The organism is Gluconobacter sp. DsW_056 (assembly GCF_002153595.1).
Lineage (GTDB): Bacteria > Pseudomonadota > Alphaproteobacteria > Acetobacterales > Acetobacteraceae > Gluconobacter > Gluconobacter albidus.
Genome location: NZ_JOPF01000008.1, coordinates 115,344 through 171,479, shown reverse-complemented (window position 1 = coordinate 171,479; position 56,136 = coordinate 115,344). Strand labels below are relative to the sequence as shown.

Annotated in this window: 58 protein-coding genes and 1 pseudogene (1 of these 59 cut by a window edge); 34 read left to right on the top strand and 25 right to left on the bottom strand. The window is 61.6% G+C overall.

All coding sequences use genetic code 11. From position 1 onward, the window contains the following. Positions 1–185: the 3' portion of a hypothetical protein gene (locus tag HK22_RS07080; protein WP_086648779.1), read on the top strand. It extends 604 nt beyond the left edge of the window; the window shows 185 of its 789 coding nt (coding positions 605–789); its start codon lies off the left edge, out of view; it ends in the stop codon at positions 183–185. 115 nt (positions 186–300) lie between these two features. Here the strand turns inward: HK22_RS07080 and HK22_RS07075 are convergent, their stop codons facing one another. Both HK22_RS07075 and HK22_RS07070 read right to left on the bottom strand, forming a co-directional pair. Then, positions 301–780, bottom strand: a complete 480-nt coding sequence (locus HK22_RS07075; RefSeq protein WP_062032987.1) for a hypothetical protein — start codon at positions 778–780, stop codon at positions 301–303. A 9-nt stretch (positions 781–789) separates the two neighbouring features. Then, positions 790–1,104 carry a hypothetical protein gene (locus HK22_RS07070; RefSeq protein WP_233142459.1) on the bottom strand — a complete coding sequence of 105 codons (315 nt, stop codon included), beginning with the start codon at positions 1,102–1,104 and terminating at the stop codon, positions 790–792. 198 nt (positions 1,105–1,302) lie between these two features. On the opposite strand from HK22_RS07070, the gene HK22_RS07065 reads away from it, so the two are divergent. From HK22_RS07065 to HK22_RS07030, 8 genes are all read left to right on the top strand, one after another. Continuing rightward, positions 1,303–1,557 carry a sulfurtransferase TusA family protein gene (locus tag HK22_RS07065; RefSeq protein WP_062032992.1) on the top strand — a complete coding sequence of 85 codons (255 nt, stop codon included), beginning with the start codon at positions 1,303–1,305 and terminating at the stop codon, positions 1,555–1,557. Between the two features lie 97 nt (positions 1,558–1,654). Then, positions 1,655–1,918, top strand: a complete 264-nt coding sequence (locus HK22_RS07060; protein ID WP_062032996.1) for an exodeoxyribonuclease VII small subunit — start codon at positions 1,655–1,657, stop codon at positions 1,916–1,918. Then, positions 1,915–2,820 carry a polyprenyl synthetase family protein gene (locus tag HK22_RS07055; RefSeq protein WP_062110179.1) on the top strand — a complete coding sequence of 302 codons (906 nt, stop codon included), beginning with the start codon at positions 1,915–1,917 and terminating at the stop codon, positions 2,818–2,820. Before HK22_RS07060 ends, HK22_RS07055 begins: the two co-directional genes overlap by 4 nt. A gap of 4 nt (positions 2,821–2,824) precedes the next feature. Further along, positions 2,825–4,807: a 1-deoxy-D-xylulose-5-phosphate synthase gene (dxs, locus tag HK22_RS07050; protein WP_062033003.1), complete on the top strand. Its 1,983-nt coding sequence runs from the start codon at positions 2,825–2,827 to the stop codon at positions 4,805–4,807. A 7-nt stretch (positions 4,808–4,814) separates the two neighbouring features. Continuing rightward, on the top strand, positions 4,815–5,576 hold the full coding sequence (locus HK22_RS07045; protein WP_086648777.1) for a TlyA family RNA methyltransferase: 762 nt from the start codon (positions 4,815–4,817) through the stop codon (positions 5,574–5,576). Between the two features lie 80 nt (positions 5,577–5,656). After that, positions 5,657–6,880 (top strand): 23S rRNA (adenine(2503)-C(2))-methyltransferase RlmN, encoded by a 1,224-nt coding sequence (gene rlmN / locus HK22_RS07040; protein WP_077803081.1) that lies wholly within the window; start codon positions 5,657–5,659, stop codon positions 6,878–6,880. Between the two features lie 77 nt (positions 6,881–6,957). Continuing rightward, positions 6,958–8,190 carry an argininosuccinate synthase gene (locus HK22_RS07035; protein WP_062033017.1) on the top strand — a complete coding sequence of 411 codons (1,233 nt, stop codon included), beginning with the start codon at positions 6,958–6,960 and terminating at the stop codon, positions 8,188–8,190. 26 nt (positions 8,191–8,216) lie between these two features. Beyond that, complete coding sequence (locus HK22_RS07030) at positions 8,217–8,723, top strand: FKBP-type peptidyl-prolyl cis-trans isomerase (RefSeq protein WP_086648776.1); 507 nt, start codon at positions 8,217–8,219, stop codon at positions 8,721–8,723. A 6-nt stretch (positions 8,724–8,729) separates the two neighbouring features. Here the strand turns inward: HK22_RS07030 and HK22_RS07025 are convergent, their stop codons facing one another. Next, the gene (locus HK22_RS07025; protein WP_086648775.1) at positions 8,730–9,296 is read right to left on the bottom strand and encodes a thymidine kinase; all 567 of its coding nucleotides are present in this window, start codon (positions 9,294–9,296) and stop codon (positions 8,730–8,732) included. A 95-nt stretch (positions 9,297–9,391) separates the two neighbouring features. Between HK22_RS07025 and HK22_RS07020 the strand changes: the two genes are divergently transcribed. Then, entirely contained in the window at positions 9,392–9,877 is a 486-nt protein-coding gene (locus HK22_RS07020) for a c-type cytochrome (protein ID WP_062033032.1), read from the top strand. Positions 9,878–9,932: 55 nt separating this feature from the next. Then, positions 9,933–10,922 carry a tryptophan--tRNA ligase gene (gene trpS, locus HK22_RS07015; RefSeq protein ID WP_086648774.1) on the top strand — a complete coding sequence of 330 codons (990 nt, stop codon included), beginning with the start codon at positions 9,933–9,935 and terminating at the stop codon, positions 10,920–10,922. A gap of 4 nt (positions 10,923–10,926) precedes the next feature. On the opposite strand, the gene lpxB is transcribed toward trpS, so the two are convergent. The 5 genes from lpxB to rpmI all read right to left on the bottom strand — a co-directional run bounded on the left by lpxB (position 10,927) and on the right by rpmI (position 16,380). Further along, positions 10,927–12,174 carry a lipid-A-disaccharide synthase gene (gene lpxB, locus HK22_RS07010; RefSeq protein WP_086648773.1) on the bottom strand — a complete coding sequence of 416 codons (1,248 nt, stop codon included), beginning with the start codon at positions 12,172–12,174 and terminating at the stop codon, positions 10,927–10,929. Next, complete coding sequence (gene pheT, locus HK22_RS07005; protein WP_086648772.1) at positions 12,171–14,639, bottom strand: phenylalanine--tRNA ligase subunit beta; 2,469 nt, start codon at positions 14,637–14,639, stop codon at positions 12,171–12,173. The genes lpxB and pheT overlap by 4 nt, the downstream gene beginning before the upstream one ends. Before the next feature lies 1 nt (position 14,640). Beyond that, on the bottom strand, positions 14,641–15,711 hold the full coding sequence (gene pheS / locus HK22_RS07000; protein ID WP_086648771.1) for a phenylalanine--tRNA ligase subunit alpha: 1,071 nt from the start codon (positions 15,709–15,711) through the stop codon (positions 14,641–14,643). 97 nt (positions 15,712–15,808) lie between these two features. Next, positions 15,809–16,165 (bottom strand): 50S ribosomal protein L20, encoded by a 357-nt coding sequence (gene rplT / locus HK22_RS06995; RefSeq protein ID WP_062033041.1) that lies wholly within the window; start codon positions 16,163–16,165, stop codon positions 15,809–15,811. Between the two features lie 14 nt (positions 16,166–16,179). Further along, a complete protein-coding gene (gene rpmI, locus HK22_RS06990) occupies positions 16,180–16,380 on the bottom strand; it encodes a 50S ribosomal protein L35 (protein ID WP_046901279.1) in 201 nt (66 codons plus the stop codon). A gap of 310 nt (positions 16,381–16,690) precedes the next feature. Here rpmI and HK22_RS06985 point away from each other — a divergent pair, with 310 nt between their 5' ends. The 3 genes from HK22_RS06985 (at position 16,691) to HK22_RS06975 (ending at position 20,219) form a co-directional block, all read left to right on the top strand. Continuing rightward, positions 16,691–19,117 carry a glucose/quinate/shikimate family membrane-bound PQQ-dependent dehydrogenase gene (locus HK22_RS06985; protein ID WP_086648806.1) on the top strand — a complete coding sequence of 809 codons (2,427 nt, stop codon included), beginning with the start codon at positions 16,691–16,693 and terminating at the stop codon, positions 19,115–19,117. 131 nt (positions 19,118–19,248) lie between these two features. Then, complete coding sequence (locus tag HK22_RS06980; protein WP_077803087.1) at positions 19,249–19,902, top strand: energy transducer TonB; 654 nt, start codon at positions 19,249–19,251, stop codon at positions 19,900–19,902. A gap of 107 nt (positions 19,903–20,009) precedes the next feature. Next, positions 20,010–20,219: a hypothetical protein gene (locus tag HK22_RS06975; protein WP_062033045.1), complete on the top strand. Its 210-nt coding sequence runs from the start codon at positions 20,010–20,012 to the stop codon at positions 20,217–20,219. A 39-nt stretch (positions 20,220–20,258) separates the two neighbouring features. Here HK22_RS06975 and HK22_RS06970 read toward each other — a convergent pair whose 3' ends face one another. The 3 genes from HK22_RS06970 to HK22_RS06960 are packed head-to-tail and all read right to left on the bottom strand — an operon-like array spanning position 20,259 to position 24,458. Continuing rightward, entirely contained in the window at positions 20,259–20,699 is a 441-nt protein-coding gene (locus HK22_RS06970) for a SufE family protein (RefSeq protein WP_062033048.1), read from the bottom strand. Beyond that, entirely contained in the window at positions 20,692–22,662 is a 1,971-nt protein-coding gene (locus HK22_RS06965) for a response regulator (RefSeq protein WP_086648769.1), read from the bottom strand. The genes HK22_RS06970 and HK22_RS06965 overlap by 8 nt, the downstream gene beginning before the upstream one ends. After that, a complete protein-coding gene (locus HK22_RS06960) occupies positions 22,659–24,458 on the bottom strand; it encodes an ATP-binding protein (RefSeq protein ID WP_369827213.1) in 1,800 nt (599 codons plus the stop codon). Before HK22_RS06960 ends, HK22_RS06965 begins: the two co-directional genes overlap by 4 nt. Before the next feature lie 138 nt (positions 24,459–24,596). On the opposite strand from HK22_RS06960, the gene HK22_RS06955 reads away from it, so the two are divergent. Continuing rightward, positions 24,597–25,007, top strand: coding sequence for a hypothetical protein (locus tag HK22_RS06955; protein WP_086648768.1), 411 nt, complete (start codon positions 24,597–24,599; stop codon positions 25,005–25,007). Positions 25,008–25,036: 29 nt separating this feature from the next. On the opposite strand, the gene HK22_RS06950 is transcribed toward HK22_RS06955, so the two are convergent. Further along, the gene (locus HK22_RS06950; RefSeq protein ID WP_369827216.1) at positions 25,037–25,420 is read right to left on the bottom strand and encodes a hypothetical protein; all 384 of its coding nucleotides are present in this window, start codon (positions 25,418–25,420) and stop codon (positions 25,037–25,039) included. A gap of 12 nt (positions 25,421–25,432) precedes the next feature. Further along, a pseudogene (locus HK22_RS15505) lies at positions 25,433–25,525 on the bottom strand (zinc-ribbon domain-containing protein); the annotation flags it as partial. 123 nt (positions 25,526–25,648) lie between these two features. Here HK22_RS15505 and HK22_RS06945 point away from each other — a divergent pair. The 8 genes from HK22_RS06945 to HK22_RS06910 all read left to right on the top strand — a co-directional run bounded on the left by HK22_RS06945 (position 25,649) and on the right by HK22_RS06910 (position 32,806). Next, positions 25,649–26,350 (top strand): cell division ATP-binding protein FtsE, encoded by a 702-nt coding sequence (locus HK22_RS06945; protein ID WP_086648766.1) that lies wholly within the window; start codon positions 25,649–25,651, stop codon positions 26,348–26,350. Continuing rightward, complete coding sequence (locus tag HK22_RS06940; RefSeq protein WP_086648765.1) at positions 26,347–27,255, top strand: ABC transporter permease; 909 nt, start codon at positions 26,347–26,349, stop codon at positions 27,253–27,255. The genes HK22_RS06945 and HK22_RS06940 overlap by 4 nt, the downstream gene beginning before the upstream one ends. Beyond that, complete coding sequence (locus HK22_RS06935) at positions 27,252–27,845, top strand: YdcF family protein (RefSeq protein WP_086648764.1); 594 nt, start codon at positions 27,252–27,254, stop codon at positions 27,843–27,845. The genes HK22_RS06940 and HK22_RS06935 overlap by 4 nt, the downstream gene beginning before the upstream one ends. 45 nt (positions 27,846–27,890) lie before the next feature. Beyond that, positions 27,891–28,640 carry a 1-acyl-sn-glycerol-3-phosphate acyltransferase gene (locus HK22_RS06930; protein WP_086648763.1) on the top strand — a complete coding sequence of 250 codons (750 nt, stop codon included), beginning with the start codon at positions 27,891–27,893 and terminating at the stop codon, positions 28,638–28,640. 249 nt (positions 28,641–28,889) lie between these two features. After that, positions 28,890–29,948 (top strand): DUF2125 domain-containing protein, encoded by a 1,059-nt coding sequence (locus HK22_RS06925; protein ID WP_086648762.1) that lies wholly within the window; start codon positions 28,890–28,892, stop codon positions 29,946–29,948. Between the two features lie 219 nt (positions 29,949–30,167). Continuing rightward, a complete protein-coding gene (locus HK22_RS06920; RefSeq protein ID WP_062033084.1) occupies positions 30,168–31,607 on the top strand; it encodes a cytochrome ubiquinol oxidase subunit I in 1,440 nt (479 codons plus the stop codon). 5 nt (positions 31,608–31,612) lie between these two features. Then, positions 31,613–32,638, top strand: coding sequence for a cytochrome d ubiquinol oxidase subunit II (gene cydB / locus HK22_RS06915; protein WP_086648761.1), 1,026 nt, complete (start codon positions 31,613–31,615; stop codon positions 32,636–32,638). Positions 32,639–32,656: 18 nt separating this feature from the next. Continuing rightward, positions 32,657–32,806 carry a DUF2474 domain-containing protein gene (locus HK22_RS06910; protein WP_086648760.1) on the top strand — a complete coding sequence of 50 codons (150 nt, stop codon included), beginning with the start codon at positions 32,657–32,659 and terminating at the stop codon, positions 32,804–32,806. A 59-nt stretch (positions 32,807–32,865) separates the two neighbouring features. Here the strand turns inward: HK22_RS06910 and gloB are convergent, their stop codons facing one another. Then, the gene (gene gloB, locus HK22_RS06905) at positions 32,866–33,582 is read right to left on the bottom strand and encodes a hydroxyacylglutathione hydrolase (protein ID WP_086648759.1); all 717 of its coding nucleotides are present in this window, start codon (positions 33,580–33,582) and stop codon (positions 32,866–32,868) included. Positions 33,583–33,622: 40 nt separating this feature from the next. Here gloB and HK22_RS06900 point away from each other — a divergent pair, with 40 nt between their 5' ends. The 3 genes from HK22_RS06900 to HK22_RS06890 all read left to right on the top strand — a co-directional run bounded on the left by HK22_RS06900 (position 33,623) and on the right by HK22_RS06890 (position 36,016). Beyond that, positions 33,623–34,339: a class I SAM-dependent methyltransferase gene (locus HK22_RS06900; RefSeq protein ID WP_086648758.1), complete on the top strand. Its 717-nt coding sequence runs from the start codon at positions 33,623–33,625 to the stop codon at positions 34,337–34,339. Between the two features lie 79 nt (positions 34,340–34,418). Next, the gene (locus HK22_RS06895) at positions 34,419–35,096 is read left to right on the top strand and encodes a phosphatidylserine decarboxylase (protein WP_062033099.1); all 678 of its coding nucleotides are present in this window, start codon (positions 34,419–34,421) and stop codon (positions 35,094–35,096) included. Positions 35,097–35,110: 14 nt separating this feature from the next. Next, positions 35,111–36,016 carry a phosphatidylcholine/phosphatidylserine synthase gene (locus tag HK22_RS06890; protein ID WP_062033103.1) on the top strand — a complete coding sequence of 302 codons (906 nt, stop codon included), beginning with the start codon at positions 35,111–35,113 and terminating at the stop codon, positions 36,014–36,016. A gap of 86 nt (positions 36,017–36,102) precedes the next feature. Here the strand turns inward: HK22_RS06890 and HK22_RS06885 are convergent, their stop codons facing one another. From HK22_RS06885 to HK22_RS06835, 11 genes are all read right to left on the bottom strand, one after another. Next, positions 36,103–37,038, bottom strand: coding sequence for an ROK family protein (locus HK22_RS06885; protein ID WP_062033107.1), 936 nt, complete (start codon positions 37,036–37,038; stop codon positions 36,103–36,105). Between the two features lie 165 nt (positions 37,039–37,203). Beyond that, positions 37,204–37,689, bottom strand: a complete 486-nt coding sequence (locus tag HK22_RS06880) for an NADH-quinone oxidoreductase subunit B family protein (protein ID WP_198945500.1) — start codon at positions 37,687–37,689, stop codon at positions 37,204–37,206. Then, positions 37,686–39,152, bottom strand: coding sequence for a hypothetical protein (locus HK22_RS06875; RefSeq protein ID WP_233142456.1), 1,467 nt, complete (start codon positions 39,150–39,152; stop codon positions 37,686–37,688). Before HK22_RS06875 ends, HK22_RS06880 begins: the two co-directional genes overlap by 4 nt. Further along, positions 39,122–40,210 (bottom strand): hypothetical protein, encoded by a 1,089-nt coding sequence (locus HK22_RS06870; RefSeq protein WP_086648756.1) that lies wholly within the window; start codon positions 40,208–40,210, stop codon positions 39,122–39,124. Before HK22_RS06870 ends, HK22_RS06875 begins: the two co-directional genes overlap by 31 nt. Beyond that, positions 40,210–40,731 carry a hypothetical protein gene (locus tag HK22_RS06865; protein ID WP_062033118.1) on the bottom strand — a complete coding sequence of 174 codons (522 nt, stop codon included), beginning with the start codon at positions 40,729–40,731 and terminating at the stop codon, positions 40,210–40,212. Before HK22_RS06865 ends, HK22_RS06870 begins: the two co-directional genes overlap by 1 nt. Continuing rightward, complete coding sequence (locus HK22_RS06860; protein ID WP_086648755.1) at positions 40,728–41,597, bottom strand: hypothetical protein; 870 nt, start codon at positions 41,595–41,597, stop codon at positions 40,728–40,730. Before HK22_RS06860 ends, HK22_RS06865 begins: the two co-directional genes overlap by 4 nt. Then, positions 41,597–42,835: a hypothetical protein gene (locus HK22_RS06855; RefSeq protein ID WP_233142455.1), complete on the bottom strand. Its 1,239-nt coding sequence runs from the start codon at positions 42,833–42,835 to the stop codon at positions 41,597–41,599. Before HK22_RS06855 ends, HK22_RS06860 begins: the two co-directional genes overlap by 1 nt. 110 nt (positions 42,836–42,945) lie before the next feature. Beyond that, a complete protein-coding gene (locus HK22_RS06850) occupies positions 42,946–43,791 on the bottom strand; it encodes an aldo/keto reductase (protein ID WP_062033130.1) in 846 nt (281 codons plus the stop codon). A gap of 35 nt (positions 43,792–43,826) precedes the next feature. Then, positions 43,827–44,915: an aromatic ring-hydroxylating dioxygenase subunit alpha gene (locus HK22_RS06845; protein WP_086648754.1), complete on the bottom strand. Its 1,089-nt coding sequence runs from the start codon at positions 44,913–44,915 to the stop codon at positions 43,827–43,829. Between the two features lie 85 nt (positions 44,916–45,000). Beyond that, on the bottom strand, positions 45,001–45,477 hold the full coding sequence (locus HK22_RS06840) for a DNA polymerase III subunit chi (RefSeq protein ID WP_233142454.1): 477 nt from the start codon (positions 45,475–45,477) through the stop codon (positions 45,001–45,003). After that, a complete protein-coding gene (locus tag HK22_RS06835; protein ID WP_086648753.1) occupies positions 45,461–46,933 on the bottom strand; it encodes a leucyl aminopeptidase in 1,473 nt (490 codons plus the stop codon). Before HK22_RS06835 ends, HK22_RS06840 begins: the two co-directional genes overlap by 17 nt. 91 nt (positions 46,934–47,024) lie before the next feature. Here HK22_RS06835 and HK22_RS06830 point away from each other — a divergent pair, with 91 nt between their 5' ends. From HK22_RS06830 to HK22_RS06795, 8 genes are read left to right on the top strand one after another with little or no spacing between them, the layout of a single operon-like run. Next, the gene (locus HK22_RS06830; RefSeq protein WP_086648752.1) at positions 47,025–47,663 is read left to right on the top strand and encodes a hypothetical protein; all 639 of its coding nucleotides are present in this window, start codon (positions 47,025–47,027) and stop codon (positions 47,661–47,663) included. 53 nt (positions 47,664–47,716) lie between these two features. Further along, on the top strand, positions 47,717–48,514 hold the full coding sequence (locus HK22_RS06825) for a 3'(2'),5'-bisphosphate nucleotidase CysQ (protein ID WP_086648751.1): 798 nt from the start codon (positions 47,717–47,719) through the stop codon (positions 48,512–48,514). Further along, complete coding sequence (locus HK22_RS06820) at positions 48,511–49,536, top strand: L-threonylcarbamoyladenylate synthase (RefSeq protein ID WP_062033157.1); 1,026 nt, start codon at positions 48,511–48,513, stop codon at positions 49,534–49,536. Before HK22_RS06825 ends, HK22_RS06820 begins: the two co-directional genes overlap by 4 nt. A 2-nt stretch (positions 49,537–49,538) precedes the next feature. Continuing rightward, complete coding sequence (locus HK22_RS06815; protein WP_086648750.1) at positions 49,539–50,036, top strand: hypothetical protein; 498 nt, start codon at positions 49,539–49,541, stop codon at positions 50,034–50,036. Positions 50,037–50,093: 57 nt separating this feature from the next. After that, entirely contained in the window at positions 50,094–51,263 is a 1,170-nt protein-coding gene (gene lptF / locus HK22_RS06810) for an LPS export ABC transporter permease LptF (RefSeq protein ID WP_086648749.1), read from the top strand. Beyond that, positions 51,260–52,450 carry an LPS export ABC transporter permease LptG gene (lptG, locus tag HK22_RS06805; RefSeq protein ID WP_082780218.1) on the top strand — a complete coding sequence of 397 codons (1,191 nt, stop codon included), beginning with the start codon at positions 51,260–51,262 and terminating at the stop codon, positions 52,448–52,450. Before lptF ends, lptG begins: the two co-directional genes overlap by 4 nt. After that, a complete protein-coding gene (locus HK22_RS06800; RefSeq protein WP_369827211.1) occupies positions 52,450–54,774 on the top strand; it encodes an LPS-assembly protein LptD in 2,325 nt (774 codons plus the stop codon). Before lptG ends, HK22_RS06800 begins: the two co-directional genes overlap by 1 nt. A 2-nt stretch (positions 54,775–54,776) precedes the next feature. Continuing rightward, a complete protein-coding gene (locus HK22_RS06795; protein ID WP_086648748.1) occupies positions 54,777–56,135 on the top strand; it encodes a peptidylprolyl isomerase in 1,359 nt (452 codons plus the stop codon). The last annotated feature ends 1 nt before the right edge of the window (position 56,136 follow it).

Sequence of the window (56,136 nt, the reverse complement as noted above, 5' to 3'; positions counted from 1 at the left end):
ACTGCCTGATCGACCCGGAAACCCGGACCTATCTTTCCGAAGATTTCGCCTTCTGCCGCCGTTGGATCAAAATCGGAGGAAAGGTGGCCCTCCACCGCGGCCTGTCCCTGACCCATACGGGCAGCACGACGTTCAAAGGCGACCTGTCTGCGCGAACGCTGCCACTTTCTACACCCCGAACCTGAAACGACCTGTTTTCCGATGTCTCCTGCCACTATTCGGTCATATTAAACCGGTTTAAACAGTCATGCGGTGTCGGGAGCGTGATGCATACATTCCCCGACACCGCTCCCTCTCCCTTCAGACCAGAACCGCCTGACGGAAAAACGGGATATTGGCCACAGGGTCAGCTGCCCCGGCAGCCGTGTTGTAATACTGCTTGTGAAAACGGCTCAGAACCGCCGGATCGCTGGACGACGGCAGTGAGACCGGCGTCCGGTAATACCGGATGCGGGCCATTGCCGATGCATATCTCAAATTGGAGACAAGCTGCGCGCTTCGTGGCAGATCCTGCGAAAGCATCCCCTCCAGAATCCGCTCGAACCTCCTGCCCGCCGGATAACACAGAAAGTTGACCCAGCAGTCGTCATGCGTCGCTGGCTCCATCTGCCACAAACCCAGAGCCGGACCGCCACCGATCTGCCGGACATATGTTCCCCGACTTTCCGCAAGGGCCGTGCCCGTCACCAGATTGACCGCAACATCCCCATCCAGCCCGAGCGCCGCCAGTGCGGGAGCGACCACGAGATGCTTGAGCTGGCCTGCATCAATTCCACTCATGGCATCTCCTCACTTTGTGGTCAGGGACAGGGCAACATGCACCATGCCCGTCCCCAGAATGGATGTGGCCAGCGTGATGATCCCCGTAATGACCGCCCGCCCCCCGATCAGCCGGTCCAGCTTCCCGTTGACCACACGATTCCCCTCATCAACCTTCGTCTCCAGCAGTTTCATTTGATCCCGCAGCGACGAGATTTCCTGCCGCATCTCGGTGCGCAGTTCCTCATATCGATCCGAAAGCCCCCCCGCGATCGTCTCCAGTCGCAGAACCCGATCCTCGAGCATCCGCAGCGTATAGGCGCGTCTCTCATTTCCATCAGCCATACTAACTGCCTGGCCTTCCCCGTCCGACATGCCGTTCCCCCAATAAAAAAAGCGCTCCCCGAGAGGAACGCTTTTGTGGCATTAAGCCATTAATATAGAAACAAACGCCTGATTTATCAACGAAAACCTGAAACCCTCAGACAAGCGCACCAAAAGCCGACTTGGCCCCCTCCAAAGATGGGCGCATAGTCGTGCCCCATGACTGTTCCTCCGACAGAAACACTTCTCGATCTGCGTGGTCTGGCTTGCCCCATGCCCGTCCTCAAAGCCAATCGTGCCCTCCGCGACATGGCCCCGGGCGCGAAGCTGCGCGTCCTCGCCACGGATCGCGCTTCAGTGGCGGATTTTCAGTCCTACTGCCGCGAAACCGGCCATGCGCTCATTGCGTTCACAGAAGCCGCAGGCATGCTTTCCTTCGTAATCCGGCGACGTGCAGAAACGTCACCGTCCTGAGGAAACTCCAGCGTTCCCGTGGTCGGGGCTGGCAAAAACTGTCTTCTGCCTGTAATCCCCTCGCTACCTTGTTCCAAAGTGTGCCTTGAGGCTTTTCATGCCCGAACCCATTGATGCCCCCATGGATGCCCTGTCTTTTGAGGATGCCCTGTCCGAACTGGAGAGGATCGTCCGTGGCCTTGAAGGCGGCCAGATGAAGCTCGAGGACGCTATTTCCGCCTATGAACGCGGTGCTGCCTTACGCAGACATTGCGATGCGAAGCTGGGAGAGGCCGAGATGCGTGTGCGTGCCATCGTGCAGAACGATGACGGCACGACAGGCACCGAGCCTCTTGCCGATACCGGAGAATCCGGCCGATGAATGTCTCTACCCCGTCTGTTTCCCTGAAAGACGCGCTCGCCCGCGCCTGTGCCGAAATCGAAAGCACGATCGACGCTCTGCTGCCCATGGTTCCGGGGGACGAGTCCGTCCTTCTGGACGCCATGCGTTATGCCGCCCTTGGCGGCGGCAAGCGTCTGCGCGGTTTTCTGGCCGTCGAAGTCGCGACACTGTTTGGCGCAGACCGCGAGGCTGCCCTGCGTGTTGCCGCGTCGGTCGAACTGCTGCACGCCTATTCGCTGGTCCATGACGACCTGCCCTCCATGGATGATGACGACCTGCGACGCGGGCAGCCATCCACGCATAAGCAGTTTGACGAAGCGATTGCGATTCTGGCCGGTGACGCCCTCCAGACCCGTGCTTTTGAAATTCTTGTCGAACCCGAAACCAGCCCCAATCCGGCCGTCCGCGCCAATCTGGCTCTTGCCCTTGCGCAGGCGTCTGGATCGGCTGGCATGGTTGGCGGTCAGGTCATCGACATCCGTGGCGAAGGCCGCGCCCTGCCCCTGGATCAGGTACGCCGTCTGCACGCCTTAAAAACCGGCGCCCTCATCCGCTATGCGGCTGAATCCGGAGCCATTTTGGCCGATGTGGACGATGAACGCCGTGCTGCCATCGTCGCTTATGGCCGCGATCTGGGCACGGCGTTTCAGGTTGCCGATGACGTTCTGGATTCCACAGCCACAGCCGAGGAACTCGGCAAAACCGCGGGCAAGGACGAAGCCAGCGGCAAATCAACCTATGTCTCCCTGCTTGGCATCGACGGTGCCCGAGCCGAGGCCCGTCGCCTGAGCGACCGGGCCCGGGAGGCACTTTCATCTTTCGGTGCACAGGCCGATGCCCTCAGGGCACTGGCAGATTATGTCGTCGAGCGCAGGAACTGATCCCATGAGCAAGAAGTCCTCCACGATTCCCACCTATGGCCGCTATCCTGAACTGGATCGCGTCCGCTTCCCTGCCGACATGCGGAACCTGTCCGTCGACCAGCTCAAGCAGCTTGCCGACGAACTGCGCTCGGAAACCGTTGACGCCGTCTCCACCACGGGTGGCCATCTCGGCGCCTCTCTCGGCGTGGTCGAACTGACCGTCGCCCTGCACGCCGTCTTCAACACACCCGATGACCGCATCATCTGGGACGTCGGTCATCAGGCTTACCCGCACAAGATCCTGACCGGCCGCCGCGACCGGATCCGCACCCTGCGTCAGCCCGAGGGGCTGTCCGGCTTCACCCGACGCGCGGAAAGCGAATACGACCCGTTCGGCGCAGCGCATTCCTCGACGTCGATCTCGGCTGGCCTCGGCATGGCCGTTGCGCACCATCTGCGCGCGGAAGAAGACCCGAGCTACCACGAGCGCAACGTGATTGCCGTGATCGGAGATGGCTCGATTTCGGCTGGCATGGCCTATGAAGCCATGAACAACGCCGCAGTCGCAGGCCCTGGCGCGAACCGTCTGATCGTGGTGCTGAACGACAACGAAATGTCGATCGCCCCACCGGTCGGCTCGATGTCGGACTACCTGTCGCGTCTGATGTCCTCGCGCCAGTTTTTCAGCCTGCGCGATCTCGCCGGCAAGGTCGCCAAGCGCCTTCCGGGCAAGATCGAGCGCACCGCCAAGCGCGCCGAGGAATATGCCCGCGGCCTGATCACCGGCGGCACGCTGTTCGAGGAACTTGGCTTCTATTACGTCGGCCCGGTCAACGGCCACGACATGAGCCAGCTCGTGCCGATCCTGCGTAACCTGCGCGATGCCGACGATCAGGGCCCGATCCTGCTGCACATCATCACCGAGAAGGGCCGCGGCTACAAACCCGCCGAAGCCGCCGGTGACAAGTATCACGCCGTCAGCAAGTTCAACGTCGTCACGGGCGAGCAGAAGAAGGCTCCAGCCGGTCCCCCGAGCTACACGTCCATCTTCAGCCGCGAACTTATGCGCCGCGCCAAGACCGACGACAAGCTGGTTACGATCACGGCCGCCATGCCGTCCGGCACGGGTCTGAGCGCATTCGCAAAGGCCTATCCGGACCGCTTCTTTGACGTCGGGATTGCCGAACAGCACGCCGTCACCTTCGCCGCTGGTATTGCATCTGAAGGTCTGCGCCCGTTCTGCGCGATCTATTCGACCTTCCTGCAGCGCGCCTACGATCAGGTCGTGCATGACGTCGCGCTCCAGAACCTTCCGGTTCGTTTCGCCATCGACCGCGCCGGTCTGGTCGGTGCCGATGGCGCCACCCATGCCGGTTCGTTCGACCTCAACTACCTGTGCTGCCTTCCGAACATGGTCGTGATGGCGCCGTGCGACGAAATCGAACTGCTGCACGCTACGGCTACCGCCTGCGAATATGACGCCGGACCGATCGCCTTCCGCTACCCGCGTGGCAACGGCATCGGCCTTGATCTGCCTGAAAAGGGCGAAGTTCTGGAAATCGGCAAGGGCCGCATCGTCCGCGAAGCCCGTCGCGCGCCGAACGCCCGCGGTGGCGTCGCCATCCTGTCACTTGGCCCCCGTATCCACGAATCCCTGCGCGCCGCCGACCAGCTGGCCGCACAGGGCGTTCCGGTCACAGTTGCGGATGCCCGCTTCGCCAAGCCAATCGACAAGGCTCTGGTCGAAGATCTGGCCAACCAGCACGAAGTCTTCATCACGCTTGAAGAAGGTGCCATTGGCGGCTTCAGCAGCCTCGTCGTTCAGCACCTTGCCGAGACCGGCCTGCTGGACAAGGTCAAGTTCCGACCGCTCGCCCTGCCGGATCGTTACATCGACCACAACACGCAGGACGCCCAGTACGAGGAAGCCGGCCTGACCGCGCCGAACATCGTGCATGTCGCCGCCGCTGCCCTGGGCGTAGACGTCGCCCAGCAGTCCGCCTGAGCGACTGATGGCCAAACGCCGCGCCGACCAGCTCCTCGTTGACAGGGGGCTGGTCGAAAGCCGGACACGGGCTCAGGCCCTGATCATGGCTGGCCTCGTCTATACCAGTGACCGCCGGATCGCGAAGGCCGGCGACCAGCTTCCCGAGGATGCCCCCCTCGCCCTCAAAGGCCAGGACCATCCCTGGGTCTCGCGCGGTGGCCTCAAGCTGATTCACGCCATCGAACATTTCGGGCTGGACCCGAAAGGCCGCATTGCTATTGACGTGGGTGCCTCGACCGGTGGCTTCACGGACGTCCTGCTGACCCACGGCGCCGAAAAGGTCTATGCCGTGGATGTCGGACACGGACAGCTCGCCTGGAAAATCCGCTCGGACGAACGCGTCATCGTCATGGAAAAGACGAACGCCCGCGCCCTGACTGCCGAACAGATTCCTGAGCCTGCCGGAATTGTCGTCTGCGACGCGAGCTTCATCGGCCTGCGCACCGTCCTGCCCGCAGCCCTTGAACTCACCACGCCGGATGCCTGGGCCGTCGCCCTCATCAAGCCTCAGTTTGAAGCCGGACGCGGGGAAGTCGGGGCCAAAGGCGTCGTCCGAGACCCTGCGGTCCATGAGCGCGTCTGCGAGGAAATCCGGGAATGGTTCGCAGCCCTCCCCGGCTGGGACGTCCTCGGGATCGAGGCCAGCCCCATCACCGGCCCCGAAGGCAACCGCGAATTCCTGATCGCAGCCCGCAAAACTGATACGACACACCCCACCGCGAAATAGTTTTCCAAAACGGTTTTACCGGAAAGACCGCGCTTTTCCTTTGGAAATTCGGGTCTTCTCCGTGCTATGGCTCCGCCGTCATGACAGCCGTAATCCATCCCGACATCCGCCCCCGAATCAATTCCGTCGCCTCCGACGACCTGAACGCAGCCGAGCGCGAGCGTATCCACGCGAAATCTGCTCTCTTCGCACCGCCCGAGGCGCGTCTCGCGGACGGACGACGCGATCTGGTGGGCCTGTCACGCGAAGAGCTGGCAGCGCTCATGACGGATATCGGCGAGAAGCCCTTCCGCGCCAAGCAGCTCTGGCACTGGATTTACCATCAGGGCGCCACCGATTTTTCGGCCATGACAACCATCGCCAAGCCGATGCAAGCCAAACTCGCCGAGCACTTCGTCGTCAGCCGCCCCACGACGGCCACCGAACAAACCTCCATAGACGAGACGCGCAAGTTCCTTTTCCGCTTCCGCGACGGTCAGGAAGCTGAGACAGTCTATATTCCGGACCGTCGGGAAGACCGCGGCGCCGTCTGCATTTCCTCGCAGGTCGGCTGCACCCTGTCCTGCACCTTCTGCCACACCGGCACCCAGAAACTTGTCCGCAACCTTGGGCCTGCCGAAATCGTTGGCCAGTTCATGGCTGCCCGCGACAGCTACGGTGAATGGCCGAGCCCCAGCGCGGATATGCCGCGCTATCTGTCCACGATCGTGCTGATGGGCATGGGCGAGCCGCTCTATAATTACGAAAACGTCGCCAAGGCCATGCGGATCATCATGGATGGCGAAGGCATCGCCCTCTCCCGCCGCCGTATCACGCTCTCGACGTCCGGTGTCGTCCCGATGATGGACCGCTGTGGCGAGGAACTTGGAATCAATCTGGCCATCTCCCTGCATGCCGTGACGAACGAACTGCGTGACCAGATCGTCCCGCTGAACCGCAAATACCCGATTGAAGACCTGATCGCCGCCTGTCGTCGCTATCCGGCGGCATCCAACGCCCGGCGTATTACCTTCGAATACATCATGCTCCGCGGCGTGAACGACAGCGAAGCCGATGCCCGCGAACTGGTGCGCCTGATCCGCGATCTGCCGGCCAAGGTGAATCTGATCCCGTTCAACCCTTGGCCCGGCTCGGACTTTCAGCCTTCCAGCCGCGCGCAGATTACGAAATTCGCCAATATCGTGATGGACGCAGGGTTCGCCTCCCCCATCCGCGCAGCCCGCGGACAGGACATCCTCGCGGCCTGCGGGCAGTTGAAAACCGAAAGCGAACGCCAGCGTCGCACTGCCGCATCGGATACCTGACACACGCCCGGTTTCCCTCTGTCGGCTGAACTGCTAGAAACGCTTCTCAAACAAAACACACCAAGGACCACACCGTTATGAGTGCCCACCAGGACGTCAAGAAAGTTGTGCTCGCCTATTCTGGCGGCCTGGACACTTCGGTTATCCTTCGCTGGCTTCAGAAAACCTATAACTGCGAGGTTGTCACCTTCACCGCCGATCTCGGACAGGGCGAAGAGCTGGAGCCGGCCCGCAAAAAGGCCGAAATGTTCGGCGTCAAGGAAATCTTCGTCGAGGATCTGCGCGAAACCTTCGTCAAGGATTTCGTGTTCCCGATGTTCCGGGCCAACACGCTCTATGAAGGCCAGTACCTGCTGGGCACCTCCATCGCCCGTCCGCTGATCGCACAACGCCAGATCGAGATTGCCGAAGCCGTCGGTGCCGACGCCGTGGCGCATGGTGCGACCGGCAAGGGTAACGATCAGGTCCGCTTCGAACTCGGCTATTATTCGCTCAAGCCGGACGTGAAGGTCATCGCACCCTGGCGTGAGTGGGACCTGACGTCCCGCACGAAGCTCCTTGCCTTCGCCGAAGAGAACCAAATCCCTGTCACGAAGGACAAGCGCGGCGAAGCCCCGTTCTCCGTGGATGCGAATCTTCTGCACTCCTCTTCCGAAGGCAAGCTGCTCGAAGATCCGTCGATCGCCGCCGAGGAAATCGTTTTCCAGCGTACGATCTCTCCGGAAGCCGCCCCTGACGTCGCAACCGAAATCGCCATCGACTTCGTCAGCGGTGATCCGGTCGCCATCAACGGCGTTGAAATGACCCCGGCAACTCTGCTGACGCGTCTGAACGAACTGGGCCGCGACAACGGCATCGGTCGTCTCGACATCGTGGAAAACCGCTTCGTGGGCATGAAATCCCGCGGCATCTACGAAACGCCGGGCGGCACGATCCTGCTGGCCGCGCACCGCTCCATCGAAAGCATCACGCTCGACCGCGAAGCTGCCCATCTCAAGGACAGCATCATGCCGCGCTACGCCGAAATCATCTATAACGGTTTCTGGTTCTCGCCAGAGCGCCGCATGCTGCAGGCTCTCATCGACACCAGCCAGCATTCCGTCACCGGCCGTGTCCGCATGCGCCTGTACAAGGGCAATGTGACCTGCGTCGGCCGTGAAAGCCCCCACAGCCTGTACGATACCCGCGTCGTGACTTTCGAGGACGACGAAGGCGCCTATAATCAGCAGGATGCCCAGGGCTTCATCAAGCTCAACGCCCTGCGCCTGCGGCTTGGCGGTCAGATCGGCCGCCGCGGCGGCACGCTCTGATTTCTCAACTGACTCCCCGGGGGACCATGACCAGTCTGATCCGTCTTACATCCGCTTTCGCCCTGTGTGGTGCCTTTGCCCTGACGGGTTGCTCGGGCGCCCCGAAGCCAGTGGATGATTCCGACCTGACGCCCGCGCAGTTCATGGCGAAAATCCATGCTGAACCGGGCGTCAAGACCCTGCCGGACGGCCTGGCCTACAAGGTTCTCCAGTCAGGCCCAAAAGATGGTGACAGCCCGCATCACGGCTCCACCATCATGGTCATCTACGAAGGCCGCCTCCCCGATGGCGGTATTTTCGACAGCTCTGACCAGCATGGCAGCGGCGCCTACATGGAAATGCCGCTCGACGGCCTCGTGCAGGGCTGGCTCGAAGCCCTTCCCATGATGCATGTGGGCGATGAATGGATGCTCTACCTGCCGCCCAATCTCGGCTACGGCAAGCGCTCCATGGGCATTATCCCGCCCAACAGCCCGCTGATTTTCAAGATCCGCCTTCTGGGCGTCAATAACGGCGGCAGCGGCCAGCAGTAAAAACCGTCATCCCCTTCCGGAGCCCCTCTTCAGGGCTGCCTCCGGAAGGGTCCAGTGCGCATCGCAACGCGCCTCATAAAGCTCCTGATCGCCCGTCTCCAGAAGATGACCCGTATCATGGGTTTTTGCGGTCCATGCCGCTGGCGCCCCGCAGACATGACAGCGCGCTGTCAGAACAATGACCTCATCTGCCTCATCCCGCAGCCGCTCCATGACGTCGAACGGGATACGCCGGTAATCGGTATCCAGCCCCCCGACCGTCACATCCACGCCCTGCGCCCGGACGTTTTGAATATCCTGAACGATATCGCCCCGATAATGCGGCGAGACCCAGAACTGCCCCTCATCCAGAACGACATGGCTGTACCGGTGTGCCTCTGCGGGCCATACATTCACCGAAACCGCCGCAAGATGGGATCCATCCCGGCTGACAAGTTCGGAACCATCTCGCGTATCAAAGCCCGGCTTGAGCGCCAGTACATCTGCCTGCTTTTTCGCTGCGGCAATCAGATGTGCGGATTTCCCGGCAAACATCGGCCCCACATACACTACAAGACGGCCTCTGACGGTCATGGCTTCTCCTTCCGATAGCGCCATGAGCCCTATTACAGCCGATTTGCCAAGCCCCGGACTTGCTGAAACGCCTCCGAAGATGCGACAACGACACTGTGATCAGAATTGACCCAGCTGTCCGACTTCCCCTGTTTCTCGCCATTTTCATGGTGGCGGTCTTCGTTGTCGGCCATGCCTGGGAAAATCGTGTTCAGGCCCCGCGTGAATACTCCAATGAATGCAGCATCTGCCATCACGGCGGTCATGGCCAGGTTTCTGAAGTGGCCCCGATTTTTGGCCGCGTTGGCCCGATCGCACGAACTCCTGCCGGGCATCACTACCTGGCCGACGTCCTGCTTTACGGACTGGACGGCCCCATCACAGCGGGAGACGGCCATTACAACAGTTCCATGCCGTCCTTCCATCGCCTCTCCAATGACGAGATCGCGCGTATCCTGACATTCGTCGCAAGTCAGGAAATGCCCGCAGACGCCCCCACATTCACCGCCGCCGACATCGCAGCCGCACGGGCTCATCCGATGTCGGCGACGGATGTTTTGCAGGAACGGCAGAAGCTCGACCTGCAGACGCCCGTTCAGTGAAGCCGCCCGCTTCCTCCATCCCTGCTCCCTTTCCCAGCAACTGAAGACAGAACCCATGCAGCGCGTATTTTCCGGCATCCAGCCAACCGGCATTCCCCATCTGGGCAATTATCTCGGAGCAATCCGCAACTGGGTTACGCTGCAGAAAGACCATGACTGCGTCTTCTGTCTGGTGGACCTGCATTCCATCACCATGCCCTGGGACCCGCAGACCCTGCGTGAACAGACACTCGGCTCAACGGCCTGTCTTCTGGCCGCCGGAATCGAACCCACACGCCTGTACAACCAGTCCGCCGTCAGCGCGCATGCCCGTCTCGGCTGGATCTTCAATTGCGTCTCCCGCCTCGGCTGGCTCAACCGCATGACCCAGTTCAAGGACAAGGCCGGCAAGAACCGCGAAAACCATTCGGCGGGCCTTTATGTCTATCCGAACCTGATGGCGGCCGACATTCTGGCCTTCCACGCAACCCGCGTCCCCGTCGGCGAAGACCAGCGCCAGCATATCGAGCTCACCAACGACATCGGCCAGAAGTTCAATCACGACATGGGCGTGGAGTTCTTCCCGCAGGTGGAGGCCTTCATCCCTCCCGCCGCAGCCCGCGTCATGAGCCTGCGCGACGGCAGCAAGAAAATGTCCAAGTCCGACCCGTCAGAACAGAGCCGCATTGTCCTGACCGACACCGCAGACGACATCGCCCTGAAAATCCGACGCGCCAAGACCGATTCCGAACCGCTCCCCAGCGAAATGGACGGTCTGAGCGAGCGTCCGGAAGCCCGGAACCTCGTCTCCATCTATGCAGCCATGTCGGATGAAACACCGGCAGACATTCTGGCCCGCTTCAGCGGTCAGGGCTTTGGCCCGTTCAAGAATGCTCTCGCGGATCTTCTGGTGGAACGTCTGGCCCCGGTCGCCAGCGAAACGCAGCGCCTGCTTCAGGACGAAGCACATCTGCTCTCGGTCCTGCGTGCCGGTGCCGAACGTGCAAACAGCGTTTCGGAACCGATCGTTCAGGAAGCCGAACGCCTCGTCGGCTTCCTGCGCTAGGATTTCAGATGCTGGACGACCGGGAAACCGGTTCGTTCAGCAGATCCATGATCTCGGCAGCGGCCGCATCAGCGGGTGTTCCCACAGGCGGTGCGAGCATCTCAAGCACGTCAGCAAACGCCATACGCTGCTTTTCCACCATCTGCGGATCACTCAACAGCTTCGAGACCATCTCGGCCAGCTTCTTCGGCGTACAGTCCTCCTGAAGCAGTTCCGGCACAACCTCTCGCCCTGCCAGAAGATTGACCATCGCCACATGCGGCACCTTGATCAGACGCCGCGCGATCGTCGCCGTCACCGGATTGACCCGATACGTCACCGCCATCGGCACATTGCCCATGGCGAGTTCCAGCGTGGAGGTTCCTGACTTGGTCAGGGCGCACTGCGCGGCCGCAAACGCATCGTGCTTGTCATGGATGTCGGTGACGATATGCGGCTGGATCGGCCATTTGCGAATCAGTTGACGGATCGTCGGCGCGATGACGGGCGCAACCGGAATCACAGGACAGATATCCGGATACTGCACCCGCAGAAGATCCAGCATCTTACGGAAAACGGGCAGAAGCCGGGGGGCTTCCGAGCGCCGGCTGCCCGGCATCAGGATCACGACGGGCGCATTGGCCGGAATATTGTGCCTCAACCTGAACCGCTGCGCATTCCCCTGCCGCACGCCCGACTGAAGCACCGGATGCCCGACAAACCGCCCCTCAAGCCCGCGCTTTGCAAACCATTCAGGTTCAAAAGGCAGCAGACAAAGAAGCCTGTCCCACAGACCAGGGAATTCCTTGACCCGGCTTTCCCGCCAGGCCCAGACCTGCGGCGCCACATAATGAACGCGCTTGATCCCGGAACGCTCGATCTTCTGCAAGAGGCGCAGGGCAAAACCCGGACTGTCGATCGTCACGACAAGATCGGGCTTGCGCAGTTCGATATCCTGAACGGCCTCCAGAAGTCGCTGCGACAGATGCCGCAGACGGGGCAGCACTTCGACAAGCCCCATGACTGCCAGATCGCTCATGGGAAACAGGCTGTGCAGCCCCAGAGCTTCCATACGGCCGCCCCCGACGCCTGCGAAAACCAGCGAAGGGTCCTGTGCATGAAGCGCCTGCATCAGACGCGCTCCAATCACGTCTCCACTGGCCTCGCCTGCCAGAATCCAGATTACCCGCCCGTACCGGGGCAGAGGCATGGTCTTTTGGGAAGGGTCCGCCGTGGACTGTCCGTCAGATCCGGATTCTGGAAGAGAGCTCATCGACGCAATACTGCCCCTGTTGCCTTGAGAACCGCAGCTTCCACCGATTTGGAAACCGCTTCAAGCTGCGTATCCGTAAGACTCTCGCTCTGTGGCTGCAAGACCACTTCCACACCGAGCGAGCGATGCCCCTCTGGCAGGCTGCCACCTTCGAACACGTCAAACAGACGCACATCCTGTACCAGATTGCGATCCGCCATCCGAACCGCCTTCAGAACGGCCTGGATTTCAACGTCTGGTCCGGCAACGAAAGCAAAGTCACGCCGGACAGGCTGCAACGACGACAGCACAGGCGCGGATTTCCGCTTCACCTTCGGCTGCGGCACCTGATCCAGATAGACTTCAAACGCCACCACGGTCCCGCTCAGACCCAATGCCCGCGCAACGCGCGGATGCAGTTCGCCGAACGTGCCCAGAACCGTCTTTGGCCCCTGCCGAACCTGCCCGGAACGACCCGGATGATAGAACCCCGGCGCATCTGCCGTCACGGACAGAGCCGCTTCCGGCACGCCCAGAGCCACCAGAGCCGCCAACAGATCCGCTTTCGCGTCCCACAGGCTGGCTTCATGCGCAGCAACACCCGGTTCACGCGCGGTCAGCCCGGCCCGAAGACCGGCAAGACGCAGATGCTGACCCGTCGCATCAAAACTCGGCCCAACCTCAAACAGCGCACCCTCGCCTGAAACGCCAAGACCGCGTGCCAGATTGCGCGACAGGGCCCGCGCCAGATTGACCAGCGGGGTCGGACGAAGCTGATCCAGATCCGTGGCGATCGGGTTCAGAAGATGCTGCGTTTCCGGAAGCTCTCCGAACAGCGCCGCATCATCCTGCGCCACAAAGGAAAAGCCGACCGTCTCAGTCAGTCCGCGCGCCGCACAGATCCGCCGCAGCAGTGCCGCGCGCGCCTGAAGAGACGTCACGGCCGGAGCCGGAACCACCGTTGCCTGCGGCAGTGCCACTGCCGGAACATTGTCCAGTCCATAAAGACGCAGCACTTCTTCAAGAAGATCGCACTCCGCTTCCATGGCCTGAACATGCCCGGCAGCTTTCGCAGCCACACCCACATCCAGTGTCGGTGCCTGAGCCAGAACCTGTCCCGAAGCGATATCATTCCGCCAGGACGGTACCAGGAACGTCGCAGCGTCTGCCGTCTGCTCCGTCACCTCGAAACCGAGATGCTCAAGCGAGCGCACAGCATCTTCGGCTGCAAGATCGACGCCCCCCAGCGTCTTCAGACGCTCGAAACGCAGCGTCGCCGTCCGCTTCCAGTCGGGCAGAATGCCCGCTTCGGTAATCTCGCTGACCTCACCGCCACACAGATCGCGGATCATGATTGTGGCGGCTTCAAGCCCATTGAGAACCTGTGCCGGATCAATCCCACGCTCAAAACGCTGGCGCGCATCGGTATGAATGGCCAGACGACGCCCGGTCAGGGCAATCCGAACTGCGTCAAAGAGCGCCGATTCCACGAACACATCGGTAGTGTTCTCATCAACGCCACTGCTCTCACCACCGATCAGGCCCGCGAGCGACTGCACCCCGGCTTCATCGACAATAACCATGTCCTCGGTGCCAAGCACATATTCGCGTCCATCAAGGCCGGTAAAGGTCTCGCGGGCGGCATGTGTCACCGTCAGCGTATCGCCTTTAAGTTTTGCAAGATCAAAGACATGCAGCGGACGACCAAGATCGTATGTGAGGTAATTCGTCACATCGACGAGCGCCGAAATCGGCTTGACCCCAACAGCTTCCAGACGCCGCCGCAGCCAGTCCGGGCTCGGCCCGTTTTTCACATTCCGAATAACGCGCCCAACAATATACGGGCAGGCCGGATGTTCAGTCTTCCACGCCAGAGGCGACGGAAAATCCCCTTCAACCGCTTCGGTAAGCCAGGGCTTGAGACGCCCGATGCCCGCCGCAGCCAGATCCCGCGCAATACCACGAATGCTCAGCGCATCGCCCCGGTTGGGCGTAATCGCGATCTCGATGACCGGATCATCCAGTTCAGCATAGGCTGCGTAAGATTCGCCGATCGAAGCCGCCTCGGAAAGCTCGGCAATTCCGTTGCTTTCCTCGCCCAGCCCCAGTTCCTTCAGGGAGCACAGCATTCCGTTGCTGTCCTGCCCGCGGATCTTGCCCTTCTTGATGGTAATGTCGAGCCCGGGAACATACGTCCCCGGCGTCGCAAAAATCACATGCAGACCCGCGCGCGCATTCGGCGCACCACATACGACCTGCACATCTTCAAAGCCGCCGCCTGCCGCCACACGACAGACCTGAAGCCGGTCCGCATCCGGGTGACGATGCGCTTCGACAATCTTGGCTGTCCGAAAGCCCACAAGGCTGTCGGCAGGGTTTTCAACGCCCTCGACCTCAAGCCCGATAACATTCAGCCGGGCGCAGATGTCTTCAACAGAAGCTGTAAAATCAAGATGTTCACGCAGCCATGAGAGAGAGAACTTCATGTCACACGCCCTCCGTCAGCGTGGCCGGCGAAAACGCCGAAAATCCATAGTGCCGCAGCCAGCGCAGATCACTTTCATAGAAAGAGCGCAGATCAGGGATGCCATTCTTCAGCATCGCCAGTCGCTCGATCCCCATCCCGAACGCAAAGCCCTGCCATTCGGCCGGGTCCAGTCCGCAATTCGCCAGAACCCGCGGATGGATCATCCCCGAGCCCAGAACCTCAAGCCAGTCAGACCCGCCACCGATCTCGCCTGTCGCCTTTGACCAGCCGATATCGACTTCCATGGAAGGCTCGGTGAACGGGAAATAGGAAGCGCGAAAACGAACCGGCAGGTTCGGCTTGTCGAAATAGACGCGCAGGAATTCGATCAGACAGCCCTTGAGATGACCGAGCGTGATATTGCGATCCACCACCAGACCTTCGCACTGATGAAACATCGGCGAATGCGTGGCATCATGGTCCGCACGATAGGTGCGCCCAGGGGCGATAATGCGGATCGGCGGCTTTTCGCCCAACATCGTTCGGATCTGCACGCCCGATGTCTGCGTCCGCAACACCCGTGGCTCACCGCCTTCAGCCTCGGGCGGCAGATAGAATGTGTCGTGCTCGGTCCGCGCAGGATGGTGGTCCGGCGTGTTGAGCGCCGAGAAATTGTGCCACTGGCTCTCGATATCCGGCCCTTCGGCAACGGAAAAACCCATCGCGCCGAAAATGGCCGTCATTTCTTCAATGGTACGGCTGATGGGATGGATGGTGCCCGTCACAACCGCAGGGGCTGGCATCGTCACATCCACGCGCTCGGAGCGCAAACGGGCCTGAAGCGCCTCTTCCTCAAGATCGCGACCACGCGCCTCGACAGCCGCTGTCAGTTCGTCACGCAAACGGTTCAGCGCCTGACCGCGCTCCTTGCGTTCCTCAGACTCCAGCTTTCCGAGTTGCTTGAGCAGCCCGGTCAGCGCACCGGATTTGCCCAGTGTTCCGACGCGGATCGCGTCCCACTGCGCGCGGTCCTGCGCTCCGGCCAGCGCGGCCAGCGTGTCATTCCTGAGTATATCGAGATCGTCAGCCATACCGCCCATCTCCTGCAGCACAAAACAAAACGGGCCGTCCTGATAACAGGACGGCCCGCCAGTCACCAGACCCCCAGGGGGATCAAGCCGGAAAAGCTCAGCCGAGAGCGGCCTGGGCCTTCTTCACGATTTCACCGAAAGCGGCGCTATCGTCAAACGCAATAGCTGCGAGGACCTTACGGTCGATCTCGATGCCAGCCTTGTCCAGACCGTTGATGAAGCGGCTGTAGGTCAGACCGTGCTCGCGAACGGCAGCGTTGATACGCTGGATCCACAGAGCGCGAAAATCACGCTTCTTGTTGCGACGGTCACGATACGCATAACGCAACGCCTTCTCGACGCGCTCCAGAGCAATGCGATAGTTTGTGGAAGAACGGCCGCGATAGCCCTTGGCGAGCCCGAGAACCTTCTTGTGACGGGCGTGCGACGTTACGCCCCGCTTGACACGTGCCATAGTACCTTATCTCCTCAGAGCCCGTAGGGCGCCCACTGCTTGATTGTCTTCGCATCCATGTCCGTCATGGTCTGGGGACCACGGTTGGTGCGCTTCATCTTCTGCGGACGGTTGATAAGGCCATGGCGCTTGTTGCCTGGGCCGCACATCACTTTGCCGGTCGCGGTGATCTTGAACCGCTTCTTGACCGACGACTTGGTCTTCATCTTGGGCATTTCGGTCTCCCTCGCCGTAAACGATTGGTCCTACACACAGTAAGGACTCTGCACGGCCGGGCATGCCACTCGTGGCCCGGACGCGTGCGCGGAAGCGGTGTCCTTATCCGAGGACAAAGTATTCTGCAAGCGCATTATTTTCTTGAACGCTCAATCATAAGTGGCCCCTTTCCTCAAGTCACGACGACGTGAATGTCCTCACAGTGACGTGAGCAAGATGAACCTTCTGACATCTTGACCCTTGATATCCTTCCATGTGCTTTGTCCGGAAGTCACCGTGCTGCACCAGAACAACATCTTCAGGAACATCATGAGCACATCATCCCGGCCAGGGCTCTGGGCCCTGATAACGGCCGCGGTCTTCGCGCTTTGCGGCGCGATCCTTACCGTTGGCGGCGCATGGGTCGCCGCTATCGGCGGCCCTCTCTATTATGTCCTCCTCGGCGTGGCGCTCCTCGCCACGGCTTTCCTCTCATTCCGGCGCAATCCGGCTGCACTCTACCTGTTTGCAGTCGTCGTATTCGCAACGGTCATCTGGGAACTCACCGTTGTCGGTCTCGACATCTGGGCCCTGATCCCGCGTTCGGACATCGTCATCATCCTTGGCATCTGGCTGCTTCTGCCGTTCGTCTCCCGCCAGATCGGCGGTACGCGGACGACCGTGCTCCCGCTCGCAGGCGCGGTTGGCGTTGCGGTTCTGGCCCTGTTCGCCAGCCTCTTCACAGACCCGCATGACATCAGCGGCGAGCTGCCGACGCAGATCGCAAACGCCTCCCCCGCCGACCCGGACAACGTTCCGGACAGCGAATGGCACGCCTATGGCCGCACGCAGGCTGGTGACCGCTGGTCCCCGCTGAACCAGGTCAACGCATCGAACGTCAGCAATCTCAAGGTCGCGTGGCATATCCACACCGGGGATATGATGACATCCAACGACCCGGGCGAAGCGACGAACGAAGCAACCCCGATCGAATTCAACAACACGCTTTACATGTGCTCCCTGCACCAGAAGCTGTTTGCGATCGACGGTGCGACCGGCAACGTCAAATGGGTTTATGATCCGAAACTCCAGATCAATCCCGGCTTCCAGCACCTGACCTGCCGCGGCGTCAGCTTCCACGAGACCCCGGCCAACGCGACCGATTCCGATGGCAATCCCGCACCGACGGACTGCGCCAAGCGCATCATCCTCCCGGTCAATGATGGCCGTCTGGTCGAGATCGACGCCGATACGGGCAAGACCTGCTCAGGCTTTGGCACCGATGGTGAAATCGGTCTGCGCGTTCCGAACCAGCCGTATACAACGCCTGGTCAGTATGAACCGACGTCCCCGCCGGTCATCACGGACAAGCTGATCATCGCCAACAGCGCGATCACCGATAACGGTTCCGTCAAGCAGGCTTCGGGCGCCACGCAGGCATTTGATGTCTATACCGGCAAGCGCGTCTGGGTGTTCGACGCATCGAATCCCGATCCGAACCAGCTTCCGGATGAAAGCCATCCTGTCTTTCATCCGAACTCCCCGAATTCCTGGATCGTGTCGTCCTACGACCGTAACCTGAACCTCGTGTACATCCCGATGGGCGTGGGCACTCCCGACCAGTGGGGCGGTGACCGCACGAAGGACTCCGAGCGTTTTGCTCCGGGCATCATCGCGCTCAACGCAGACACGGGTAAGCTTGCCTGGTTCTACCAGACGGTTCACCACGACCTGTGGGACATGGACGTTCCGTCCCAGCCGAGCCTTGTGGACATCACGCAGAAGGACGGCACGCTTGTTCCGGCCATCTACGCTCCGACCAAGACCGGCGACATCTTCGTGCTCGACCGCCGCACTGGAAAGGAAATCGTCCCTGCACCGGAAACCCCGGTTCCCGGTGGCGCTGCTCCGGGCGATTACACCAGCCCCACACAGCGGATGTCACAGCTGACCCTGCGTCCGAAGAACCCGCTGAACGACTCCGATATCTGGGGCGGCACGATCTTCGACCAGATGTTCTGCAGCATCTATTTCCACACCTTGCGCTACGAAGGCCCCTTCACGCCGCCGTCGCTCAAGGGTTCGCTGATCTTCCCTGGCGATCTGGGCATGTTCGAATGGGGCGGTCTGGCCGTCGATCCGCAGCGTCAGGTGGCCTTCGCCAACCCGATCTCCCTGCCGTTCGTCTCCCAGTTGGTTCCCCGCGGACCGGGTAACCCGCTCTGGCCTGAAGAAAACGCCAAGGGCACAGGTGGCGAAACCGGCCTGCAGCACAACTATGGCATTCCGTATGCCGTCAACCTGCATCCGTTCCTGGATCCGGTGCTGCTACCGCTCGGCATCAAGATGCCCTGCCGTACACCGCCCTGGGGCTATGTCGCCGGTATTGACCTGAAGACCAACAAGGTCGTCTGGCAGCACCGTAATGGCACCCTGCGGGATTCCATGTACGGAAGCTCCCTGCCGATCCCGCTGCCGCCGATCAAGATCGGTGTCCCGAGCCTTGGTGGCCCGCTCTCCACGGCCGGAAACATCGGCATCCTGACGTCGTCCATGGATTACTACATCCGGGCTTACAACCTGACGACAGGCAAGGTCCTGTGGCAGGATCGTCTGCCGGCCGGCGCCCAGAACACACCGATGACGTATGCCATCAATGGCAAGCAGTACATCGTGACCTATGCTGGCGGACACAACTCGTTCCCGACCCGCATGGGCGATGATATCATCGCCTACGCCCTGCCCGATCAGAAATGATCTGACAGGACCAGAAAACCATGAAAAAGGGGAGGTGCCATCCGGCATCTCCCCTTTTTTATTGCAGCATACTGGCCACAGACACGTTTGTTACATATGGTAATACTTCGGTCGCAGACGAAAGACATGCCATGAGATTGCCCGCCGCCCGCCCCGCACTCGCTGTAACGGTCGTATTTTTAAGTACGATGATAACAGCACGCGCCGAGGATCAGTCTCTCGGAGCAATGCTGGACCCCCACCATCATGGTCAGCTCATCTACCCGCCGGCGGAACTCGAACAACGCAAAAGCGGTACGGCCCATATCCGCTGCACCATCAGTGCCACGGGTTTTCCTACAGAGTGTGAGGCCTCCGCCTCACAGCCGGATTTCGCGCTCGCTGCCGAACATCTGGCCTATAGCTCGAAATTCCTGCCAGCTTACGAACATGGCAGCCCCGTTCAGAGCACATGGGAATATGCATACACTTTTCACGTGCACCCCGACCTGACGACCCCGCTGCTCGATAAGCTCCATTCTGCACCGCCCCATTATCCCGAAGCGGCAGATGTTGCCGCTCTTGGCGCGCACATCGCCGTCACCTGCCAGGTTGATCCGATCGGTGTCGCCCATGACTGCACCGCCAGCGAAGGCCCCGCTATCCTGAAACAGGCATCGCTCGCTTATTTCGGTCTTGCAAGATACTATCCGGCCCTGAAGGACGGTCAGCCCGTTTCGGCGCAGTATCACGGCAGCATCAACTGGGACTCATCTCATCCCGTGGATCAGAAGGGATTTCGCTAGTTCGGCGGCAATGAGGCAACTTGCCTCATACCCGAAACATATTGCATGATTTCCACAAATCCGGGACACGGCTTCCACGACCCGGTCCTGCTCTGGAGACCTTCACCATGTCATTCCGTCGCCTGTCCGTTGCCGCACTTGCCGTTATGGCCCTCGGTGCCCAGATGGCTCACGCCAAGCCCTGTCGTGACGACAAGGGCAAGTTCACAAAATGCGAGGCACCGCAGAAGCCGAAGCCCTGCCGGGACGCAAAAGGCAAGTTCACGAAGTGTCCTGCACCCGCCAGCAGCACGGCTCCTGCAACAGCACCCAAGTAACACGTCACACCCCCGAAGGCTCCGGCCAACGGGGGTTTCTCACACCGGGAGAGCAGCCCGTTTCTGAATGGCCTGCGCCATGGCTTCGACCCCGTTGCCACGATTGGTCGAAAGTGCCTTGACCAGACCCATATCATGCAAAAACACCGGGCTCGTCCCAAGAATTTCCGCATTGGTCCGGCCTGAGTAAACCCTCAGCAGAAGTGCCACGAGCCCCTGAACGATCGCGGCATCGGACGCACCTGCAAAAAACAGCTTTCCATCCCGTTCAACGGCCTCAAGCCAGACCTGACTCTGACAGCCGGGGACACGATGGGCGTCATCCTGCCATTCTTCCGGAAAAGGTGGCAGCTTGCGTCCCATCTCGATGATGTACTGATAACGTTCCATCCAGTCATCAAACAGACCCAGCTCCGCCTCGATCTCCTCAATGGCAGCAGCAGCCGTGTCTTCCTGGGGCACAAGATAGGCATCACTCACGCGTTACAGTCTCCATTACAGACCTCTGCTCCATGCTCACGTTACCGTTCCGCATGGTCTCGGCAACAGCCCCGCGCAAGGCATCCTGCGTAAAAGGCTTCGGCAGAAGCAGACCGTTTTCAGGCGTCGGCATATCATCTGTATGTCCGCTGATAAACAGGACCTTCAATCCCGCCATCGCTTTCTGTAACGCCGCCGCACAGGTCAGGCCATCATGCTCGGGCATCCGCATATCAATGATCGCCAGATCGAAGCGGGATGCCGGATCGACAGAGTTCAGCGCCTCTTCCAGCGAAGCCACAGCCGTTACCTCGTGCCCGTCCTGTGCAAGGAAACCTGCCGTCACCATCCGTACCGGCGCTTCATCATCCAACACCAGAACCTTCAGCGACCGTCCAACCGTCCCACCGGAACGTTCCGGCTGACTGATCCGCTGCTGCCCACTCCGCGCCACAGGCAGAATCAGCGTCATGCGCGTTCCCTCACCCACGACGCTCTCTACGGCGATTTCCCCGTAACTGCGGCTGAGGAACCCATACACGCTCGACAGCCCCAGCCCCGTCCCGCGCCCGACATCCTTGGTCGTGAAGAACGGGTCGAAAATTCTCGCCGCAATTTCGGGTGTCATGCCCGCCCCTTCATCCACGACGTCCAGCGCCACAGCCCGCGCTGGGCAGCATTCCGCAGGCAGGTCCGTTCGCTTCTGATCCACAATCCGCGCACTGATCTGCACCGTTCCACCATCGGCCATGGCATCGCGCGCATTCACACACAGGTTCAGAAGCGCCATTTCAAGCTGGTCGGCATCCGACCAGACCAGCGGCAGATCCTGCGGCAGATCTTCGACACATAGCGCGCAGGGCGACGCCACTGCAGGTGCACCGCGCTTCTTGAGGCTCTGACGCAGAAGATCCGTCAAACCGGGCAAAAGCTGCTCTAGGGACACCGCCGACAGACGTGCTTCACGCGGGCGGCCGAACTGAAGCAGCCGTCGTGTTAAAACCGCTCCACGCTGCGCTGAATCCGCAGCATTGCGCAGCAGTGCCACAGAGGCCTCGTCCAGATCGGCGATATCTTCCAGCAGTTCGAGAGATCCAGAAATCGCTGCGAGCAGATTATTGAAATCATGCGCGATTCCCCCTGCAAGCGTCCCCAGGGACTGAAGCTTTTCCGCCTGTCGAAGCCGAGATTCCATAACAACGCGTGAGGTCACATCGCGGTCCATGCTGACCTGCCAGGCATCCTGCGAAGACGCACCTTCCGGCCATGCCAGCGCCAGCCGCGTCAGTTCGTGCCACCGGGTTGAGGTCTTGCCTCCCTCTTCTGCAAGAACTTCCCCAACCAGACGCTCTTCCTGCCCCGACCTGCGAACGCCCTCCCGCATGGCCGAAACCTCCGGCCAAAGACTTTCAGGAAAATGAGCCTGCTCGGTCTCGGCGCCGCTCTCGGCTTCATCCCGCACATTGCTGCGGATGCACCGGCCGTCCCGATCCGAAAAGACCAGTCCGATCGGCAGCGCTTCCATCAATCCACGCAGCAGAGCCTGCTCGGTCCGTAACGCCCGCTGCGCCAGACAATGCTGCGTGACCTCACCGACCAGCGACCGCAGCGCATCCGAATCCCACGGCTTGTGCACATATGCCTGAACCTGCCCCTGATTCAGCGCCGATACGACGGCCTCCAGATCCGCATATCCCGTCAGTAGAATGCTGCGCGCGTCCGAAAACGCCCGCGCCTGCATCAGCAGCTGGTCTCCGGTCAGGCCGGGCATCCGCTGATCGGAGATAATGGTCGCAACATCCCTGTGCTCCCGCAGCAGATCCAGCGCCCGCAGCGGATCCGTCGTGGACAGGATTTCATACTGGTCTTCCAGCAGGTCTGTCAGGGCGACAAGGATTTCCTCCTCATCGTCCACCAGCAAAATCAGAGGACGCGACGGTCCTTTTGCGCTCCAGAAAGTCATGCTGCGCGGCCAGTCGCCACCGGCCCCTCCTCGGTCATGCGAACGGGCAGACTCAGCCGGAAACAGGCTCCGATGCCATGCCCGCCCGGCAGATTGGCGTCCATTACTTCAATCGTTCCGTCATGCGCCTCCATGACACTATAGGCAATGGCCAGCCCCAGCCCCGTCCCGGTTCCCACAGGTTTGGTCGTGAAAAACGGGTCAAAGATCCGTGTTCGCAGTTCATGCGGAAGGCCCGGCCCATCATCGCTCACGCTCATTTCATAGCGCCCGTTCTCCAGCCGCGAGGCGATGACGATCGTACCTCGCACCACATCCCCATCCGAAGAGATGTCCGCCAGCGCATCCGCCGCATTGGAGATGATGTTCATGACAACCTGATTGAGAAAAGCCGGCTGACAGACCAGTTCTGCCGGAGCCTGAAGATCCTTCCGAACCACAATTCCCGGCCCCAGCTTATGAGCCAGCAAAGCAAGCGCTGTCTCCAGAGCCGCAGGCACATCAACTTTCTGAAACGAGCTCTCATCAAGGCGCGAAAACCGTCGCAAACTCAGCACAAGATTTTGAATACGCTGCAGTCCGAGTTTCATGGATTCCAGCCGCGACATGCCTTTTTTTGTCAGTGAGACTGCTTCGTCAGACGCATTGACGCCCTGCAGACGTTTGAGCGTCCGCGTCACCGTATCGGCATGCGCAATCGTGAAAGCCAGCGGGTTGTTGATCTCATGCGCAATCCCAGCCACCAGTTCGCCCAGCGAGGCCATTTTCGCCGTCTGCACGAGTTTGGACTGCGCCTGCAGAAGGCGCTCGTTCGTGCGCGCAAGTTCCATATTGGCCTGCGCCAGCGCCTCAGCCATCTCTGCCTTGGCACGCGCGGCTTCAAGCGTCAGCGCATTCTGCTGACGCTCAATTTCCTGCTGACGAAACTCGTCCTGCGCCATCCTGCGCTGGGCCAGCGTCCGAATTCGCATGGCAAGGGCCTCAAGCGCGATATCGCTGGGCACCAGATCATCAATTCCGGCCTCAAAAAACTCGCCCGAAGACTGGCGCCTGAACCGCGATGCCTCCACGATTCCCAATGTCCGGAACGGAATTCCGCCTGCCTCCAGAACAGCCTGCCGCCGGGCATCCAGAAGGCGACAGAATTTCAGATCTTCGTCTCCGCTCCCGAGTTCAAGCACCAGACAGTCCGGACTGTCCGCCCCCCGCAGCCAACCACCGTCGATCAGATCGTCCGAACGCTCAATGGACGTAACGGTGTGCCCGTCACGCCAGAGCAGCTCTCCCAGCGTTGTTTCGGGCGCTTCTTCGACGGCATCTTCCTCGTCCTCATCCTCCCGTGGTGAATTAACGATCACGATCCGTGCCCGACGCAACCGGGACGCCTCGTCAACCTGAAGAAGCTCAGGCCCCTCCCGCAACAGCGCCCGCATCCGCAGAACCATCAGGTCAGGATGCGCCGATTTTGAAATATAGGCGTCAGCCCCGCTCTCCAGCCCCTCGCGCTCGACGCCCGGCGACGCATCTTCCGTCAGCATCAGAATGGGAATATTGCGGGTCAGCGCATCCAGCCGCAGTCGCCGCGCAAGCTGGCCACCACTCATCCCCGGAAGCTCGGTACAGGCTACCACCAGATCGGGCATCGTATCCTCGATCGTGCCCAGCCCTTCTTCGCCGCTGGTTGCGCAGGTGAGCGCAAAGCCCTCATTGACCAGAATCCGGGCAATCTGCCGGGCATGGTCGCAGTCAGGCTCCACCAGAACGACCCGGGGCATGTTCGGCGTTACCATCGGCATCTCAAATTCAGGAAAAGGCATGACGGCACGGGAAAGTTTGCATTAGCGATCTCTTGCAGCTAGTCCGAAGTGAACCATTCGTCCGATTTCAGTGACGAACACTAACTCCCGTTGCCGGACCACTGGAAGCCATATCTCATGGACATGCAGCCCCCACCCCATATCACGGACCGCCTCCTTGGTAGCAGAAGCCAAAGCGAGTCATCGCTCACAACATCCTCAATGATCCGGATGGGCGTGTGGTCAGTCTGCTATTTCGCCTTCTATCTGGCCCAGCAGGTTGCGGAACTTCTGGCTCCCCTGCTGCTGATCCTGGGGCTGGGCTGGTACATTCTTCCCCATATCGTCAATGCAATCACAACCAGCGCAGCCAGTGCCGATCCGCAAGCGCGTGACATCATGAACCACGTAGCCGGAACCCTTCCAACCCATCTTCAGATCGGCAGCCATCTCGTGACGCCAGGTTCCCTCATTTTTGACGGTATTCTGCTCATGGCGGTAGCCGCCATCGGCGCCACGATCTCAGCTCTCGCCGCCCGCAACATGTAAAACAAGGCGGCCGCAATTCAGCCTGGGGCTCAGTAAAAATGTCCGCCCCCCGGGAGAAATCCGAACAGGCCCGCTCCCTTGCAGTACCACAATGCCGCAACTCCGGAGCCTGCCAGAACAAGACTGGCACCCCAGGCCGCGGCCCAGAGCCCGGTAGACCCGATCATCGACGGGCCACTCAGATCAGCCGGTGCCTGCACGTCACCGGGTGAACGGGAATGCAGAACAGCTGAACGACGCGCAATATTTCGCCCGGCCATCGCCCCGGTGGCGCGGAACGTTCCTTCCGTCCCGGACGCGGGCTTCTCTGCCACAACCGGCTTCCCGGCGCTTTCTTCTTCCGGAACTTCAAAAACAGTCGGCGCAGCCTCAGAAAGCACTTCGTGCGACGTCGTCGCCACGGGCGCGGCCATTTCCCAACTGTCTCCGCAATTGGCGCACCGCAACCGCTTGACCCCTTTTGCCATCGCCTCCGGCACCTCAAAGACCGCATGACAATGGGGGCATTCAATGCGCATTCAATCAATCCCTTCGACAGCTGGCTCCGATCCGGCCTAGCCTGAGCCGTGTGCTTGCCTGTTATGACGAAATGATCGTTATTAAATGGTTAATAGATTGCTCCACTTTTCAATGAAAGCATCATGATCCGCCTCCTGAATGTCTCGATGATGCCCCCCGGCGTAGGACAGCCGGTCTTGCGGAACCTGACCCTTTCCGTGCCACAGGGGGAGTTCCGCTGGCTGCTCGGACCATCCGGCGCAGGCAAATCGAGTCTTCTGCGCCTCCTGACACTGGAGACACGCCCGTCCGCCGGTCAGATGGACCTGCTTGGCGTTTCCGTCACACATGCCAGCCGCGCGACCCTGCGAAACCTGCGCCGAAGAATCGGCTTTGTTCCCCAGGACTATCGCCTGATCGGGGAATGGACAGTGTTCGACAATGTGGCGCTTCCGCTCCGTCTGCGCGGCGCCTCCGAACGCGATACCAGGCGGGAGGCTTTCGCCGTTCTGGAATGGCTGGACGTCGCGCATCTGGCCGACAAACGTCCGGGAACCCTTTCGGGCGGCGAACAGCAACGCACCGCCATTGCCCGCGCCCTGATCGGGCGTCCTGAGCTGCTGCTCGCAGATGAACCGACCAACGCGCTGGAAGATGCGCAGGCCCGGCGGCTTCTGACGACATTTCAGGAACTGATCGAAATGGGTACGACCGTCATCGTCGCCACCCATAACGAGGCTCTGGTCCGCGAAGCCCCGGCAGCCTCGATCGTTCTTCAGGACGGCACGATCGCAAATACCGACATTCAGGGCGGGATGTCCGTGCGACGGGGAGAACGCTCATGAGCGCTCCGGTCTCCCCCGGGCTGCGCTCGGGCAGCCTGCCGCTTCTCGTCGCACTCATGACGCTGCTCGCAGGCCTTTCGCTCGCCGGCCTGGCAGGCGTGCAGACCCTTGCTGAAAGCTGGTCCGGCGCCGCCCGCAACGCAACCACGATCGAGATTCCGTCCGATACACCCCAGCTCGCAGACCGTACCCACACCCTGATCCAGACCCTGACCAAAACGCTAGATGTCACAACCGTCCGTGAACTCTCCACCAAAGAGGTCCAGACCCTTCTCGCCCCCTGGCTGGGGCAGGTCTCTGAAAGCGCAGGCCTTCCCGGCCTCTCATTGCCCGTGGTCCTGATCGTCGCCCATACCGGCACTCCCGATCTGGGCACAATCGTACAGGGCGTCCTGCCTGAAGCCGTGGTGGAAGAAGATCGCCGCTGGGGCGAGCGCCTCAACGGCCTGGGAAACAGCCTGATCGCCTGCGCCTGGCTGGCCGTGAGCCTCATTGCGGCCATTGCGGTCCTTTCGGTCGGCATGACCGTCCGTCGCTCCGTCATGGCCCAGCGCAAATCCGTCGAAATCGTCCATTTCCTGGGTGCCGGAGACTTGACAATTTCCAGTCGGATCGCAGGACGGGCCGCGCTGCTCAGTCTCGCCGGAAGCCTCGTCGGCCTGCTGCTCCTGAGCCCGGTCATCACCATGCTGGCCCGGAAACTTACACCCTTTTCACATAGCACGCCTCCCGCCGCCTCTCCCCCCAGCACATGGGACGCCTTGATCGCCGCATGGTGGAGCACCCTGCACGTCCTGCCGCGCATGCTCCTCGAAGAACTCGGCGCCCTGCCCCTGATCGCCGCCGGCCTGGGCTGGCTCACCGCCCAGACCGTCGTGCTGGTCTGGCTCCGGCGCCTACCATGAAACGCCTCTTCCGGGCATGTCTGGCCCTGGGAGGGCTCTGGCTGGCGGGCTTCGCCTGGTTTATTCAGGACGCCAGCAAGCCTCCCGTCACTGCCACTGTCTGCGATGGCATCGTCGCACTGACCGGCGGAGAGCAGCGCGTCGATACAGCCATTACCCTGCTGCGGGGCGGATACGGACACCTGCTGTTGATTTCAGGTGTTGGCCCCCACGTCACGCTGCAACATCTCCTGCATCTTCAGCAGGAATCCCTGTCCTCGCCTCTGGCCCCGCGCATCACTCTGGGGCGCCGCGCCACCAGTACGATCGGCAACGCCCACGAAACAGCCGAGTGGGCAACAGAAAACCACCTCCATCGTGTTCTTGTCGTCACCGCCGGCTATCACATCCGCCGCGCCGTTCTCGAAATCCACAGGACGGCCCCCGACCTGGACCTCATGCCCTACCCCGTCGTGCCACTTGCCCTGCAAGGCACCCTTTCCTACAAAATCCTGTTCCTGATGTTTCGGGAATACAACAAGCTGCTCGGAGCCGAAATCGGTGTCCTGACAGGCCTGCCAGATGGTCGCGAAGGACTGGATGGCGCCTGACAGCCCTTGTGCCTGCCCCCGTTTTCTGGTGTGCAGAACACCATGATGAGCATTCTGCGCGGCGTCCTGTTCAATCTCTATCTCTTCTGGATCACCCTGTTCATGGGCGTCGGAACCATTCCGATCCGCCTGATGAAAAATCAGGATCTGGCTCTTTCGTATGCAAAACTCTGGGCACGAGCCGTTCTGTTCGGCTTTACCCGCATCTGCTCGGTCCGGATCGAGATCACCGGCCAGGATAACCTGCCGCCCGGTCCGCTGCTGATTGCCTCGCAGCACCAGTCCTTCTTCGATGGCTTCATCTGGATGACGCTGGTTGACCGCCCCGACTATATCATCAAAACGGAACTGACCCGCATTCCCGTCGTCGGCCCGATGCTGCGTCTGACCGGCATGATCTCCGTTGACCGGAAAGCCGGATCAAAAGCCCTGCGCACCATGATGCAGGATGCAAAATCCGCTCACGACGCAAACCGCCAGATCATCATCTTCCCCGAGGGCACCCGCACCCTTCCCGGCGAACGTCGTCCGATCCAGCCCGGTATCGTGGCTCTGGCCCGGCAGGCCAACGTTCCCGTCGTGCCTGTCGCAACCGATTCAGGCCTCTTCTGGGACCGGCACCCCTGGCTCAAACGTCCGGGCGTCGTACACGTCGTGATCGGCCAGCCCCTCCCGCCGCGGCAGGAACGCCGAGCTTTGACCGAAGGACTGGAGAGCGCATGGGACGAACTGTGTACAACCCATGCGTTGCCCCGAGATCCTGTGGATAACTCTGTGGACCCGGGAAAAATCTGACTGATCAGCAAAAAACTGAAATCTTTCGACGATCTTGTAAAAACAGGATACTTCTGGCGTCCTATCATTAACAAATTCTCCATATCCTTTGATTTTCTGCGGTTTTCATTGCCACATCAGCTTCAGGGCGTTTCTGAAAAACCCTCAGGCAGGCGCATTTTCCCGCATTCCCAAGGCACTCTCCACGGCTGGGGATAAAACAGACGGGGGTTGACCAATCCCGCAGCCAATCCCGAAAAGAGATGCTCAATGGATCGCTTGTTCTTTACTGTCCGTTACAGCAGATACGCTGTGGTATTGATTGCCATTCTCACAATATCGACCCTCCTCGATACACTCTGCTGGCATCACACCGTCCACAGACTGGAAACCGTCGCCCACACCGCCATCGCCACTGCACGCAAAAACGGCTGGACCGTTAACACGACTCCGTCGCACAGGGGCGGCTGGCCGTTCGGTGCATGGGTGGAACTGGACCGTCTGGACGCCACACATCCAGCATCGTCCGGTGCGCCCTACGATGCTGGGTGGGCCGCAGAGCATCTCCGCCTTGGGGGATCATGGCCCTTTTTGCTTGGCGCGGAACTGCCGGTTTCCCTGACAGGGCATCAGGCTGCGCGACTTGTCCTGAATAATGCGATCCTGACCTTTGTGACTGCAGACCTTCAGATTCGTTTCAAAAATCCACGGGATCTGCGTTTTTCCGTCTCACAGCTTAAACTGGCCTTCTCCGGGCGCTGGCCTGACAAGCAGATCTTCGCAAAAAACCTCTCCGGACACCTCATCCGCTTTCCCGAAGCCCTGGCCGATGCAACACGGCTTGGCATAGACGCAAAAGCAGTTGATCTGTCAGGGTTTCCATTGCCCTATGGCGCCTCCGTCGACCTCCATCAAATGCATCTTGCGCTTGCCCTGACAGCATCCGACGCCTCCACAGAACTCTCGCTTCTCGACCCGAGTTCGTACGGACGCCTTCTGCTTCAGGACGCCTCGGCCTCGCCAGCTTCCACAAACAGCCGCATCATCCTGTCCGGCGCCATGGCACTCCCGAGCCGGAATGGCACGCTCACTCTCACCGTGATCCAATGGCAGACCCTCGCAGACCGGCTTCTGGCCCAACCTGAAATAGAGTCGCACCTCGCACCGGACCTTCAGGTCGCTCTCCGCAAGGCTCTGGAAAAAGCTTCCACCCGACAGGCTGGAAACGGACAGCCACTTTCGATGGCGATCCCTATCGTCAACGGGGAGATCCTTCCCGATACGCAGGCGTTTTCCGCGCTTTTCAACGGAAAAGCTCCTCTCCCCTGAGAGCTGCCAAGACCCGAAGCCGCCGGTTGATTTCCATCAAAAACACCACCTGAACACAGAACTTTCTCTGGCCAAACACGTTCTGGAGGTTCAAAAGACGGCGACACACGAAACGATCACAACTTCGTTACTCTCGTTCTGCGTGCGTCAGACCCCTTGGGGAGCGACATTGCTTCTGACGGGATCTGCCACTCGCCATCTATCCAGAAGGCAACCGAAATGTTTGGCCTCTCGGCTTTATTCCTGGCGCGGTTCCAGTTCGCGTTCACGGTCGGGTTTCACATCGTGTTCCCGGCCTTCTCGATCGGCCTCGCAGCCTATCTCGCTGTTCTTGAAGGACTCTGGCTCAAGACAGGCCGCAGTGCCTATCTGGACCTTTTCAAATACTGGCTGAAAGTTTTCTCCGTCGTCTTCGGCATGGGCGTGGTCTCCGGCCTCGTCATGTCCTACGAGTTCGGAACGAACTGGTCGGCCTTTTCGCAGAAAGCAGGTCCGATCCTCGGCCCGATGCTGGCCTATGAGGTCATGACGGCCTTCTTCCTTGAAGCCGGCTTTCTCGGCGTCATGATGTTCGGCCTCAACCGCGTCGGCAAAGGCCTGCATTTCGCAGCCACCTGCATGGTCTCGATCGGCACGCTGATTTCCATGAGCTGGATCCTGTCCTCCAACTCATGGATGCAGACACCCCGCGGCTACCGCATCGACGAAGCAACCGGCCGGTTCCTGCCCGTTGACTGGTGGCAGATCGTCTTCAACCCGTCTTTCCCGTACCGCATCGTCCATATGGGCCTCGCAGCGTTCCTGTGCGTAGCGTTCATCGTGGCCGGCGTCGCCGGATGGCATCTGCTCAAGGCCCGTCGTGAAGGCCGTCAGGCGTCCGAACAGGTCCGCCTGATGTTCTCCATGGCCATGTGGATGGCTGCCATCGTCTCCCCGATCCAGGTTCTGGCCGGTGATACGCAGGGTCTGAACACGCTGGAATACCAGCCCGCCAAAATCGCCGCCATCGAAGGCGACTGGGAGTCCGAAAGCCGCGCGCCGGAGTTGCTGTTCGGCATCCCGGACATGAAGAACGAGACGACACATTACAAGATCGCCATCCCCTATATGGGGTCGCTGATCCTGACTCACAGCCTCGACGGTAAGGTTCCGGGCCTGAAGGACTTCCCCAAGGAAGACCGTGCCTATTCCCCACTGCTGTTCTTCTCGTTCCGCATCATGGTGGCCCTGGGCATGCTGATGGTGCTGGTCGGTCTGTGGTCGCTGTATCTGCGGTGGAAAGGCAAGCTGTACGATACGCCGCTGCTGCACCGGGTTGCCCTGTTCATGTCCCCGGCAGGCTTCCTCGCCCTGCTGTGTGGCTGGGTTACGACCGAAGTCGGCCGTCAGCCCTTCACTGTCTATGGTCTGATGCGGACCGCCGACAGTGTCTCGCCGATCGCCCTGCCGAGTATCGCAACGTCGATGATCGCTTTCATCATCGTCTATTTCATCGTGTTCATGGGTGGCATCACCATCCTTCTGCGGACCTTTGCTGAAGAACCGCATGCGGACCAGCATGGCCCCGCCGAGGACCAGCCCCAGCGTGCCGCAGGTACAACACAGGTCTCTCATCAGCCCCCGTCCAGCCCTGCGGCCGGCGCTGGCATGGCGGAGTAAGAACCATGACAGAAACAGCCGGCTTCTGGCTTCCGGTGGTCTGGGCGCTGCTCGCAGCAACCGCCATCTTCCTCTATGTCTGCCTTGATGGTTTCGACCTCGGGATCGGCATCCTTTTCCTCAAGGAAAAGGACCACGATCACCGCAACCTCATGGTCAACACGGTCGCCCCTGTCTGGGACGGCAACGAAACCTGGATGATCTTTGGCGGCGCAGCGCTCTACGGCGTCTTCCCTGTCGCGTATGGCACGATCCTCCCGGCGCTCTATCTGCCGATCCTGTTCATGCTGCTGGCCCTGATCCTGCGCGGCGTGTCCTTCGAATTCCGCTTCAAGTCGGAATCGCCCATGAGCCAGTTCTTCTGGGACACGTCGTTCTGCGGCGGCTCCATCGTGGCGGCGTTCATGCAGGGCGTCATTCTGGGAACACTCGTTCAGGGCATCAAAGTCGAGAATAACGTGTTCGTCGGTTCCAGCTTCGACTGGTTGACCCCGTTCGCCCTGTTCTGCGGCCTCGCCGTCGTCATCGGTTATGCGCTTCTTGGCGCCACATGGCTTCTGTGGCGCTGCGAAGGCGAACTGCATGATGCGATGCGCCGGATCTCCTTCGTCCTCGGCGGCCTCATGCTGGTGACGATCGCGCTCGTCTCGGTCTGGACGCCGATGCTCCACACCACCTACATGCAACACTGGCTGGACATGCCGCAGTTCGCTCTGGTAGCGCCGGTTCCGGTTGCAGTCCTCGTGCTGGCAGCAGCACTGTTCCTTGGACTGCGCAACCCGCGCTCGCACCTGCTGCCGTTCATCGCGACACTGGGCCTGTTCTTCCTGTGCTTCAGCGGTCTGGGCATCAATGTGTGGCCCTATATCGTGCCACCGACCATCACCATCTGGCAGGCATCCTCCCCGCCGGAAAGCCAGACCTTCCTTCTGGTCGGCACGATGTTCCTCCTGCCGCTGATCCTCTCCTACACTGCCTATTCGTACTATGTGTTCCGGGGAAAGATGTCCGCCGGGCACCACTATCACTAACGGCGAAGGACCAGACCCATGCGCATCGAATACGGTCAGCCGGACGAGAAACCGGGCTTCCTGAACTGGATGAAACGCGTGGGCTGGTTCGTAGCAATCTGGGCTGGCGGCGTCGTTGTCGTAGGCCTCGGCGCCGAATTGCTTAAAAAGGTCATTTTCGGCTGGTAACAACCTGACAATGCCCCAAAAAAAGCCCCGTCTCTTGCGAGCGGGGCTTTTTTGTTCCTTCAGAACGTATCCTTTTCCCTGCGCAGCCGCGCGAAGGTCTCAACATCCGGCGCAAGCAGAAACGGGTTTGTCCTGCGCTCCACGCCCAGCGCCACGGGAAGCGTCGGCCGCCCGGCTTCCAGCAGACGTTCAACTTCCCCGGCCCGCGCCTTCAGGGCAACATTATCCGGATCGACATGCAGCGCGAACGCCAGGTTCGAGCGCGTATACTCATGCCCGGCACAGACAAGCGTGCTGTCTGGCAGACTGTCATAGCGGTGCAGGCTGTCGAACAGTTCCTGCGCCGTGCCTTCCAATAACCGCCCGCAGCCGAGACTGAACAGCACATCCCCGCAGAACAGCGCCGGAACCTCGTCCGCAACATACGACACATGCCCCACCGCATGACCCGGCGTGGACAGAACCCGGATCTGCGTGCTCCCCAGAGAAACGACGTCCCCACCCTCAACGGCGTGATCCAGCCGGGGGAGCCATTCCTGCTTCTGGCGCGGCCCGTAAACCTGCGCGCCATAGCGCTCCCGCAATGCCTCCGTCCCGGCCGTATGATCGGCATGATGATGGGTCAGCAGGATCATATCCAGCTGCCCTTCCCCGATTTCGTCGATTATTGGCCCGGCCTCTCCGGGATCCACGAGGGCCCGCACGCCCTGCGGCGTCGTCAGCAGCCAGGCATAATTGTCCGACAGAACCGGAATCGGCTTGATATCAAGTGGCATGACTGTTCCCCTTGGACTGTCCCGCTGATGAGGTACCTGCATGCTGACGTCCCTGGCCCGCATCCGTTCCGATGATGCCGCCACTTTCTATGAAAGCCGACAGGGACAGCGCACGGCCCTGCTCCTCAACGAGCGCCTGCGACGCATCATGCCCCCCATGCGGGGGCGACGCATTCTCGGCATAGGCTACACAGCGCCCTATCTTCCCGAAAGTGCCGAATTCGCAGTCTCCGCGCGCCTGCTTCACGCCCAGACCCAGAAAGCACGTCACCCATCCTCGAGGGACTGCATCGTCGACAGCGGTCGCCTGCCTTTCGACGACCTTTCGATGGACGTGGTGCTTGTGGTTCATGGCCTCGAATTCACACGTGTCGCGCCGGATTTCCTGCGCGCCATCTGGCGCACCCTCACCGATGACGGCGTCCTGATCCTGATCGTGCCCAACCGTTCAGGCTACTGGGCGCATACCGATGCCACTCCTTTCGGCCACGGCATTCCCTATAGCAGCCGCCAGTTGACCCGCCTGCTCGACCAGACCCTTTTCCGGATCGACCATCACTCAGGGGCGCTGATGGCGCCCCCCGCCGCTCTTTCCGCCACACATGGACGCCTCGTGGAGCGGATCGGGCACGGGCTGCGCCTGCCCTGTGGCGGCGTTCACCTCGTCACGGCCCGCAAGAATGCCTATGCCGGAACACCCCTGATCGACGACAAACTGGCCGCCCCGCTTCCCCAACAGGTACCCAGACCCGCCTGAAGCAGAAAACCTGCCCGAAAAACGCCTTCTTTGTGGCGAATTCTTGACCCTCCCGCCGTGTGCCGTAAGAGTGCGTTCCATGTCGCTGATCCAGTCCTTCAAGCTCGTCCTGTCGCCGCCGCACCGCGCCGCGACTCCCTTCCTCCTCGCCGGTTCGTTCGTCGGGCTGCTCGGACGGGCCACGCCCTGGCGCGCCACGCGCCTGCTGGGCAATGCAGGTATCGCCTTCACGGCGTTCTGCCTGTACTTCTTCCGCGATCCCAAACGCACCCCGCCGCCGCGCGCCGATCTGGTGCTGGCATCCGCCGATGGCCGCGTCACATCCGTCGCCCTCGTCACGCCGCCGCCCGCGCTGGAAATGGGACACACGCCGGTCTGGCGCGTCTCGACGTTCCTCTCGGTGCTGAACGTTCATATCAACCGGATGCCCGCCGCCGGTGAAGTGACAAAGATCGCCTATCACGCTGGCAAATTCCTCAATGCCAGCCTCGACAAGGCGTCAGAACACAACGAACGCAACGAACTGCGCCTGACGCTGCCGGATGGCCGCAATATCGGCGTGGTCCAGATCGCTGGCCTGATTGCACGCCGCATCCTGTGCTTCGTCGAGGAAGGGGACCGCATGGAAGCGGGGGAGCGCTTCGGCCTGATCCGCTTCGGCTCCCGCACCGACGTCTATCTGCCGCCCGGCGTCGAACCTCTGGTTGTGGAGGGGCAGACCATGGTTGGCGGCGAAACCGTCCTGGCGACGCTCTGAGCCAGACGCCATACATGACCACGCCTCCGACGGTTGACCCCACCCGCGAACCCGCCCAGTCCGTTAGCGCCTCTGGCCGAAAGCGTCGCATCCGGCGCAGACTCCGCCGCATGGGGCGCAGCCCCCGCACGCGGGTGCGCGGGCCGTCGTTCAACCGCCTCATCCCCAACATTATGACGATGCTCGGCCTCTGCGCCGGGCTCAGCGGCATGCGGTTCGCGCTCGAACACCAGTTCGAACCCGCGGCCGTAGCACTCCTGATCGCCGCCTGCATCGACGGGCTCGACGGACGCATCGCGCGCCTCCTCAAAGGCGCCACCCGCTTCGGCGCGGAATTCGACAGCCTGTCGGACTTCGTCTGCTTCGGCGTAGCACCGTCCTTCGTCCTGCTGATGTGGTCCCTCGAACATGCCGGACGCTATTCTTTCGTCCCGTGCATCCTGTTTACGGTCTGCATGGCCCTGCGTCTGGCCCGCTTTAACGCGAGCCTCGATGACGACGACAAGCCGGAATATTCCTACAGCTTCTTCACGGGTGTCCCGGCCCCTGCGGGCGCCGGGCTGGTACTGTTCCCGGTTTTCCTCGGCCTCGAAGCCGACCGCCTCCATGCCGAAGGTCTGGCCGCGTTCGCCCGCCTGCCTCTCGTCTCGGCCGTCTGCCTGATCGTCACGGGGCTGCTGCTGGTCTCGACGCTTCCGGTCTGGTCGTTCAAGAACTTCAAGGTCCCGGCGCGCTACGTCCTGCCCCTGATGCTCGGGACCGGCCTGTATGCGGCCCTTCTGGTCGCGGACCCCTGGGGCGCCCTTGCAGGTGCGGGACTGCTCTATATCGCGATCCTGCCCTTCTCCCGCCGCTCTTATCACCGCCTGAAACTTGCGGCGGAAGAGATGTCGGAAACGGTGGAAGAAGAACCCGCCTGAGAGCCCGCCTGAGAGCAGGAAATACCAACAAAAAAAGGCCGCCCGGATATCCGGGCGGCCTTTTTCATGTCCGATACGCGACAGGCTTATTCCGTCACGTCCCACAGCCATGCCGCACCACGCACACCAGAGCTGTCACCATGCTTGTTCCGCACGATCGGCGTTGTGCAGACCGGCGTAATGACATGCTTGGCCAGAAGCGGCGGCACGCGCTCATACAGCGTGTGAAGGTTGGAGACGCCGCCACCGAGGACGATCACATCCGGATCAAGGAAGTTGATAACCATGGCACAGGCCCGGGCAAAACGCTCGGTGTAACGGCCCAGCGCCGCAATTGCAGCCTGATCGCCATTGGCTGCAGCCTCTTCGATCCCAGCCGTATTGCGATGGCCCGGTCCTTTCCAATCCGCGGCAAGTGCCGGGCCCGAAAGGTAGCGCTCCATGCAGCCCTTGTTCCCACAGAAGCACTCGCGCGCCGGCGCATCTTCTTCCGTCGGCCAGGGCAGAGGCAGATGCCCCCATTCACCGGCAATATGATGGCGTCCCTCAAGCACGCGGCCATTATTGACAATACCCGCGCCCATGCCCGTCCCGATGATCACACCGAAAACGGTCAGCATGCCCTTGGCCGCACCATCGGCAGCTTCAGACAGCGCAAAGCAGTTGGCGTCGTTTTCCGTCCGGACCGGACGGGCCAGCGCGGCTTCCAGATCATGCCCGAAAGGCTGGTTGTTCAGCCAGGTTGCATTGGCATTCTTGATCAACCCGCTCTCTGGCGAGATTGATCCCGGAATCCCGATGCCCAGAGTGGAGGTATGCTGCCCCGCCGAGACGCGGTGGCTCGGCACCGCACCCAGACGGTGATCCACATCCGCAACCAGATCCCGGATCGCCAGAACGGCCTCGTTATAAATACCGGGATTGGCAATCCGTTCCCGCAGGACGAGATCGCCCGAACGATTCAGAACCGCGATTTCGATCTTCGTGCCACCAAGATCAATTCCAAGGCGATAATCAGCCATCTCAAGCCCTGTGCTCTGTGCGGCGACCTGAACGACAGGCGGCCGGACCTCATGGAAAACGCATCCAGTGCGCCCGTCTGCTTTAACGCGAAACCGTGTCACGACAAGCCGTCCGAAGACAAAACTTCGTTGTTTCAGGCAATTTCCAGTTTCAGAATATCGCGATCAGACCCGCGCCAGCTCCTGAAGGGCCTGCAGGATCTCCTGCGGCGCGGGAGGACAGCCCGGAATCGCACGCAGCACCGGCGTCAGGGCCTGCAAGCCGCCCAGCGTCGCATAACTGGCCGGAAACGGCCCTCCATCGACCGCACAGGCCCCCACCGCAATCAGGCTTCGGCCCGGTGGCATTGCCCGCCACACCCGGTCCACCATCTCGGCACAGACCCGCGTCACCGCGCCAGTCAGCAGCAGCCAGTCCGCATCCGCCGGATCGCTCACACAAACAAAACCCGCCTGCTCCAGAGCGAAAGCACTGCCTTTCAGGGACTCGATCTCCATGAAGCAGCCCTCGCATCCCCCTGTCTCCAGCACATACAACCCGATCGGACGCTCACGCCCCACAGACACCCCCTCTGTGGAGGGACGCCAGCGCCGCGCATCCATGAAGGCGTAAAGCAGGCTCAGAGGTCCCGTCCTTCGCAGAGCGTTCACAACGCAATGCCCGCTGGAGAGAGCCCGATCGAGCCCAGAGCTGCGGGTACCCGCTCGATGGGACAACCCCGCAGCATCGCCCCCAGAACCGGTAGAACCGATACACCCGGATCGCGGACATGCAGGTTCTCGATCCGGCCGTTTTTCAGCCGTACCCAGTACCACACATCTCCGCGTGCCCCCTCGGCCACGCCAATGCCCTCATCCGTACGATCCGGCGCGGGCTCGTCATCCTCCAGACCGATGCTCCCCAGAATCCGTTCCATCAGCTTCAGCGAATCTCTGATTTCCGCAAGCCGCAATCCGTCACGCGCCCGGGCATCGCCCCGGCTCGATCCCGTCGCCCGCAGTGCCTCCAGCCGCATTCCGGCTTCCCGCCGCCGCATATCCATGCTGCGGCCGCTCGCACGCCCCGTCACGCCTCCAACGGCAAAACGCTCGGCCAGCCGCACATCCAGAACCGCAAACCCGTTCAGACGGGACGCAAAGACCCGGTGAAGCTCCTCCAGTGCTGCAAGACGTGGCTGCATCGCCGCATGAACCGCCTGCGCCAGCGGGACGATCTCCAACCCCTCGCGAAAACCACCACAACTCACCGTATCCATCAGACGACGCGACACGCCCTGCTCCGAACAGGCCTGCGCAATGGCTTCACGCGCATGATCGCAATGTGTCGCCAGAAGCTCCGCATCCACACCCCGCGCCGTCCGGGCCATGTCAAACAGATGGAGCGACATCCGCTCGATCTCCAGCAGGATCATCCACACATCCCGAATTCCCGGCCCCGGAACCTGCCCCCGCGCCTGCGCCACAGCGCGCGCAAAGGCAAGAGGATGCGCCACAAACGCACCCGCCGTCATCCGCGCCACGAGGAACATGGCCTCTTCCGGTGTCTTCCCCAAAAGACGGGACACCACCCCCCGATGCGCCCCGCCCGCGCAGACATCCACAGTCCGGACTTTCCCTTTCAGAACTTCGAAAGACAGGTCCAGAGGGCCACTCAGCCCCGTCTGCTCCGGACGCAGAAAATGACTCCCCGCGAGTGGACGCAGACCACCCGACGCCGGTCCCGGACGGGACGACAACGGCCATGTAGACGTCCATCCGCCTTCATCCAGCGCCGGCATTCCGTTGCCACACGCCTCCATGGCCTCGACGCCATACAGATCATACGAGACGCGCTCACCCCATTCCGCCCCGGCAAACCGCGATGAAGGTGCCAGATACCGGCGTTCTTCCACAATCGTGCTCGCCAGAAGCGGACAGTCCCCCTCCAGCAGCAGGACATAGGCGCAGGAATCATTCGCCCAGCATGAAATCAGCGGCAGCGTCGCACCCGGAGCACAGAGCATGTCGCTCCACTGCGCAGGATCGAGATGATAATGCGACAGCGCCACACGTTCTCCACTACGGATGATCCGCCCCATGCTTTTCATGGCCGCCACCCCGTCATCGGATGCCACACCAGCAATAGCGGACCACACAGCCCGCCCAGCAGCAGCACAGCCTGCGTCACCGCGACAGTCCCCCGCTCTCCCCGCCCGAACGCCGGCAGCAGCGTCATGGAACGCACGGACCACAAAGCAGGCAGCAGACACAACACCAGCAGAACCAGCTGTGCGGTTTCAAGCGACCGCCCGATCCCGACCAGCGCACAGAACACCGGCCATGGTGCGGCTCCTGCCCCGATGACCTCCGCCCCTTCGGCCTCGTGCAGATCCAGAACGGCCAGTCCGAGCGCGGACAGAAGCAGCAGGACGAGCGCCGGACCTTCGCCGGTCGCGGCCGCAACAGCACCCAACGCCGACAGCATCGGCAGAGAAATCGTCCGTCCCGTCGAACGTGACAACACCAGCATGAGGAGTGTTCCAAAGCCCGCAACCAGCATGAGCAGATGAACCAGCGGATACACACTCAGACGGAACATCAGCATCAGCGCCGCAAACCGCAGTCCCGTATCCAGAAGCGCCGCCTCCGGAGCAGGCGCGGGTGACGGTCCCAGACCCGCCACCATGCACAGCCCGACCGTCAGCAGAACCGCCCCCAGAGACGACTGCTGCATCGGCAGAAGCGACGCGCCCAGAAGTCCCAGAACCACGCCCCCGAGCCGACTGCGCGCGATGTCCCACACAACCGCGGCCTGACGGGGACCACGCCCCTCGCGCCACGCCAGAAGAACCGTTCCCGCGCCACACAGGATCGTCACCGCGAACGCCGAATGGACATTCAGCGCCAGCAGCGCGCATCCCGTCACCAGAAACGGCAAAATCCGTCCGGTCCGGTCCCGGGCCTGCGGGAGAAGAAGCGGAATGGCCGTCACGATGCAGGAACACGCAGCGGCCAGCGCATCCGTGCCCGGCATCAGCCACACGGCCAGCGGCGTGATGACAAGTCCGGCCACGGCAAATGTCCGACTGCTGGCGGACTGCCGGTTTTCAGGCGTCAGACACAGCAGAAACGCTGCCAGAAGCGGCCAGACGGTAACGGCAAACAGCGTACCGACGGGTGCGAGCGGATGCATCAGACGTCCTCCACCCGCCGCCATGCCAGACGCGGCAGCAGCGTGATGCCCAGTGCGGCCAGAACACCCCACAGACTCAGAGCAACGGCAAAAAGCGGCCATGAATTCAGAACGCAGGCGACAACAACCAGTCCGTCCGCAGCGCGGAGCAGTCCAGTGAACTGAACCAGCGGCGTTCCCCAGGCCGCGCCACACAATCCTGCCAGAACCGCGCCCGCACCCAGAACCGGAGCAAGTCCCAGACCCGCCCCTGACAGACCAAGCGCCAGAAGCAGGACAAGCGTGCCCACAACCGGCAGAACAGCGGCCCGATCCGGCGCTTCCGGCGCAAAGCGCCTCAGCCAGATCCACGCCAGGACGTTCAGTCCGATCAGCGCCACGGATGTCAGCAGCGCCATCAGTCCCGAGCAGACCGTCGCCCCGGCAAATGCGCAGACTGCCCCGTAAAGCGGCAGCCCCCGCCCGTCTTTTCCCAGACCCGCAAAAGCCAGCAGAAGGAGAAGTCCGAACCCAACGATCATGTGCCAAACCTCCCCGCCAGAGCCAGAAGAAGCGCCACGCCCGCAAACAGCGCCGTCAAACGTGCGCTCCGCTCCTGCGCCATCAGTCTCAACCCGACCGCCACGCCCACAGCCAGCGCCAGCCGTGCGACAAGCGCAACCAGCCCGAGCCACCAGCCCTGAACGCCTCCCTGCGCGAGCCCCACGCTCACCGGCCATGCCAGATCAGCCAGCAGCAGCAGCCATGCACAATTCAGCACATCGGCGATGCAGCGCGCCGCCTCGCGCTCCTGCCGGCCTCGCAATCCAGACAGCATCTCCGTCACGTCCTCGGAACGCAGCGGAGGACACGCAATCCCCAGAGCCAGCGCACAGGCGGCAAGCGCTCCCTCCAGACCGGGTTCGGGCTCGATATGCAACATCGCACACAGCCCCCCGAGGCCATCCGTCCCCGGAGCAGCCAGCGCGATCAGAGCCTCCGTCAGACAGAGCAGCAGAACCGCCGGCCCCAGCCGGGACGCCTCTCCCGACAGAACGCCCGCCCCCAGAAATCCACGTCCCATCAACAGCATCAGGCCCATGACGAGCGGGTCCGCAAACGGGGACAAGACTGATCCCGTAGTCACCGCAGGCAGACACACGAGCGCCAGAACCCCCACGGTCAACGCGAGTGCAGGACGTCCCCCCAACGGACTCCGAAGCACGTCTTTCCAGAAACGCCCTGCACCAAAAAGGCGAAACTGCACCGCGCCTCCCGACCGGCCAGCCAGCCAGAATGGCAGACTGTCCAGACACCATCCCAGCACAGGGACCAGAACAAGCAGCAGCCCCACCTGAAACAGGGCTTCCAGAACTGACAGCGCGATCAGTCCGGCTTCATGCGCCATCACGTCATCACTCCCAGCACCGCGAGGACGAGCCCGAGAAGAACAAGCCAGAGTCCCACGGCCCCCTGCCGCAGATCGGGCAAAACGGGCGCTTTCATCTCTCTCAGCGCCCTGAACCGTACCCGCCCCGACACGATAAGACGCCGCAGGCTCCAGCCCAGAGATGGCGCCTCTTCAAACAGGGCATCGCCTGACGAGAGCAGCCTTGCCAGCGCCGGAGCAAGTGTGGAGGCCGCCTGAACGATCCCGCCAATACTCCGCCAAGGACGCACAAGAACGATCCAGATTACGGCTCCGACCATCACGAAGGCCATCAGCCGGAAATGGGAGCCGTCGCCCGCACCGATACTCCAGATGGGCCAGACCCATTCTCCTCCCACAACGTGCAACGCAGGGCTTGTCATCCCGAACACCAGAGCCGGCAGCAGCAGGCTTCCAGCCCCCAGCAGCAACACGAAAACCCCGGATACGGCCACCTGCACCGCAGACATCTGCCGTCCCACGGCGAGCAGATCGGACAGCGCCAGAACGCCGAGAAGCAGCGCCACCGCCACGCCAAGCACGCTCCAGCCCTCGACACCCGCGGCCAGGCCCAGCGCGGCATGAATTCCGAGCCACAGCACAACCAGTCCCGGCAGAGGCGGAAACGGCAGGCGCAATACGGCCAGCATCGGAAACCGGAGCCCCAGTGATGCCGTCAGAGCCAGCGTGACAAGATCAAGAAGCGTGGCTTCCAGCGCAATCCGGGCACAGACCGCCAGACCCTCGCCCTGCGCCGCCACCACCAGAACCATCAGCAGAACGGGACGCAAAAGCCCCAGATTTCCAGCCCGATGCGCTCCCAGAACGGACCATCCGATCAACCCGAGCATACACAGGCCCAGACCCGCAACCAGCTCGGCCGACACGACGTCTGAAGCATGCCACACCAGCGACACCCCCAGAATGCTCATAACGGCAGAACAGCCCCCGTCCCTGCGACGCACAAGCGCAGGCCAGAACAGAACAGGCAGCAGCCCCAGCAGAACAGGCGTCTGGGCAGGGAACAACACGCTCAGCAGCAGAACCGGAACGCTCCACACCGCCGGGCAGGCATCGCGCTCCTGCGCTGCAATTACACCCAACGCAACGGCCAGAACAGCTGGCGAAAGCGCCAGTACCGCAGCCAGCGCCGCCAGACATACGGTTACGGCCTGCCCGAACCGCCCCGGCTGAAGCGCCAACACACAGGCAGGCACAACCAGAACCGCGAGGCAAAGGGAAACCGGATCAGTATGGAACAGGGACGTGAAAATATGCAGGGCGCGGTCCGCAGGTTAGGGAGAACGGACCGCAACCATCACGACCGTCAGATCATGGCGAGAGATAGCTTGCGTTTCGGAGAAGGGAAAGCGCCGTCAAGCGTTTTGAGATCCGCATCCGTCAGGCTGATCTCCAGACTGGCAAGATTTCCCGCCACATGCTCCGGAGAAGCGGCCTTCGGAATGGCCAGAACATTCGGCCGACGCAACACCCAGGCCAGAGCAATCTGCGCCGGATCGGCAGGCCCAAGCGACGTCTCATGCCGTGATGCCACCTCTCTCAGGGCCGGATGCTCCAGAAGCTCCCCACCCTGCCCGAGCGGCGAATAGGCCATCGTCACCGTTCCGGATTTCAGATCATGCTCCAGAAGATCGAACTCCGTCCCGCGGTGCTCCAGATTATACAGAACCTGATTGACCAGACAGTTCCCGGAAAGGTTTTCGACCTCTTCCATGTCATCGACATCGAAGTTCGATACGCCCCAGCCCCGGATCAGACCATCGTCCTTCAGATCCTCAAAGGCCTGGATTGTCTCGTCAAGCGGCGTCCCCCCGTGCCAGTGCAGCAGATACAGATCCAGCCAGTCCGTATCCAGATGCTTCAGGGAACGCCGGCACGCCTCATGGACTCCGTCATAAGACGCATTGGACGGCACGACCTTGCTGACGAGATAAACCTCGTCGCGCACATCCGCGATGGCTTCCCCGACCAGATCTTCCGAGCGGCCGTTGCCATACATCTCGGCCGTATCCACAACCCGCAGACCAGCTTCAAGCCCTTTTCGCAGGCTCTCTATCTCGCTGCTGCGCCGTGAAGCGCTGTCGCCGATATTCCAGGTTCCCAACCCCAGTGCCGGAACCGTAACACCATTCCTGAGCGTGACTGTTTTCATGACCGTCTCCTGTCCGTATCCCCAGACCCATGTCTCTAGACAACGACAGGATCAGCCGTCTGTTCCCTCACAATTCCACTGACCTTCAGAAGGTCGCGCAGCTTTCGCACGATGGGGAAAACCTCGACGTTGTGATCGCCCCCCAGGTCCCGCCAGGCACTCTGCTCCAGTTCCATGATCTCCCGGTCTTCTTCAAAGATCCGGTTCGTGAAAACGCCCAGCGCGGGCCAGATCATATCAATCAGGAATGGGGTTTTCGGACGCAGCACCGAGAGCAGACCAAACGTCTGCGTGCTCATGCCATCGGCACTGTCCGGAACATAAACACTGAACAGCTCCATAATCAGATCGCCGTCCTTGTCATGGATTTTCAGGCTTTGATACGGATAGGTCGTGCGGATACTGACGATTTCCTCAACCGGCTGCTCCCGGCCCGGATCATCGTGGTGCTTGCCGAAAATCAGCCGCTCCGCCAAAGGCTGCTGGGTGCCGCTGCGTGCGAAACTGTAGCGCGCCTCAATGAAGCCCTCGCCCGCATCCTGCCCCAGAAAACGCGCCTTGATCTGCCCCATCTGGCGGCGGTGCAGGAACTGATGGTTCATGTCCATCAGGTTTTCATGCATGAACGTGTAATGGCATTTCACGATAGGGCTGAAATGCCGCGTCTTGAATGCCGGATTGTCCACCTGCGCCAGTGGCGGCAGGGGAACGCTGTCCGCTTTCGCCGCATCCCCGGGAAAAATGAAAATCATGCCGCCCGCTTCACGGCAGGGATAGGTCCTCACACCGTTCGGAAGCTTGCCCTTGCCCAGATACGGCACGTCGATGCAGCGCCCCGAACGGCCATACGCCCAGCCGTGATAGCAGCACTGAACAGCCTCACCGCTGACCTTGCCCAGACTGAGCGGAACCTGCCGGTGCGCGCACCGGTCTTCCAGCGCAAACACGCTGCCTTCTGCAGGCCGTACCAGCGCAATGGGATGACGTCCGAACCGACGCCCGATCGTCTTCCCGCGTTTGAGATCCCTCGACCACGCCAGCGGATACCAGAAATCAGGATTGATATCGACGCGACGCAAATCGGCTTTCAAAGGATCGGGGGAAGAATTCGTGGGGTCTGGCACAGTCAGGCGTCCTCTCCAGTGACATGAAAGACGCCCCAGATCAGACGGCCCCTTCCATCAATGGCTTCAGACACACTTTGAAACCTTACCCTGCCTTTTTCCAGCCCCGCTCTTCCTGTTTCCAGTACACGAGACTGTGACCAAAGGATTTCATCGCAACCCAGCGGTCTCTTGCCCGCTGCACGGATTGCGAATTGCCACCATCAAACAGATCGAAAATCCGGGTGAAGGGCGCGAAATCATCCTCCCCCGCCCCATCGACCCGAAACAGGAAGCGCGCCCCATTCGGCACGTCTTCGCCTTCCGTCAGCCAGATCGGCTGCCGGGCCGCATGACCGTTCTTTGCAGTCCCATGCGGAAGCCATACCGGGTCCCGACACGCCCAGAGCGCCGTATCCAGCGCCATGACGGCGGCGGCATCCGGACAACGCACGAGCGCGCGCTCTCCCGCCTCCAGCGTCCGGCCCAGAAGGGCCGGAAGCGCCTCTTCAAGCGGCGTACGCGTCAGATGATAGAACCCGACATCCACAGTGTGATCCCGATCCTCAGGCGCTGGCTTCATGCGCCTTCACAAAACGGTCCAGCAGCCGCACGCCAAAGCCTGTCGCGCCCTTCGGCGCAATGGCGGACGCCTTGGTCTTCCAGGCCGTCCCGGCGATATCGAGATGCGCCCAGTCCGTGTCACCCACAAAGCGCTTGAGGAATTCCGCCGCAAGGATCGCGCTGCCCGGACGGCCGCCGATATTCTTCATGTCGGCAATATCGGAATCGATTTCACGGTTATAGGCCTCGCCCATCGGCATCCGCCACAGACCTTCACCCACCTGCGTTCCGGCCTCCGAAAGCCCCTTGGCCAGCGCATCGCTGTTGCTGAACAAACCGGCATTTTCATAGCCAAGGCTGACCACGATCGCGCCCGTCAGCGTGGCGAGATTGACCATGAGCTTCGGGTTGAACCGCTTGCGCGTGTAAGACAGCACATCCGCCAGAACGAGACGCCCTTCCGCATCGGTATTGAGGACTTCGATCGTCTGCCCGTCATAGGCCCGCACGATATCGCCCGGACGCTGCGCCCCGCCGGACACCATGTTCTCAACCAGCCCGACCACACCGATCGCATTGACCGGCGCCTTGCGACGGGCCAGCGCACTCATGAGGCCAATTACGGTCGCAGCGCCGCCCATATCGGTCTTCATCTCGTCCATGCCAGCCGCAGGCTTGATGGAAATGCCGCCACTGTCGAACGTCACACCCTTGCCGATGAACGCCAGAGGCGCCTCGCTGCCACCGCCATTGTGACGGACAATCACCGTCCGCGGCTTGTGAACACTGCCCTGCGCCACACCCAGAAGCGCACCGAAACCAAGCTCCGTCATGGCGTTTTCGTCCAGAACCTCAACCGTCAGGCCAAGCTCACGCAGGTCTTCAATCCGCTGCGTAAAGCTCTGGGGATAAAGCACATTCGGCGGCTCGCTCACGAGATTCCGCGTCAGGATCACACCCTGCGACACCGCATCCAGAGCCGTCCAGCGTGCCTTGGCTACCACCACGTCCGACACCGCGACGGTCAGAGCCTTCAGGACCGGACGCCCCCCGGGTTTCTTGGTGCGATACAGGTCGAAATCATAAGACGCCAGACGCGCGCCCAGCCCCGCTTCCGGAGCAAACTGTTCCAGCACCCCGGACACGACCAGGACCGCGCTTTCAACGCCATCCAGCAGCCGCACCGCCCGACCCGCAGCGTTCTCGACCGCCACGGCATCCACAGCGGCGCCACCCTTCGGCATCACCCCGACAAGAACGATCTGCGACAGCCCCTCAGCCGGAGCCGGCAGCACCACGCTCTGCCCGGCTTCCCCCTTGAACCCCTTCAGGGCAACGGCGCGCGACACCGCACCTGCCGTCGCCTTGTCCAGCGCCGAAAACGTCTCGCCACCCGCAGTCTCGCACAGCAACACAACCGCATGGGGCGCATCTGCTGAAAAAGCAGGAAGGGAATCGAAAATCACTGAAAGCATGATGGCCCTGTCGTCTGGAACATGAAATCGTCAGCTCCGTTATCGGAAACACCGCCCCGGCATACAAGCCCTCCCCCGAGAAAGACCTTCCATGCGCCGCACCGCCCTGAAGATCCTGCTCTGCTCCGCCGTCGCGCTCGGCCTCCCGAAAGGACATGCCGCTCCGGCCACGCCACGGATCACCGAAATTACGCCCATCCTGATCGGCAACAGCCCGGTAACCCTGCACCCGAAGGGCTTTCCCGCCGTGACGGTCACGCCGTTCTGGCGCGAAAACGGAAACGCATGGGGCTATCATCTCTATGCCGTCACCACCCCCGATGCCGAGCAGCCCGATCAGGCCGACCTCGTGGATACGCAGGACGCAACCCCCAACGGGCCGCTCACCGACATGCTTTCGGACAGTCCCCATACTGGCGAAGACGCGATCCAGACCGTCCATTTCGCCACGGCCTGGGTGAACGGACAACCGGGCCTTCTTCTGTTCATCACAACGCGCGATATGGGCGGCCATCCCGTCCCGCAGCCCAGCCCGGCGCATGTCCGGATCTATCAGCTGACACGCGAAGACGGCGAACCCGGCACCACGGCGTTCACTTTCAGGCCCCTGTCCACAATCGCATCACCGGTCACGACCTGCCATGCGGACATCGCCCTCAGCGCCGCGACAAAAATCCCGTTCGCAACATGGAACGGCCCTCATGAACCTGTGCCGACCTGTCCGCAGTAAAACCACCTGTATCAGCACATGACGCAAAAGCCTTCTTGGAGTAGTCTGGACGAATGACTTCCGCTTCCCTCATTACCGTCCCCGCGAACGATGACCGCGCCCTTCTGGATCTGGCATTCCGGCTCGCCTCCGAAGCCTCGGACATCATCAACGCTATCCGCGAACGCGGCTTTCGCACGGATATCAAGGACGATGCCTCTCCCGTCACGGAAGCGGACCATGCCTCCGAACATCATATCCTGTCAGGCCTGCGCGTGGCCTGTCCGTCCATTCCCGCAATCGGTGAGGAAGAAATGTCGGCCGGGATCCGCGTCACCGCAGGAGACGCCTACTGGCTGGTCGATCCGCTGGACGGCACGCGGGGCTTTGCATCGGGTGGCAGGGATTTCACGGTCAATATCGGCCTCGTCCGCCATGACCGCCCGGTTTTGGGCGTTGTGGCGCTTCCCGGTTACGGACTGATCTACAGCGGCGGTCAGGGCCTTGGCGCTCACCGGTGGGACGGCACCCACAACACCCCGATCCGGACCGCAACACCGTCTGCCGAGGGCCTGCGCGTGCTGGCCTCCAGCCATCATGGCGACCCGGAACTGCTGGAACGCTGGCTGGCGGGACGAAAAGTCGCGTCCATCGACAAACTGTCCTCTTCGGTCAAATTCATGCGCGTCGCGGAAGGATCGGCGGATTTCTATCCCCGCTTCGGCCCCACCATGGAATGGGACACAGCTGCTCCACAGGCCATTCTCGAAGCCGCAGGGGGCGCCCTTCTGGATGCAGACGGCCAGCCCCTGCGCTATGGCAAGCCCGGCCGACTGAATTCATCCTTTTACTGCACGGGAGGTGCATCTTGAGCGACACGCCGCATACCGAACGCCTGACAGCCACGCCCGAAGGTATCCGCCGCGCGGCGGAGCTTCTGAAAGCCGGAAAGCTTGTCGCCTTCGGTACCGAGACCGTCTACGGCCTTGGGGCCATCGCCTCGTCCGACACCGCTGTCGCCCGAATTTTCGCCGCCAAGGGACGTCCGCGCTTCAACCCGCTCATCAGCCACCTGCCCGATGCCGAAAGCGCCTTCGCACAGGCGTCGCTCAGCGGCAGGATGAAGGAAATCGCCCATACACTGGCCGAGCGGTTCTGGCCCGGCCCGCTGACGATGGTGCTGCCCCGCTCCCCGAACTCGACCGTCTCGGACCTCGCCGCCGCCGGGCTCTCCACGCTCGCCCTGCGTGTGCCGCGTGGAAAAACGGCACTGGCGCTCCTGCGCGAAGTGGGCGCGCCAGTTGCAGCACCATCCGCCAACGTCTCGGGCACCGTCAGCCCGTCCGACGCGTTCCACGTCCTGCGTTCGCTTGACGGCCGGATCGACGCGGTTCTGGATTCCGGCCCCTGTTCCATCGGCGTGGAAAGCACTGTGCTGGACCTGACCCGGAACGTGCCGGTTCTTCTGCGTCCGGGCGGAGTCACGCTCGAGGAACTGAACGATCTGTGCGGCCCGATCCGCCATCCAGACGATTTCGCCGAAATCGCCCCTGCCTCTCCCGGCAGACTGGCTTCGCATTATGCTCCCAGCCTACCCGTCAGGCTGGACGTGACCTCCATTGCGCCCGACGAGGCCCAGCTTGCTTTCGGCCGCCCGTTTCCCGGCGCGGGCCTGACATGGAACCTGAGCGAAAGCGGCAATCTTGAAGAAGCAGCGGCCCGTCTTTTCGCCGGACTGCGTTTTCTGGATGCAGAAGGCAGCCGACGCGGCCTGAAAACCATTGCGGCACAGACGATCCCCCGTCACGGGCTGGGCCTCGCGATCCGTGACCGTCTGCGCCGCGCGGCCGAACCCCGCACCGATACCCACGCAGACACCATGGCACCGTCCTGAGCATGGCCCGTGCGCCGGATCCCAAAGACATCGACCCGCGGGAAATCAAAATCCTCTCCGATATTCTGGCGCTGGTGCTGGACGAGCAGCCCGGCCATGCCGCCACGGCGCTGGAACGGATCCGCCAGATGGCCCGCCGCGACGGCGTCACGGGCGGCGCACTGAAAAACCTGCTCATCACGCGTATCGGCACCATCGCCCAGCGAGACACCGCAACGCGGGAAAGAGGCCTGCGCGAGCGCGTTCAGGATCTGGAACACCGCCTCAGCCAGAGCGAAACCGATACCCGCGCTGCCCAGCTCCGGCTCGGGCGCTGCCAGATGGACATGGGACTGCTTCAGGTGGAAGTGGCCACCTTCCGGATGCAGAAACCCTGGCGTTATATCGCTCTCACCTTCGCGGCGGGTGCAGGTCTTCTGGTCGGTATCGCCGGGACCCAATTCTACCACAGCCTGACGGACACAAGGGCGCCCATCGACCGGGCCGCCTATCTGCGATAGAAACTGTTTCGTTTTTTCGCCTTCCTCCCGCCACGCGCTAGGGATAGATGAAGGGCCATGGCCTCATCCTCCGGTACTTCCGGGCGGCAGATCCTGCCTCTGCTCGACCGCTACATTCTCCGTCAGCTCCTCATCGCCCTGCTGGCGCTGACCGGAGGTGCAACAGCCCTGATCTGGCTCACCCAGTCGCTGCATTTCGTCTCGATGGTGGTCCAGCACGGCCTGTCACTGCGCGTGTTCATCCAGCTCACCTCGCTGATGCTCCCGACCTTCATCGCCGTCATCCTTCCGATCACGACCTTTCTCGTGGTGCTGTTCACCTATCAGCGGATGGTCGGGGACCGGGAACTCACGGTCATGCGCGCCGCCGGGCGCTCCCCGCTGGAACTGGCCAGACCGGGACTGCTCTGCGCGTTTTTCTCAGTAGCATTGTGCTACACACTGACATTGTGGCTTGCCCCCATGTCCTACCACGCGTTTCACCGCTACGAATTCCAGATCCGCAACCGCATGGCGGCCTTCCTGCTTCAGGACGGCGTCTTCACCAGCCTTTCCGGAGACATGACCGTTTACGTCCGGGGAAGGACCAGCGACGGGCAGCTTCACGGCGTTCTGGTCGAAGACGACCGCAATCCCGATTCCCACACCACGATCCTCGCCGAGCGCGGCACCATGGTCGTGGTAAACGACCAGCCCCGCGTCGTCCTCTATGACGGCTCGCGTGAGGAAATCGACCGCCATACCGGACGACTGAACGTCCTGACCTTCGGACGCAACACCATCGACCTGACCTCAGGGCGCCGGAACAGTCACGAAGACAGGGACCCGGACGAGATGTCACTCCACGAACTGTTTCATCCCGACCCTCACGAAGTCTCCGAACGCGATCGCGGCAAAAACATCGTCGTGGGCTGGCGACGGCTTACCTCTCCCCTGACTGCCCTGTCCTTTGCGATGATCGGTCTGGTCACAGTGCTGCGTGGCGCGTTCTCCCGGCATGGCAATATCACCCGCCCCCTGACCGCCATCCTCACGGTCGTCGGTCTGCTGGCCCTCTCGCTCATGCTCCAGAACCTCGCCGGACGACATCTTGCGCTGGTGCCGCTCATCTGGCTTGAAGCCCTCCTGCCCGCAGTCGTCTGCGCCGTCCTGCTGTTTCTCGAACAGTGGACCGGAAGCGTGGAGCAGCCTGTCCCCCTGACTCCTTCGCCGGAGGCCTCCCGATGAGAAGCATCGCCTCTCCGCGTCTGGGCCCGTGGCTGACATCGTTGTTTCAGGTGTTCAGCACCCGCGACGACCACGCCGGTTTCTCCACGACACTGGCCATCTATATTGCCCGTCAGTTCATGCTCAGCACCCTGTCCATGGTGCTCGCCCTGACCGGACTGGTCTCGCTGTTCGATTTCATTGACCTGCTGCGCCGTGCGGCCACGCGACCCAATGTTCCGGCCAGCCTCGTCGTCAAGATCGCGGCGCTGCATGTGCCTTACTACATCATCTATGTCCTACCCTTCGGCATCCTGCTGGGCGGGATCGTCTGTTTTTCGCGCCTGACGCGTTCGTCCGAACTCATCGTCGCTCGCGCTGCCGGCATTTCTGCCTGGCAGTTCCTCGCCAGCCCGCTGGCCTGCGCGCTTCTGACAGGCCTGCTGACCACAACCGGTATTTCCGCCCTGTCGTCGAACATGTTCCGCAGCGCCGAGATGCTGGATCAGACCTATCTTCGCACCGGCGGAGGCCCCCTGACGCTGAACGGTGGCGCCCTGTGGCTCAGACAGTCCGATGACGGGCTGGTTCCTCACGGCGTTGCGATCCTGCACGCGCAAGACGTCCATCTCGTCAACGGCGCATTGAACGTTTCCGGTGTTTCAATCTTCCGCCTCGACGACCGGGACCGCCTGATCCTGCGCGTCGAATCTCCCAATGGCGCTCTGGGCGACCACCAGTGGCTGCTGCACGATACCTCCGTACTGCACCCCGATCACCTGCCCCAGAAGATCGGTGACATGACCCTCCCCTCCGACCTGACAGTCGGTCGTGTACAGGAAAGTTTCGCCTCCCCCGACACCCTGTCGGTCTTCGCGCTTCCGGGGTTCATTAACCTTCTGGAGCGCTCGGGATTTCCCTCGATCCGGCACAGACTTCATTTCCAGTCGCTGCTGGCCCTTCCCATTCTGGCCGGGACCATGGCATTGGTATCTGCAGGCTTCTCGATGCGTCCGACACGGCGCGGCGGCGTAGCCCGGATGCTGGGATCGGGAATTGCCGCAGGCTTTGCGCTGTTCACCATCTCGAAAGTGGCCGAACAGTTTGGTGAATCCGGTGCGTTGCCGCCGGTTCTTGCGGCATGGGCGCCGACAGGTGCGGGGCTCTGCCTCGCCGTGGCGCTTCTGCTGCACATGGAGGATGGTTGATGACGGTGCCCCTGTGGCTCCCAGCACGCGCCCGCAGACGCGCTTCGTTCGTCGGTGCCACACTGATGGCTGGAACCGCGCTCGTGGCGCCGCAGAAAATGTCTGCCAACACGATGCAGCGCGACAACTCCCATATCATCGTCGTCGGAAAACCCACCTCCCAGACTGATCCCCTGACCTATCTCGCCGATAGCGAAAGCTATGCGAAGAACGGTCTGATCACATGGGACGGCAATGTGCGCGTCTGGCAGGGCGACCACGCCATGCGCGCGGACCGCGTGACCTATGACCGCAGCACCGGCATCCTTTCGGCAAAGGGTCATGTCGCGGTCGTGGAACCCGACGGCAGCACGACCTATGCCGATTATGTTGAGTTCAGCCACGGCATGCATGACGGCATCGGCAGTGGCATCTATATCCGCATGGAAGACAACGCCAAACTGGCCGGCAACGGCATGCGCCGTACGAACGGAATGCTCAATGACCTGACGCACGCCGTCTATACGGCCTGCAAAATCTGCGAGAAGAACCCCGACCTGCCGCCGTTCTGGCAGTTCCAAGCCTACGACGCGACGCAGGACGTACAACACAAGCGGCTCGAATTCGATCACGCCTGGCTCAAGATGCTCGGCCTGCCGGTCTTCTATTTCCCGTTCTTCTCCATGACCGACCCGTCCGTGAAACGCCAGAGCGGCTTCCTGATGCCGGGAATCAGCCCGCATGACCGCTATCTCGGCACCTATTTTACACTCCCCTATTTCTGGGCGATAGATGAACAGCAGGATCTGACGGTCAGGGGCCTCGTTTCCACCAAAACCGGCCCGGAACTGACCGCGCAGTACCGCAACCGTCTCAACTTCGGCTCCATCGATGTGACCGGTGGCGTCGCCTACGACACCCATGACGAAAACCGCTACACGAACACCTTCGGCAACAATGTCGGTTCGTCCAACGAATACGGCATTCAGGGTTATGTATTCGGTCGGGGCAATTTTGCCCTCAATCGCAACTGGCAGCTCGGCGCCAACATCAACGTCGCCAGTTCCGCCAACTATATGCGTGACTACCGCGTTCCCGGCTACGGTCAGGAAATGCTGAACTCCAACCTGTTCCTTGAAGGATACGGCGTCGGCTCCTACCTGCGCTTCGATGGACAGGCCTATCAGGGCCTGAACCAGGGCGTCATCCGCAACTCGGATCTGCCCTGGGCGCTGCCGCGACTGACCTACGCCTTTCAGGGGCAGCCTGACATGTTCGGCGGTCGACTCAGCGTACAGACGACCGATTTCAACCTGTACCGAAAAAACGGCATAAACGATCAGCGTGGCCAGGCCGCCATCCAGTGGGACCGTCCGTTCCACAACAAACTCGGCCAGCAGTTCCTGCTGACGGCGCGGATCGATTCGATGGTCTATCACGCCACGCAGGCCTACCAGCAGCCGACCTACTACATGAATGCTGGCGGCAACCATCTCGTGGGACAGGTCCAGCCGACCATCGCCCTGCGCATGAACTGGCCGTTCCTGCGCAGCTTCGCGAAGGGACACGGCTCCCAGATTCTGGAACCCATCGCCCAGATCATCGCCGCCCCCAACACCGGCAACTCGCAGAACCGCCACCTGCCTAACGAAGACAGTCTGTCCTACGAGTTCACGGACACGACGCTGTTTTCCCTCAACCGCTATCTCGGAACCGACCGTCTTGACGGTGGCCTGCGCGCCAATGTCGGCATCCACCAGAACTGGTCTTGGAACGGCCATGCGATCGACATGCTCATCGGCGAAAGCTTCCAGCAGCATATCGACCATAACCGCCTGCCCTATTCCGGCCTCGACCATCACCTGTCTGACCCGGTGGCCCGCCTACGTGTCAGCCCGAACCAGTATGTGGATGTGACGGCCCGTGGCCGTTTCAATCCCTGGACACACCAGTTCGATTACGGCGAAGGCCTGATCAGCACAGGCGTTCCAATGTTCCGTCTGACGGGCGGCTATGTGTATGCACCCGTGACGCCGTATTATTATTACGCCACGGATTTCCGCGAATACGGCCCGAACGCGCCGTACATGGTCAAAACCAGCGAAGTGACAGGAGGTTTCTCCACCCACTGGCGCAATTATCATGCATCGGGTTTCTTCCGCCGCAGCCTGTCCCGGAAACAGTTCGTCGCCAACGGCGGCACAATCGGCTATTCCAATGACTGTTTCGGGCTGGATATCATGTATATCAAACAATACACCCGTATCGGCGGCGAACAGCGTAACGAGACCATCCTCTTCAACTTCACGTTCAAGACGATCGGCACCTTCGGAATCAACGGTTGAGCATGTCCAAGACCCATTGCACCGCATCCACGGCCCTGGCTGTCCTTCTGGCTTTCTCGGCCACTCTCCCGGCTATGGCCGCTCCGCACCACAAGGCGGCCATAAAACCTGCCGCCACCAAAGAGGCCGCAGCCCCAGTAAAGCCTCCTGAAGACCAGATTCTGGCAGTCATCAACGGCCAGGTTCTCACGCAGCGTGACGTGGATAACCGCGCAAAGCTCTTCGTGCTTTCAACCGGCCTGCCCATCAGCCCGGAAATTATGGGGCGCATGCGTGGCCAGATCATCCATCAGCTGATCGACGAACGCCTGAAAACGCAGGAAATCCTCAAGCGCCACATCAATGTGGAGCCTGATCAGATTGCAGCCGCGATCGCCAATATCGAGCAGCGCAACGGGATGCCAAAGAACGCCCTGCGCAACCGTCTCGCCTCAGACGGCGTCTCGCTTACGACACTGATTGACCAGATCCGCGTTCAGATCGGCTGGATGCAGGTGCTGCGCGAAAAGCTCGGCGAAGAAGGTCGGATTACGGCAACCCAGATCAGCCAGCGCGAACAGGCGCTTCAGGCAGAACAGGGACGTGCCCAGTATTTCATGAGTGAAATTTTCGTCCCCGTCGCCGATCCCCGCCATGACGACGCCGAACTCGCCTTCACCAAAACCATCATCTCCCAGCTCCGCGAAGGCGCACCGTTCCCGATCGTGGCGGCCCAGTTTTCGCAGGCCCAGTCTGCCCTTGATGGCGGCTCCATGGGCTGGGTCCAAGAAGATAACCTCGATCCGCAGGTCGTCAACATCGTGCGCCAGATGCCGATCGGCGCCATCTCCAATCCCATTCAGGTCGCGGGCGGCTTCGTGATCGCCACCGTTCAGGCCAAGCGCGTGGTCGGCAAGCAGATGGGCACCCAACTTGACCTGAGACAGGCATTTTTCCCGTTCGATGCACCTCTGAACCCGCAGAACCCCACCGAACAGCAGCGCGCAGCCCTGCAGAAAGCAACCTCTGCAGTCCAGACGGTTCATAGTTGTGACGCCATGGAAGCGCTCAACAAGTCTCTGGGTGAAAAGCGCCCCGGAAATCCCGGTTCGCAGATTCTGGAGCGTCTTATGCCCCAGATGAAGTCGGTTCTCGAATCGCTGCCTCCCAACAAGGTCAGCCGCCCGCTGGTCTCGATGGACGGTATCGCCCTGCTCATGGTCTGCAACCGGCAGGAAAAGAACCTGGCGCAGCAAAGCCCCAGCGAAATCGCAGATCAGCTTATGAACGAACATGTCGAGCAGGCCTCACGCCAGCTTCAGCGTGACCTCCAGCGCCGCGCCATCATCGAGATGCGTCCCGCCGCCAAGGCTACCAACTGAC

Bases quoted from the DNA above. Each gene is read 5' to 3' on its own strand.
- HK22_RS06940 (WP_086648765.1), top strand. From the start codon at position 26,347: ATGAGCGCTCCGGTCTCCCCCGGGCTGCGCTCGGGCAGCCTGCCGCTT.
- HK22_RS07070 (WP_233142459.1), bottom strand. From the start codon at position 1,104: ATGGCTGATGGAAATGAGAGACGCGCCTATACGCTGCGGATGCTCGAG.
- HK22_RS06950 (WP_369827216.1), bottom strand. From the start codon at position 25,420: ATGGCCGCGCCCGTGGCGACGACGTCGCACGAAGTGCTTTCTGAGGCT.
- HK22_RS06960 (WP_369827213.1), bottom strand. From the start codon at position 24,458: ATGCCGATGGTAACGCCGAACATGCCCCGGGTCGTTCTGGTGGAGCCT.
- HK22_RS07025 (WP_086648775.1), bottom strand. From the start codon at position 9,296: ATGACCGTCAGAGGCCGTCTTGTAGTGTATGTGGGGCCGATGTTTGCC.
- lpxB (WP_086648773.1), bottom strand. From the start codon at position 12,174: ATGAGCTCTCTTCCAGAATCCGGATCTGACGGACAGTCCACGGCGGAC.
- HK22_RS06815 (WP_086648750.1), top strand. From the start codon at position 49,539: ATGGCCCGTGCGCCGGATCCCAAAGACATCGACCCGCGGGAAATCAAA.
- HK22_RS06955 (WP_086648768.1), top strand. From the start codon at position 24,597: ATGGACATGCAGCCCCCACCCCATATCACGGACCGCCTCCTTGGTAGC.
- HK22_RS06870 (WP_086648756.1), bottom strand. From the start codon at position 40,210: ATGCATCCGCTCGCACCCGTCGGTACGCTGTTTGCCGTTACCGTCTGG.
- pheS (WP_086648771.1), bottom strand. From the start codon at position 15,711: ATGGCTGACGATCTCGATATACTCAGGAATGACACGCTGGCCGCGCTG.
- lptF (WP_086648749.1), top strand. From the start codon at position 50,094: ATGGCCTCATCCTCCGGTACTTCCGGGCGGCAGATCCTGCCTCTGCTC.
- HK22_RS06965 (WP_086648769.1), bottom strand. From the start codon at position 22,662: ATGACTTTCTGGAGCGCAAAAGGACCGTCGCGTCCTCTGATTTTGCTG.
- HK22_RS06795 (WP_086648748.1), top strand. From the start codon at position 54,777: ATGTCCAAGACCCATTGCACCGCATCCACGGCCCTGGCTGTCCTTCTG.
- HK22_RS06825 (WP_086648751.1), top strand. From the start codon at position 47,717: ATGACTTCCGCTTCCCTCATTACCGTCCCCGCGAACGATGACCGCGCC.
- rplT (WP_062033041.1), bottom strand. From the start codon at position 16,165: ATGGCACGTGTCAAGCGGGGCGTAACGTCGCACGCCCGTCACAAGAAG.
- cydB (WP_086648761.1), top strand. From the start codon at position 31,613: ATGACAGAAACAGCCGGCTTCTGGCTTCCGGTGGTCTGGGCGCTGCTC.
- HK22_RS06925 (WP_086648762.1), top strand. From the start codon at position 28,890: ATGGATCGCTTGTTCTTTACTGTCCGTTACAGCAGATACGCTGTGGTA.
- trpS (WP_086648774.1), top strand. From the start codon at position 9,933: ATGCAGCGCGTATTTTCCGGCATCCAGCCAACCGGCATTCCCCATCTG.
- HK22_RS06935 (WP_086648764.1), top strand. From the start codon at position 27,252: ATGAAACGCCTCTTCCGGGCATGTCTGGCCCTGGGAGGGCTCTGGCTG.
- HK22_RS06975 (WP_062033045.1), top strand. From the start codon at position 20,010: ATGTCATTCCGTCGCCTGTCCGTTGCCGCACTTGCCGTTATGGCCCTC.
- HK22_RS07060 (WP_062032996.1), top strand. From the start codon at position 1,655: ATGCCCGAACCCATTGATGCCCCCATGGATGCCCTGTCTTTTGAGGAT.
- HK22_RS07065 (WP_062032992.1), top strand. From the start codon at position 1,303: ATGACTGTTCCTCCGACAGAAACACTTCTCGATCTGCGTGGTCTGGCT.
- HK22_RS06865 (WP_062033118.1), bottom strand. From the start codon at position 40,731: ATGATCGTTGGGTTCGGACTTCTCCTTCTGCTGGCTTTTGCGGGTCTG.
- HK22_RS07035 (WP_062033017.1), top strand. From the start codon at position 6,958: ATGAGTGCCCACCAGGACGTCAAGAAAGTTGTGCTCGCCTATTCTGGC.
- HK22_RS06885 (WP_062033107.1), bottom strand. From the start codon at position 37,038: ATGGCTGATTATCGCCTTGGAATTGATCTTGGTGGCACGAAGATCGAA.
- HK22_RS06835 (WP_086648753.1), bottom strand. From the start codon at position 46,933: ATGCTTTCAGTGATTTTCGATTCCCTTCCTGCTTTTTCAGCAGATGCG.
- HK22_RS06930 (WP_086648763.1), top strand. From the start codon at position 27,891: ATGAGCATTCTGCGCGGCGTCCTGTTCAATCTCTATCTCTTCTGGATC.
- HK22_RS07075 (WP_062032987.1), bottom strand. From the start codon at position 780: ATGAGTGGAATTGATGCAGGCCAGCTCAAGCATCTCGTGGTCGCTCCC.
- HK22_RS06840 (WP_233142454.1), bottom strand. From the start codon at position 45,477: ATGAAGCCAGCGCCTGAGGATCGGGATCACACTGTGGATGTCGGGTTC.
- rpmI (WP_046901279.1), bottom strand. From the start codon at position 16,380: ATGCCCAAGATGAAGACCAAGTCGTCGGTCAAGAAGCGGTTCAAGATC.
- HK22_RS06830 (WP_086648752.1), top strand. From the start codon at position 47,025: ATGCGCCGCACCGCCCTGAAGATCCTGCTCTGCTCCGCCGTCGCGCTC.
- HK22_RS06910 (WP_086648760.1), top strand. From the start codon at position 32,657: ATGCGCATCGAATACGGTCAGCCGGACGAGAAACCGGGCTTCCTGAAC.
- rlmN (WP_077803081.1), top strand. From the start codon at position 5,657: ATGACAGCCGTAATCCATCCCGACATCCGCCCCCGAATCAATTCCGTC.
- pheT (WP_086648772.1), bottom strand. From the start codon at position 14,639: ATGAAGTTCTCTCTCTCATGGCTGCGTGAACATCTTGATTTTACAGCT.
- HK22_RS06900 (WP_086648758.1), top strand. From the start codon at position 33,623: ATGCTGACGTCCCTGGCCCGCATCCGTTCCGATGATGCCGCCACTTTC.
- HK22_RS06920 (WP_062033084.1), top strand. From the start codon at position 30,168: ATGTTTGGCCTCTCGGCTTTATTCCTGGCGCGGTTCCAGTTCGCGTTC.
- HK22_RS06890 (WP_062033103.1), top strand. From the start codon at position 35,111: ATGACCACGCCTCCGACGGTTGACCCCACCCGCGAACCCGCCCAGTCC.
- HK22_RS07045 (WP_086648777.1), top strand. From the start codon at position 4,815: ATGGCCAAACGCCGCGCCGACCAGCTCCTCGTTGACAGGGGGCTGGTC.
- HK22_RS06860 (WP_086648755.1), bottom strand. From the start codon at position 41,597: ATGGCGCATGAAGCCGGACTGATCGCGCTGTCAGTTCTGGAAGCCCTG.
- HK22_RS07055 (WP_062110179.1), top strand. From the start codon at position 1,915: ATGAATGTCTCTACCCCGTCTGTTTCCCTGAAAGACGCGCTCGCCCGC.
- HK22_RS06850 (WP_062033130.1), bottom strand. From the start codon at position 43,791: ATGAAAACAGTCACGCTCAGGAATGGTGTTACGGTTCCGGCACTGGGG.
- HK22_RS06985 (WP_086648806.1), top strand. From the start codon at position 16,691: ATGAGCACATCATCCCGGCCAGGGCTCTGGGCCCTGATAACGGCCGCG.
- dxs (WP_062033003.1), top strand. From the start codon at position 2,825: ATGAGCAAGAAGTCCTCCACGATTCCCACCTATGGCCGCTATCCTGAA.
- lptG (WP_082780218.1), top strand. From the start codon at position 51,260: ATGAGAAGCATCGCCTCTCCGCGTCTGGGCCCGTGGCTGACATCGTTG.
- HK22_RS06980 (WP_077803087.1), top strand. From the start codon at position 19,249: ATGAGATTGCCCGCCGCCCGCCCCGCACTCGCTGTAACGGTCGTATTT.
- gloB (WP_086648759.1), bottom strand. From the start codon at position 33,582: ATGCCACTTGATATCAAGCCGATTCCGGTTCTGTCGGACAATTATGCC.
- HK22_RS06800 (WP_369827211.1), top strand. From the start codon at position 52,450: ATGACGGTGCCCCTGTGGCTCCCAGCACGCGCCCGCAGACGCGCTTCG.
- HK22_RS06945 (WP_086648766.1), top strand. From the start codon at position 25,649: ATGATCCGCCTCCTGAATGTCTCGATGATGCCCCCCGGCGTAGGACAG.
- HK22_RS06895 (WP_062033099.1), top strand. From the start codon at position 34,419: ATGTCGCTGATCCAGTCCTTCAAGCTCGTCCTGTCGCCGCCGCACCGC.
- HK22_RS07030 (WP_086648776.1), top strand. From the start codon at position 8,217: ATGACCAGTCTGATCCGTCTTACATCCGCTTTCGCCCTGTGTGGTGCC.